Genomic DNA, 55149 nt, shown 5'->3' on the forward strand with positions numbered 1-55149 from the left:
TCCGCACCCGCGGGCCCGACGAGCGCGACCAGGTCGCGGTCCGCGAGCCGCCGGCCGACGGGCGGGTCGGCCGAGGGATCGGCGAGGTCGAGCCCACCGACGCGGTCGGCGCGATCGGCGGACGGCGCTCCCGTCGGAGGCAGGCCGCCGTAGAGGACGTCGACCTGCTCGCGGACGTCGTCCACCCCGCGCCACGTCGCGGCGAGGCGTTCGGCGACCCCGGCGTCGACCAGGTCCGAGGGCGCTCCTGCCAGCACCGCCGACAGCCTCCAGGCCAGCGCATGGGCGTCGAGAAGCCCGGCGTTGAGGCACTCGCCCCCGACGGGCAGGCACTGGCGCACTGCGTCGCCGGCCAGCAGCACCCGCCCCGAGCGCAGGGTCGTGACGACCACCTCCTCGTCGTCGAAGGCCTCGACCCACTCGAGCCAGTCCGGGTCCAGCCGCTGCCCGGTCGCCTGGTGCCAGAGCGCACAGACCAGCCTGGGGTCGGCCTCGAAGGCGGTACGACGTCCGCGGTCGTGGATCATGATCCTCGCCGTGCCGGGCTCGAGCGGCCCCGACGTGACGGTCAGGTCGCCGACGCGCTCGAAGCGGCGTGCTGCGACGGGACGTCCCTGCACGTCAGCCCGCAGGAACCGGTGCCGAGCGGGTCGCGTCCGCACCGCGATCCCGGCGGCGGCCCGCACCGTGCCGTCCGCGCCGTCGCAGCCGAGCAGGAACCGCGCACGCCGGGACTCGCCCGTCGAGGAACGCACGCTCACGCCGTCGTCGTCCTGGGCGACGTCGACGACGCGCCACGGGGCCGTGTGGACCACCCCCGCCTCCTCCGTCCACCGGCGCAGCGTCGCGCACAGCCGTGGCTGCGAGAGCCGCCACAGTCCGGCGTGCTCGGAGTCCAGGTGCTGGAGGTCGACCCGCGCCCCGGCCCAGTGACCGGCCTCGACGCGCTCGAAGTCCTCACGCGGGACGCCGTGCAGCGCCAGGATCTCCATCGAGCGGGTGGTCACCGTCGATGCGCGCGTCCGCAGCAGCGGACTCGCAGCGGCCTCGAGCAGCTCGACCGAGGCGCCGAACCGGGCGAGTAGCCCGGCGGCGAGCAGTCCCACCGGCCCGGCGCCGACGACCACGACGTCCCTCATGCGGGCCTCCCCGTCATCTCGCGGGCGGCGTGGGCGCCCGACGACGATCCCTCGCGCAGCAGCTCGCGCACCCGCCGGACGGAGGCCTTCGCGTCGATGCCCACCGCTCCGGTCAGGCGACCACGGTGCTCGTACAGGTGGAGGGTGCCACCGCCCTCCTGCAGCACCGTCGAGCGCGCCGAGGGCACCCCGACGCCCTGGATCCGCCGGTCGTACCAGGTGCTCCAGAAGTAGGGCGTCGCAGTGGTGCGCGACCACGATCCCGGCGGTGTGACGGCGTTGTGGCCAGCCACCAGTCCCTGTGCCGCCGCCATGCTCTGGGACATGCTGCGCGGTGCCGCCTGGGGGCCGTCCGTGGCGACGACCTGGGCGGCGTCGCCCGCGACGAAGACCGCTGGGTCGTTCGTGACCATCGCCGTCGTGCAGAGCACCCCCTCCGCGACCCTGATCCCGGAGCCGACCAGCCAGCCGAGGTCGCTGCGCACGCCGACGGCCCACACGACGTGCTCGGCGACGATCCTCTCGCCCGAACCCAGGTCGACGGCCACGCTGGCGCCGGCGCGGACCAACGAGTTCACTGCAGCGCCGGTGACGAGCCGGGTTCCTGCCGTGCGGTGGAGGCGGGCCAGGTGCTCGGCGAGACTCCTCCCGTGGCTCGCCTCCAGCGGGCCACACCCCCGCTCGACCAGGGTCACCTCGGCACCCAGGGCCTGCGCCGCGGATGCGATCTCCGAGCCGATCAGGCCCGCACCGACCACCACCACGCGCCGACGCCCGGTCAGCACCCGGTGCAGGAGGACGGCGTCCCGGGCGGTGCGCACGGTCGAGACCTGTCCGTCGAGGTTCCCCCAGGGGCACGGCGTCGGCTGCGCACCCGTGGCCACGACCAGCGCGTCGTACCCGATCTTGCCGTCGGACGTGCGTAGCAACCGGCGACGTCGGTCGAGTCCTGTGGCGCGCGTCCCGAGACGCAGCTGCACCCCGAGACGTCCGACGAGCTGATCGTGTTCGACGTAGTGCCGGGGGCTCGCCCCGGCCAGCAGCGCCTCCTTCGTGACCTGGGGACGCTCGTACGGCAGCGCCGTCTCGGCTCCGACGAGGACGATCGACCCGTCGTGTCCCGCGTTCCGCGCACTCTCGGCCGCCCGGACGCCGGCCAGCCCCGCGCCGACGATCACCAGGCTGGACCGCGCGGACGTGCTCACGACGACGCCTCGCCCGGACCCACGACACGCAGCGCGGCGACGGGACACACGAGGGCCGCGTCCGCCGCTGCGTCGGCGTCTGCGTCGCCGAACGTCTCGGCGAGCAGCACCAGCTCGCCCTCGTCGTCGAGCGCGAGCAGGTGCGGAGCGGCGTCGACGCACACGCCGTGCCCCTCGCAGCGCGAGGAGTCGAGCTCGAAGGCGCTCATGCTCGCCTCGATCCCTCGAAGGTCGCCGTCATCGACTCGATCCCGCGGATCGTGTTGTGCAACCGCCACGTGGCGGGCCCGACCTCGATGTGCTCGACGTGGCGGATCATCGCCTTGAGGAGCGAGTGCCCCTCGAGGCGCGAGAGAGCCTGGCCGACGCAACCGTGGATGCCGTGGCCGAAGCCGAGGTGCTTGCTCACGTCAGGTCGGGTGATGTCGAAGCGGTCCGGGTCCGAGGACCAGAACGAGGCGTCACGGTTCGCCGAGGCGAACAACAGGTAGACCCGGTCCCCCTCGGAGACCACGTGGTCTCCGAGCCGGTGGCCCGCCAGGGCGAGCCGGGTGAACCCTCGTAGCGGCGCCTCGAACCTGACGATCTCGTTGAAGGCGGCCGGGACGAGGTCGGGCTCGGCGCGCAGGAGCGCGTACTGCTCCGGGTGACGCCCCAGCAGGTCGACGAGGCTCGACAGGGCACTCACCGACGTGTCCATCGACGGGAACAGGAAGTCGCCGAGCAGCGCCGGGACCAGCTCGGCCCCGATCTCACCGCGCTGCGCCTCCTCGACGAGCTCGGCGCCCCAGCTCCCGGCTCGCAGGTTTCCGGGCTGGGACATCCGGTGCAGGAACTCGTGCATGTCGCCGAAGTGGTGCAGACCGGCGAGGGTCCGCTCGTTCGCGGGTCCGAAGGCGTTGAAACCGGCCGACGCCCAGTCGAGCAGGATCTCGCGGCCCTCGTCGATCGGCCAGCCCAGGAGGTCGGGGACGAGCGAGAGGGGGAAGGCCTGGGCGAAGTCGCGCACGACCTCGAACGAGTCCCTCTCGAGGAGCCCCAGGACCAGTCGGTCGGCCCACGCCTCCACCTCGGCGTTGATCTCGCGCAGCGCCCGCGGGGTGAGGTGCCGCGAGACGAGCGACCGGACCTGGTCGTGGTAGGGCGGGTCGCTCGTGAGCGTGCTGCCGGACTGCGCCCGGTTGAGCCGCTCGGTGATCCCGACCCCCGAGGCCGACGAGAACACGTCCGGGGCGTGCAGGGCGGCGAAGACGTTGCGGTAGTGCGGCAGCGCCCAGACCTCGTGCTCGGGGAGCCACACCGCGTCGCCGGCCTCGCGCAGCTGCGCGTAGGCGGGGTAGGGGTCTCGCAGCACCTCGTCGCTGAAGAGGTCGAGGGGCTCGGTCGCGGTCGTCATCACGCCACCGTGCTTCCGCGCGTGGCGAAGTCGGCCAGACGACCGAGGGTGAGCCGGCTGTTCGCCCCCAGGTTCGCTCGGGCCAGCCCCTGGGCGTCGGCGACGCTCGCGGACGCGCCGAGCACCTCGGCGAGCAGCTCCTCCTCGATCGCGACGGTGTGCTCCGAGGAGACCCTCAGCCGGCCGTCGACCTCTTGCACCCTCCACACGCCCGTGTGCAGGGCCAGCAGCGGCGGGAGCGTCGTCTGCTTGTAGTACAGGACGCGCCGCTCCGGGAACGAGACCCGGAAGGACTCGGTCACGTGCTCGGCGCCGTCGGGGGTGCGCGTCGTCATCGCGAGGCGCTGGAGACCACCGTCGTAGGTCTCGAGCTCGACGGCCGGCACGTGGTCGAGCCGCTCCCCCCACAGGTCGCCACGGTCGAGGAACTCGAAGGCGAGTCGCGCCGAGCCGTCCACCTCGATCACGTCGACGAACGTGAACAACCGGGCGGGCGTGGAGGCTGCGGTCTCGGCCGCGAGCCGCAGGGCCTCGAGCTCGGCCGTGCTGTTGCGCTCGACGGCCGACTCGATCACCGACCACTGCTCCGCGACGTCCTCCCGCGGGCGGAAGCCGTGGTACAGCAGCACGCGGGCCCGGTGCGGGGAGATCGCCTCGACGCTCCACCGACCCACCATCTCGCCGACCGGGTGCGCCGTGCGCTCCTGCCGGAACTCGATCGTGAGCCCCTCGGGGTCGATCGCACGCCGCGACGTCCAGGTCTTCGGCGTCCCGTTCGCCGTCGCCCAGAGCCGGATCGTCTCCTCCCGCTCGCCGGGCTCCAGCACCTCGGCGTGGATCGTGGGCGGGAAGACGGTCGGCCACCGGCCGACGTCGCGCAACCAGCCGAACACCTCTGCCGCGGGGGCGTCGATCTCGGTCGTGTGGGTGACTTCGCGCAGGTTCATCGTGATCTCCTAGAAGTTTCCGAGCCCGCCGCAGACGTTGAGCGCCTGCGCCGTGACCGAGCCCGCGGTGGGCGAGGCGAGGTAGGCGACCATCCCGGCCACCTCCTCGGGGGTGGAGTAGCGACCCAGCGGGATCTTGGCCTCGAACTGCGTCATGACCTCGTCGGTGCTGGTGTGCCATGCGGCGGCGTAGCCCTGCCGGACCCGTTCGGCCATCGGCGTCTCCACGTAGCCGGGACACACGGCGTTGACGGTGATGCCACGGGGGGCCAGCTCCTTGCCGAGCGCCTTGGTGAAGCCGACGACGCCATGCTTCGAGGCCGAGTAGGGCGCGGCGAGCAGGACTCCCTGCTTCCCGGCGGTCGAGGCGATGCTGATGATCCGACCGCTGCCGTCCGGCACGGCACCCAGACGCAGCGCGGCCCGAGTCACGTAGAAGACGCTGTGCAGGTTGCCGGCCATGACCGCGTGCCAGAGCTCGTCGCTCAACTCCGCGGTGACGCCACCGCCGTTCAACCCGGCGTTGTTGACGACGACCCCGACGTGCCCGAAGGCGCTCACGGCGGTCTGGACGAAGGACTCCACCTGGTCGGGGTCGGTGACGTCGGCGACGACGCCCTCGACTGCTCCGGGCAGACCCTTGAGGTCGACGACGGTCCTGGACACCGCATCGGGGTCGCGGCCGCACAGGAGCACGTCGTGCCCGAGCTCGGCGAGGGTCCGCGCCGTGGCCAGCCCGATGCCGCTCGTGCCCCCGGTGACGATCGCCGGCTCCTTGGCGGCGGACATCAGGCGACCGCCGCTTCGGCGAGCGCGTGGTTCACCGCGTCGGCGAGGTCCTGCGGCGTCTCGATGTCGGCGAGCTGCTCGTCGTCGATCTCGACACCGTTCTCGCGACCGAGCCGCAGCCCGGTCTCGAGCACTGCGAGGGAGTCGTAGCCGAGCTCCTCGAAGGTCAGGGTGGCGATCCCGCGCTCGAGGTCGACTCCGGCATCGACGCCGGCTCCTTCGACCAGGGCGCGCTTGACGTCGTCCAGGGTGATGACGGGCATGGTCAGGCTCCTTCGGGATGGTGATGAGGTGAGGTGAGGACGACCGCGGACACGAAGCCCCCGCGACCTCGGGCGACGACGAGGACCGAGTCGAGCGACCCGGCCCTCGGCTCGGCGACCAGGTCGATGCCGTGTGCCGGGTCGACCTGGCTGTGGACGGTGGGGGGCGTCAGGCCGTCGCGCAGCGCCAGGGCGGCCACCGCCACGTCGAGCGCGGCGCCGCCGGCCTGGAGGCGACCGACGGCTGCCTTGGGCACCGTGACCGGCACGCGTCGGGGTCCGAAGACCCTGCGCAGGACGGCGGCCTCGTCGGCGTCGGCTGCCACCGTCCCCGCTCCGTCGGCCAGCACGAGGTCGATCCGGTCGGGCCGCACGTCGGCGTCGGCCAGCGCTGCCTCGACGACGCGACGCAGCGCGGTCGTCGGGTCCTGGGAGCTGCGCACGAATCCCGACGCGTGGCCCACGAGCAGGGCGTAGGCGCGTCCGGTCGCGTCGGCGGCGCGTTCGAGCACCAGGTGCGCCCCGCCCTCTCCCACGACCGCACCCGACGCACGGGGGTCGAAGGGCAGGTAGGCGGTCTCCGGGTCCGATGCCGACGTCGTCCCGCCCCCGGCGACGTGCGCCACCCAGCCCCACGGGCACAGCGTCCCGTCGACGGCGCCGCTGACCATGGCGGCGTTGCCGTGGTGGAGGTGGGCCGCCGAGCTCGCCAGCGCGTCGAGAGCGCCCGCGGCGTCGGCGACGACGACACCCGAGTGCCCCTTGAAGCCGTGCCTGATCGAGATCTGGCCGGTGTTGACGGCGTAGAACCACGCGTACGACTGGTAGGCACTCACGTACTTCGGTCCCCGGCTCCAGAGGTTCTGCAGCTCACGCTGACCGAACTCGTACCCCCCGGCGGTGGATGCCGTGAAGACCCCGCAGCGCCCTGGATCGTGCCGCTCGGCGATGCCGGAGTCGGCCACGGCCTCCGCCGCGGCCACGAGCGACATCTGCGTCATCCAGTCGGTCGAGCTCATCAGCCGTCCACCGAGGGCCGGCGCGGGATCGAGGTCGCGGACCTCGCCCGCGAGGGTCGAGGCGTAGCTCGACGCGTCGAAGCGCTCCACCGCGGCGATGCCGTGCACACCCTTCTGCTGGGCGATCCAGTGCGCCTCGCGGTCGTTGCCGATCGGGGAGACGATGCCGATTCCGGTGATCGCGGCAGGTTCGCGGATCATCGGGCCACCTCCAGGGTCCGCAGCACCATGGCGCTCTGGAACCCGCCGAAGCCGCTGCCCGTGGTGAGCACGGTGCGCGCGGCCACGGCCCGGCTGGTGTTCGGGACGTAGTCGAGCGGGAGGTCCGGGTCCGGGGTCGTGAGGTTCGCGGTCGGCGGCACCACGCCGTCACGCAGCACGAGCAGACAGGCGGCGATCTCGATCGAGCCGATCGCTCCCAGGGAGTGCCCCACCATCGACTTGATCGAGCTGATGGGAACCTCGCGCGCCCGTTCGCCGAGACTGCGCAGCAGGGCGGCCGTCTCGTGCAGGTCGTTCTGCTTGGTCCCCGAGCCGTGGGCGTTGACGTAGTCGATCTCCGGTGCGGTCACCTGTGCCTGGTCCAGGGCCGCCGTCACCGCCTCCGCCAGCTCCGCGCCGTCGGCGCGCAGGCCCGTCATGTGGTGGGCGTTGCAGCGGCTGCCGTACCCGACCACCTCGGCGTAGACCGTGGCGCCGCGGTCCAGCGCGTGCGTCAGCTCCTCCAGCACGAAGACTGCGGCCCCCTCCCCCAGCACGAAGCCGCCCCGCGTCGCGTCGAACGGGCGCGAGGCCCGCTCCGGCGTCTCGTTGTCGGTCGACGTCGCGCGGATGCTGTCGAAGCAGGCCACCGTGATCTCCGAGATCGGGGCCTCGGTGGCGCCGCTCACCACGGCGTCGAGGACGCCTGAACGGATGAGGTCGGCGGCCTGGCCGACCGCGTCGATCCCTGAGGTGCAGCCGGTGGAGATCACGCTCACGGGGCCGTCGGCGCCGACGAGCTCGGCCACCTCCGCGGCGATCGAGCTCGGCACGAAGTAGTCGTAGAGCTCCGGTGGGGCGTCGGCCACCACGTTCCACAGCTCTCCCTCGTGACTCATGTCGCGGTACACCCGCTCGAGCGACGTCGTGGCCCCGACCGCGGAGCCCAGGCACACGCCCAGCCGCTCCGCGGCGTAGTGCGACGCCGGAGCCGCGTCGTCCCAGGCCTCGCGGGCCGCGACCATGGCGAACACGGTCGCCCGGTCGAGCACGGCGCCGTCAGGTCGGGTGGCGACGACGTCGGCCGGCAGGTCGACCTCGGCCGCCACCTGGCTGCGAAAGCCCTCGGGCGGGCAGTTGCTGAGCCGACGTGTCGCGGTCCGACCCTCCTGGAGCTGGGTCCAGAACGGCTCCCGACCGACACCGCCCGGGGCCACGACCCCGACCCCGGTGACGACCACGCGGCGCTGCTGGCGCGCGCTCATCGGCCCTGCTCCCACGTGTAGAAGCGACGGGCCATCGCGTCCTTCGGCGACGCCCAGTCCGGCTTGTAGGGCTCGATGAACGGGCGGAGGTCGGCGCTCACCTGCACGAAGCGCGGGTCGTTCTTCGCCGCCTCGATCGCGGCGTCCGTCTCCTCGGCCTCGAAGTCCTGCAGGTGGAAGTAGAGCCCCTCGAACTCGAAGAGCTGACGTCGTCGGGTGCCCATGCGCCCGGGCATGTCGGTGCGGTCGAACCGGGCGAACAGCTCGGCCACCTCCTGCTGGTGCCCCGGCTCCATGCGGGCCACGATGAGATTGCTGTGCATGTCAGACCTCCACGGCTTGGGGATGGGCGGTGCGGACGAGCCCGCACCAGGCGTTGGCGGCCCGGCGGAGCTCCGCGAGATCCTGGGGTTCCGCCCAGACGACGTGACCGTCGGGACGGACCAGGACTGCTCGAGGCAGATGGCGACTCGGTGCGGCGTGCACCGCCACCACGTCGAGGGGCTCCACGGCGGCCACGACGTCGTCGAGGTCGACGGGCGCGGTCCCGTCGCCGACGACGAGCAGCGCCGCGCGGGCCCGCGTCAGGGGCTCTGTCGCGCGGGCACGGTCCTCGTCGGCGATCGCACCGAGGTCCAGGCGGGTCCCGACCAGGTCGGGCGCGTCCGACGGACCGCACGCGTACCGGATGTCGAGTCCGCTGACCGACCGGCCGAGCCTCCTCGCGGCGTCGGGCAGCCGGATCAGGTCGCGCAGGACGCTGCGCAGCGGGTCGACCTCCGGGCCGCGCAGGAACAGCTGGCCCTGGGCCGCCGTGTTCTCCAGCAGGGCGACGCCGACCGGTCGCCGCTCGTCCTCGTAGCTCTGCAGCAGCTCGGGACCGGCTCGACCCTGGACGACGGCAGCGAGCTTGAAGCCGAGGTTCACGGCGTCCTGGATGCCGACGTTCATCCCCTGCCCGCCCGCTGGCAGGTGGGTGTGGGCGCTGTCGCCCAGCAGGACGACCCGGCCGTGCAGGTACCGGTCGGCGAGAGCTCCCGCGTCGGTGAACGAGCTCGCCCAGACCGAGCGTCCCCCGGCGAGACTGCGACCGGTGACCCGCTCGTAGGCGTCGCTGACGTGCTGCATCGTGACCGGTACTCCTTGCGGGAGGAGCCCAGCACCGTACTCGCACACGATGAGGCGCTCGGTCCCGTCGCCCAGGGGCGCGGACATGACCATGCCGCGAGGCTTCTTGACCCCGAACGGCTCGTTCGGCAGGCCGCACCCGCGCACGTCGGCGAGGAGCATCTGGACGCTCGGCTCGGTGATCGTCTGCGCCGCCCCGACGAGGCCCCGGATCCGGCTCGAGCCGCCGTCGCTGGCCACGACGTACCGGGCGGCCAGCTCGATCTCCTCGCCACTGTCCGACACCAGCCGCGTGGTCACGAGCTCGTCGGACTGCTCGAGCCCGACGAGCTCCCACCCGCGACGGACCGAGACCCCGAGCTCGGTGGCGCGGGCGGCGAGCACGGCCTCGGTCCTGGACTGCGGGTACTGGTTGGCGGGGCGGTGCAGGCTGCCCAGGTGCTCGGCGGAGATCGGGAGGCCGGCGAAGTGGACGGCGTCCTGCTGGACCAGGCCGTCGAAGCGGTCGAGGATCCCGCGCATCGCCAGGATCTCGATCGTGCCGACGGTGAACCCCAGGGCGCGGGACTGCCCGGTGGGTGCGGTCAACCGGTCCACGACGGTCGGTTCCACGCCCGCCAGGGCCAGCTCGCAGGCGAGCATGAGTCCACAGGGCCCGGCGCCGACGATCAGGACGTCGGTCGTGTGAGTCGAGGACATGAAGGGCACCTTCCGATGGCTGGGCGGTGGTGGGGGTACTCCCTCAGCCTGGTCGCGCCGGCGCCGCCGTGACGACGCCGTCGCGCGGTACGTCCGCAGTACGTCACGGGGCGGCCGCAAGGGTCGCGGTAGATGCGCGGTACAGGTCCCCCGGCGCGCTCGGCGGGCCCTAGGGTCTCGCTCGCAGACCCGCGACGACGGACGGAGAACGTGATGACGATCTGCCTGCTCGGTGGCAGTGGGAGGACGGGCCGCCTCGTCGTCCAGGAGGCGCAGGAGAGGGGTCTGTCCCTCCTCGTGGTCGTCCGTGGGGACGCCGCCCAGCGTGGGCGCACCCCGGGCGTGACGTCCGTCGTGGCGCCGCACCTGGACGCGCCCGAGGTGGTGGAGGCCGTGCGCGCCTCCACCGTGGTGCTGTCGGCCCTGGGGCCTCGCCGCACGACCCGCCCGCACGAGCTGGCCCGACCGGTCGGCGTGCTCGCCGACGCTGCGGCCGGGGTCGGCGCTCGTGTCGTCCTGACGAGCGCCGCGCCCGTCGGCGCTCCCCACCTCGGTGAGAACCAGGCCTACCGACGGGTGGGGCACCCCCTGGTGCAACGAGTGTTCGCCCGTGCGTACGCGGAGCTCCTGCGGATGGAGCAGGCCGTCTCGGACTCCGGTGTCGAGCACGTGGTGCTGCGCCCACCGCGGCTGCTCGACGGCGGTGGTCGCGCCTACCGTGCCGACCCGACGGGCGCGGTGCTCGGCGGCCGGTCGCTCGACCGGGTCGCCCTGGCCGTCGCCCTGCTCGACGCCGTCGAGCAGCCGGACTGGACGGGGCGCACCGTCGGCCTCGCCCGGGCGTGAGCGCGCAGCGCCCCTGCTGTGGCGTCTGGGTCAGCGCGGCTTGGTCGCGCTCACGAGGACGTCACCGGTCGGGTCGACCTCCTGCCAGGCGAGGTCGACGAATCCTGCCTCCTCGAGCCAGCCGAGGCACTGCTCGACCGAGTACTCCGCTCCGCCGGCGGTCCAGACCCGCATGCCGAGACTCGAGAGTGGTCTTCTGCGCGTACCGCTGCCGGTGGTCATCTGGTCGTACACGTACACGGTCCCGCCCGGGGTGAGTGCCACCCGGACCGCGTCGAGGATCTGCCGCGACGCCTCCGCGTCCCAGTTGTGCAGCACGTGCCCGACGACCATCGCGTCGGCGGGGGGCAGGGGGTCCACGAACACGTCCCCCGACACGAACCCCACGTCCGTCGCACCGTCGGCACGGCGTTGGAAGTGGGGCTCGACCGCGGGGAGGTCGAAGACGACGGCGTCGACGTGCGGGTGGCGCCTCGTGATGCCCCACAGCACGTCCCCGGTGGCACCGCCCACGTCGACCACGCGCTCGTAGCGGTTCCAGTCGACCTCCCGCACCAGGTGCTCGACGAGCTGCCCGGTCGCCGACTCCATGCCGCCGAGGAACGCGGCCGCGAGGTCCTCGCTCCGGTAGAGGCTGTCGTAGGGGCTCTCGACCTCCGCCGTGCGCGGCGTCCCGTGCCGCAGCACGGCTGCGAGGTCTCGCCAGCTCGGGTTGAAGCTTCGATGGCAGAAGGCGACGTAGTCGCCGAGGTACTCCGGCGAGGACGAGTCCACGAGGAGCCTCCGCGCCTGGTCACCACACGTCAACCCGGCCTCCGTGGCCACCAGGAGACCGAGGTCGACGAGCACGCTCACCACGTCCTCCAGCGTGGGCTGGTCCAGGTCCAGGGTCGCCGCGAGCTGCTCGACCGAGGCGACACCGCCCTCCCGCCGAGCCACGGCCTTGAAGAGGCCGACGTCGACCGCTGCCGCGAGCACCTCGAACTTCCAGGCGCCGGCGATGATCGAGCGCACGTCAGCGCTCCTCGCCCCCGCACTCACGCCGTCGGGCCCTGGGCCTCGACCGCGGCGTCGCGGCGCACGGTCAGCGCGACCACGACCGCCGCGAGCACGTAGATCGCCGCGACGGCGAGGAACGCCGTGGTGAATCCCTCCGAGAGGGCTGCGCGGGCGGAGGCGAGCAACGACGCGTCGCCCGTGGACTCGGCCCGCAGCAGCTCCTGGGCCGCGGACGGCAGCTGCCCGGTGCTGACCTGGGTGGCCAGGACCACGAGCGTCGCGAGACCGATGGCCCCACCCACCTGCTGCGCGGTGTTCATGACCGCGGCCGCAGCACCCGAGTCGGGGCCGTCGACGCGGGACATGGCCGAGATCGTGAGCGGGACGAAGGTCGATCCCAGGCCGAGTGCCGTCACGACCATGGGCGCCACGATCGCCGTCGCGTAGCCGGAGTCGACGTCGAGGAAGCTCAGCCAGAGCATGCCGAGCGCGGTGAGGACCAGGCCGCCGCCGGCGATGGCGGCTGGCGCTAGCCTTGGCAGGAGCCGCGGCGCCAGCACCCCGGAGCCGATGAAGATGGCCGTCGCCCAGGGCAGGTAGGCCAGCGCCGACTCGATCGCGGAGTACCCCAGCACCTGCTGCATGTAGAGCGTGAAGAAGTAGTAGGTCGCGAACATCCCGGTACCGAGCAGCAGCATCGCGACGTTGGCGCCTGCGCGGGTCCGGTCGCGCAGGATCGCGAGCGGGAGCAGCGGGTGGGCGACGCGGTCCTGCGCGACCACGAAGATGCCGATGAAGACCGCAGCCGCTGCGTAGAGCGCGATCGACGCCGGGTCGCCCCAGCCGTGCTCGCCGCTGCGGGTGATCGCGTAGACGAGCGAGGTGACACCGAGGGTGCCGAGGACCGCGCTCGGGACGTTGAGCTCGGAGCGATGGCGCTCCCCCGACCGCAGGTACCGGGCGCCGAGGAACAGGGCGACGGCGATCGGGATGTTCACGAGGAGCACCCAGCGCCAGCTCGCGTAGGACGTGAGCACGCCACCGAACAGCAGGCCCGCGGTGGAGCCGAGCCCGGCCATCGCCCCGTACAGCCCCATCGCCCGGCCCCGGGCCTGTCCCTCGAACGACGTGGCGATGAGCGCGAGGGCGGCGGGGGCCACGATGGCCGCACCCATCCCCTGCAGGACGCGGGCGCCGATGAGGACCTCCTGCGACCAGGCCAGACCGCCGAGCAGCGAGGCACCGGCGAAGAGCACCAGGCCGACCCGGAAGATGGCGACGCGCCCGAGCACGTCGCCGAGCCGGCCGCCCAGCAGCAGGAACCCGCCGAAGGCGAGCGCGTACGCGTTCACGACCCACGCGAGCAGCACGCCGCTCATGTCGAACGCCTGCTGGATGCTGGAGAGCGCGATGTTCATGATCGTGCCGTCCAGCACGACCATGAACTGCGCGCCGGCGATCACGGCCAGGGCCAGGCCCGGCCTCGTGACCCCCGGACTGTCGGTGGCGGTGGTGACGGTGTTCTCCGTGGTCATGGCTGTCCCCTGTCGTCGGCGTTGGCGCCGTGGTCCCGTGGAAGTGTACAAGCGGTGCTTTCTCAGCATAGCGAAAAGTGACCAGGTGTACACCCCGTGCCTCGACCCGCACGCCGGGCGCACGGGCCGCGGCCCGGCCGTCGGTCAGGACCAGGCGGCGCACACCAGGAGACCGCGCCCCTGGACCCAGCGGCCTGCGACCTCCACCTGGTCGCCGGACGCCCTCGACCGACCCGTCACGCTCGCGACGAAGCCGTCCCCGTCGTCCAGGCGCACCTCGGCGCCGCGGAAGCCGGGCGAGGTGCCGTGCACGGGGAACCAGGCCTTGAAGACCGCCTCCTTGACGCAGAACAGCAGGCGGTCCCAGGCGACCTCGGGCCGGGCGGTCGACCGTTCGCCCAGCCAGGTGCGCTCCGTGGCGCTGGCGATCCGCTCCAGCACGTTCGGCGGAAGCGGGGCGGCCGGCTCCGCGTCGATCCCCAGGGCGCGCCACCGCGACGCCTCCCCCAGCGCGGCGGCGACGTAGCCGTCGCAGTGCGTCACCGACCCCACGATGCCGACGGGCCACGTGGGCGCCCCACGCGGGCCCGGGAGGATCGGCACGGGCGCACGCCCGAGGTCGACGAGGGCCTCGCGGGCGAGCCGCCGACCCGCGGCGAACTGGTGTCGCCGACGCGGTACGGCGGCAGCGACGACCGCAGCCTCCTCGGCGCTGAGGCCTGAGTCGTCACCGTCGCGGCGCAGGTCCGCCACGAGCTCGCGTGCCACCACCCCGGCCGGCACGAGTCCCGCGAGCAGCCCGCCGTCCCCGTCCCGACCTCGCGTCCCCATCGCCCCAGGCTAGGGACCGTCGCCCCGATGCGGAACGCCGTCGCCCGATGCTCGGCGTCAGTCGGGCGACGACGCCCCGAAACGCGCCGGGTGCGGGTAGCGCGGGGAGAGCCTGTCGCCCGAGGAGGTGCCGGTGAGCCGGCGCTTGATCCAGGGCGCTGCGTGGGTGCGGGCCCAGGCCAGGTTCTCCGCGCGCAGCTCGCGCGGGGTGCGAGCGAGCGCCTCGCCGAGCGCGAGCGGCTCGAGGTCGTGCGCGACGCCGAGCACGTCGAGCACCGCGATCGCCATGCGCTGGTGGCCCGCCGACGACATGTGCAGCCGGTCGACGTCCCACATCCGCGGCTCGCGGTACTCGCGCATGCGCCAGAAGTCGACCACGCGCGTACCGTGCCGCTCGGCCACCTCGCGGACGAGCTCGTTGTAGATCGCGAACCGGCCACGACCGGCCGCGAAGATGGGGAACCCGGCCGGGTCGAACGCGGTGAACAACACGACCGTGGCACCGGTGCCGGCGAGCCTGCCGACGGCGTCGTCGTAGCGCGCCACGAGCGCGTCGACGTCGACCCTCGGCCGCATGATGTCGTTGCCGCCGGCGTAGAGCGTGACGAGGTCCGGTCGCGCCGCGAGCGCCGGCTCGAGCTGCTCGTCGAGCACCGCGCCGAGCTTGCGACCGCGGATCGCCAGGTTGGCGTACGCGAACGGCGCGTCGACCTCCTCGGCCCGCGCGGCGAGCACCTCGGCGACCCGGTCGGCCCAGCCCCGCACCCCGTTCGGCAGCGTCGGGTCGTGGTCGCCGACGCCCTCCGTGAACGAGTCCCCGAGTGCGACGTAGGTGCGGTAGGTCATCGCTCCAGGCTAGGAGCCCGCTCCCGGCGGACCGCGGCCTGGTCCCCGTAGGCTGGCGGCATGGACCTCGGACTGGCAGGCAGGACGTACGTCGTCACCGGAGGCTCCCGCGGCCTCGGCCGCGCGAGCGCGGAGGTGCTGGTCGCGGAGGGGGCGAACGTCGTCCTGTCGTCGCGCTCGCAGGAGTCCGTCGACGCCGCCGTCGCGGAGCTCGGCGACCTCGGGGCCGGTGGGGTCGCAGGCCTCGCGGCCGACAACGCCGACCCCGCCACCGCGGGCGCGCTCGTCGCGCTCGCGCAGGAGCGGTTCGGTGCGGTGCACGGAGCCCTCGTCAGCGTCGGCGGCCCGCCCCCGGGCACCGTCCTCGGGCGTAGCGACGAGGAGTGGCGCAGTGCGTTCGAGAGCGTCTTCCTCGGCGGTCTGCGAGTCGCCACGACAGTCGCCGAGGCGATCGAGCCGGGCCAGGGCGGGTCGATCGCGCTCGTGCTCTCGACGTCGGCGAAGGCACCCGTCACGGGCCTCGGGATCTCCAACGGCCTGCGACCCGGGCTCGCGATGGCGGCGAAGGACCTCGCCGACGAGCTCGGGCCCCGCGACGTGCGGGTCAACGCCCTGCTGCCGGGACGCGTCGACACCGAGCGCGTGCGCGAGCTCGACGCCCTGTCGGGCGACCCCGACGGGTCACGCGAGCGCGCCGCCGCCGGCATCCCCCTGCGGCGCTACGGCCGACCCGAGGAGTTCGGACGCGCGGCCGCGTTCCTGCTCTCCCCCGCCGCCGGCTACCTCACCGGGGTCATGCTCCCCGTCGACGGCGGGACCTCGCGCACGCTCTGACCCGCACCGGCGTCACCGGCGTGGCAGGACCGTGTCGGTCGGCGCGGTCCGGTCCGCAGGCGTCCACCCGGGCGGTCCGAACAGGTAGCCGAGCTTGTCGCGCAGCCGTGGCGTGGAGCGGACGTCGCGGACGATCTCGACGTAGTCGCCGTACTGCAGCCGCAGCAGGTTGTAGGTGTCGACCTGCTTGGTGAGTCCGTACCGCGGTCGGTGCCGCTCCGGCGCGAACGACCCGAACAGGCGGTCCCAGACGATGAGGATGCCGCCGTAGTTCTTGTCGAGGTACTCGGGGTCGCTGCCGTGGTGCACGCGGTGGTGCGACGGGGTGTTCATGACGTACTCGACGGGCCGCGGGAGCCTCCCGACCAGCTCGGTGTGGACGAAGAACTGGTAGACGAGGTTGAGGCCGAAGGCGACGTAGAGCGTCCAGGGCGCGAAGCCGAGCAGTGGCAGCGGGAGCCAGAAGAAGAACTCGAACCACGGGTTCCACTTCTGGCGCAGCGCGGTGCCGAAGTTCATGAGCTCGCTCGAGTGGTGGGCCTGGTGCCCCGCCCACGCGATGCGCACCCGGTGGCTGAACCGGTGGTGCCAGTAGTAGCCGAGGTCGACACCGAGGACGACGAGCACCCAGTACCACCAGGTGTCCGTCGGGAGGTGGAAGGGCGCCACGTAGGCGTACACGGCGACGAAGCCGAAGAACGTCACCACCTTGAACGCCGTCAGGAACACCAGCGACAGCACCCCCATCGAGATCGAGGTGCGGGCGTCCTTCAGGGCGTAGCCGCTGGTGCTGTCGTCGTGGTCGAGCCAGCGCAGGGCCGCCAGCTCCACGAGGATCGCGAGCACGAAGAACGGGGCGGCGTAGGTGACCGGGTTCTTGAGCGGGTCGAGCAGGTCGTGCACAGCGCCTCCAGGTATATGACTTGTGGGTAAGTTACCACCGGTTCATACCAGTGCGCCAGACCCGGCTAGAGTCCGGTCCATGGCCGCTCGACCCAACGCCGGCACCAAGGGGGTCCCCCGCGCCGAGCGCGAGCGCCAGATCCTCGCCGTCGCCTCGGTCGCCTTCGGCACCCACGGCTTCGTCGGCACCAACGTCGCCGACGTCGCGCGCGCCGCGGGCATCTCCAAGCCGCTCGTCTACGCCTACTTCGGGTCGAAGGAGGGGTTGTACGCCGCCTGCCTCGACCGCGCCGGGGAGCTGCTCGGCGACGAGATCGAGCGCGTGGCCCGGGGTGACGTCGTCGGCCTCGAGCGCGGCGTGCGAACGCTCGAGGGCATGTTCGGCGTGCTCGAGGAGCAGCGGCACGTCTGGCGCCTGCTGCACGACCGCAGCGCACCGTCCACGGCCGAGGTGGCCACCGTCGTCGCGGCGCACACCGACCGCATCCACGCCCTCGCCCACGAGGGGGTCAGCGAGCTGCTCGCCCTGGCCGGCGTGCGCGACGCCCTCGACGTCTCCGCCATGACCGCCACCTGGCTCGGCATCGTCGACTCGCTCATGGACTGGTGGGTCGCCCACCCCGAGCAGAGCGCGGCCGACATGGTCGAGCGGGTCACCCGCCTCGTCGCCGCCCTGTTCACCGACGCCGCGCGGGCGACGCGATGACGACCCGACCGGGCGTCGCGGTGCTCACCGGCTCCTCCAGCGGCATCGGCGCCGAGGCGGCCGTGCAGCTGGGACGTCGCGGCTGGACGGTCTGCCTGCTCGCCCGCCGCGCCGACGAGCTCGCCGTCGTCGCCCAGCGGGTCCGCGAGGCCGGCGGCACGGCGCACGTGCACCCGGTGGACCTCACCGACGACGCCGACGTCCGGTCGGTCGTCGACACGCTGCTCGCCGAGCACCCGCGCATCGACGTGCTCGTCAACAACGCCGCCCGCTCCATCCGGCGCCCGATCCGCGAGTCCGTCGACCGGCTGCACGACTACGAGCGGACGATGGCGGTCAACTACCTGGGCGCCGTGCGGCTGACGCTCGCGCTGCTGCCCCGCCTGCTCGAGCAGGAGCGGGTCGACGGCTCCCGCGGTCACGTCGTGTTCTCCTCGACGATGTCGACGCAGCTGCCGATCCCGCTCTTCTCGGCGTACCTCGGCAGCAAGGCCGCGCTCGAGTCGTTCGCCCGGTCGCTGCTCGCCGAGCACGGACACGACGGCGTCACGACGACGGTGGTGCACTTCCCGATGGTGCGCACGCCGATGTCCGGCGCGACCGCGATCTACGCGGCGATGCCGATGATGAGCCCGGAGAGGGCGGGCGGCTGGCTCGTCCGCGCGGCGCTCGACCGACCCACCCGGGTCACCAGCCTCGGCGGCGCCGTGTCGCAGGCCGGCATGTCCGTGCTCCCGGGCGTGCTCACCAAGGTGGTCACGCCCGGCATCCGCCGCATGGACGGTCGACTCGCGCGACGCTCGCGCGAGGCCTGAGCCGCGCGGTCAGCGATCGTCGGAGCGTCGGGCGCCCGGCCCGACCACACCGGCCTGCTCGAGGGCGCGCAGCACCAGCCCAGCGCCGACCACAGCGGCACCGAGCGCGACGAGCACGGTCGAGGCGACCGTCACGCACGAGAGCACGAGCGAGGCGCCGCGACCTCCCGAGAAGCCGTCGGGGACGAGGAGCTGCAGCACCAGGGGGATCGCCGCGCCCGTGACCAGCAGCACCACCCCTCCGACGAGGATCGAGCGGGCCTCGACGTACGGGGGCGTCATCGCGTCTCCTGACCGGTTCCGGACCGCCCAGGAACCTGCGCGCAGCCTAGCGGCGGGAGTAGCATCCTCGGCAGACCTCACCACCCCCGAGGTCGACCGTCCGCGCGCCGGCCACCCGTACCGACGCCCTCTGCAAGGAGCAACCCATGCCCGATCCCGTCTTCAGCAACCCGCACGAACAGGTCGTGTTCTGCCACGACGAGGCGTCCGGACTGCGCGCCATCATCGGCCTGTACTCCACCGCCCTCGGCCCCGGCCTCGGCGGCACGCGGTTCCACCCGTACGCGAGCGAGGCCGACGCCCTCGCCGACGTGCTGGCCCTCAGCCAGGGCATGGCGTACAAGAACGCCCTTGCCGGCCTGGACCTCGGCGGCGGCAAGGCCGTGATCATCGGCGACCCGCGCACCCAGAAGACCGAGGCCCTCCTGCGCGCCTACGGGCGCATGGTCGAGTCGCTGAACGGTCGCTACTTCACCGCGTGCGACGTCGGCACCTTCAGCCCCGACATGGACGTCATCGCGCGCGAGACGTCGTACGTGACCGGTCGCACCGTCGAGCACGGAGGCGCCGGCGACTCGTCGGTCCTGACCGCGTTCGGGGTCTACCAGGGCATGCGCGCCAGCGCCCAGCACGTGTGGGGCGACGCGTCGCTCGCCGGGCGCACGGTCGGCGTCTCGGGCGTGGGCAAGGTCGGCAGGCACCTCGTCGAGCACCTCGTGGAGGAGGACGCCCAGGTCGTCGTCACCGACGTCGACACCGAGGCGCTGGGGCGCCTGACCGCCCGATTCCCGCAGGTGCGGGTCGTCGGGTCCACCGACGAGCTCGTGCGCGAGCAGCTCGACGTCTACGCCCCCTGTGCGCTCGGCCGCGCGCTGGGCGACGACGTCGTCGACGTGCTGAGCGCCAAGGTCGTGTGCGGCGGCGCGAACAACCAGCTCGCCCACGAGGGCACCGCGAAGCTGCTCACCGAGCGCGGCATCACCTACGCCCCCGACTACTGCGTCAACGCCGGTGGCGTCATCCAGGTGGCCGACGAGCTCGACCCGCAGGGCTTCAGCTTCGAGCGGGCCCAGGCGCGCGCCACCGGCATCTTCGACACGACGCTCGCGGTGCTGGAGCGGGCGGCCAGCGAGCACCTCACGACGGCCGAGGCAGCGGACCGCCAGGCCGAGCAGCGCATGCGGGAGGTCGGCGGCCTCGGTCGCATCCACCTGCCGCGCTGACTCAGGACGACGCCGCGCCCGGGTCCTGGGCGTCCACCGCCTCGACCATGGCGCCCAGGAACCGGCGGACGACGTCCATCTCCGCGTCGCTGAACTCCGCCGCCGCCGACGTCATCGCGGCAGCGACCGGACCGAACATGTCTCGTGCCGTCGCACCCGCCGACGCGGTCATCGCCAGGCTGACCCGACGCCGGTCGGTGGCGTCGTGCGTGCGCTCGACGTGCCCGGACCGCTCCAGACGGTCGACGAGCGTGGTCGTGGCGGACGGGCTGAGCATGAGCTCGCGGGCGAGCACGCCCGGCGAGAGCGGGTCGCGCCCCTCCTCGCGCGCGCGGGCCAGCACGAGCAGGGCCGACAGGTCGGACCGGTGGAGGCCGCGCGCGGCCCCGGCGCGGTCGGCGTAGCGCGACGAGCGCTCCGAGAGGTCGCGGACCAGCCGGACGACCTCGGCGACGACCTCGCCCCGGACGTCGTCGAGGGGTCCGCGTGGCGTGCTCATGCTGACCACCATATCCTTCGATCATGGAACGTTTCGATCATCGAACCTTTGTCCTGGCTCGGCTCGTCGGGCGCAGGAGGTCCGTGGCCGTGCTGCTGCTCGGCCTGCTGCTCGCAGCAGCCGTGCTCATTCTCGCCCCCGGGCCGGAGCAGGGCTCCGACGCCTCCGTGAACCTGCCGGACTCGGCCGACTCGGCCCAGGCCCAGGCGCGTCTCTCCGCCGTGCCCGGAGGTGACGACGCACCCGCGATCGTCGTCGTCGCGCGTGGTGGTGACCGCCTGACGGGCGCCGACCTGGCGGCCCTCGACCGGCTGCGGACGACCCTCGCCCGGGCCCTCGGGACCACCGTCGCCGGCCCGGTCCCGTCGTCCGACGGATCCGTCGCCCTGCTCACGGTCCCGCTGCGGGGCGACGTCAGCACCGAGCAGAACGCGGACCGGATCGAGACGCTGCGGTCCGCCGTCGATCGCGGCCTGCCCGACGGGGTCGACGCCGAGGTGACCGGCGCGCCAGCGGTCCAGGCCGACCTCGGTGCCGTCTTCGAGGGCGCCGACGTCCGGCTCCTGCTCGTCACCGCCGCCGTCGTGGCCCTGCTGCTCGTCGTCACCTACCGCAGCCCGCTGCTCTGGCTCGTCCCCCTCGCCGTCGTCGGGCTCGGTGACCGCGTGGCCGCGAAGGTCGTGGAGGCGATCTCCCACTGGGCCCAGCTGCCGATCGACGGCTCCACCACCGGCATCACGTCCGTCCTCGTGTTCGGAGCAGGCACCAACTACGCGCTGCTGCTCATCGCCCGCTACCGCGAGGAGCTGCGCCGCCACGAGGACCGTCGCGAGGCGATGCGCCAGGCCGTCGGTGCCGCAGGCCCGGCCATCCTCTCCAGCTCCGGCACCGTCGTGCTCGGGCTCCTCGCCCTGCTGCTCGCCGACGCCCCCTTCGTCAACCGGATCGGGCTCGCCGGGGCAGCCGGGATCGTCGTCGCCGTCCTGTTCGCCCTCGTGGTGCTCCCGGCGGCCATGTCGATCCCCGGACGGTGGCTCTTCTGGCCGTTCGTGCCTCGCGTCGGCGACCCCGACCCCACCGAGCGCGGCCTGTGGCGCCGCGTCGGTCGGCGCGTCACCCGCCGCCCCGCACTCGTGACCGTGGGCGGCCTGGTGGTGCTCGCGCTCATGGCCCTCGGGACGCTCGGCCTGCGCACCGGGCTGGGTCAGGACGAGCAGTTCCTCGACACGCCGGAGTCGATCACCGCCCAGCAGACGCTCGCGTCGGCGTTCCCTGCGGGCGCCTCCTCCCCGACCACCGTCGTCACGAGCCCGCGGCTCGCCGAGCAGGTCGCGCGTGCAGCCGCGGACGTCCCGGACGTGCAGTCCGCCGACGTCGGTCGCCCGAGTGCGACCGTGGCGCCGGTGAGCGTCGTGCTGTCCGACCCGCCGGGCAGCGACGCCGCCCTCGGCACGGTCGAGCGGCTCCGCACCGCCGTGCAGGAGGTCGACCCCGACGCCCTGGTCGGGGGTCAGGACGCGCAGGCCCTCGACGAGGCGACGACGGCGCAACGCGACCGGACGGTGGTCGTGCCCGTGGTCCTCGTCGTCGTGCTCGGCATGCTGCTGCTCCTGCTGCGCTCCGTCGTGGCTGCCGTGCTGCTGGTCGCGACGACGGTGCTGTCGTACGTGTCGGCGCTCGGCGTGGGCTGGCTCGTGTTCGACCACGTCCTCGGCTGGTCGGCGATGGACGTGAGCACCCCGCTGCTGGCGTTCATCTTCCTGGTGGCGCTCGGGGTGGACTACAACATCTTCCTCACCGCGCGGGCACGGGAGGAGATGCGAGCGAGCGGCGACGCCACCTCGTCGGTCGTGACGGCCCTCGGGGTGACGGGCGGCGTGATCACGAGTGCCGGCATCCTGCTCGCCGCCGTCTTCGCGGTGCTCGGCGTGCTCCCGCTGGTGCTGCTCGCGCAGCTGGGAGTCGTCGTCGGCTTCGGCGTGCTCCTCGACACCGTCCTCGTGCGCGGAGTCGTCACGCCCGCTCTCGTGGCCTGGTGCGGACGACGCTTCTGGTGGCCGAGCGCGGTCGCCCGAGCCCCTCGGCGGGCACGCTGACAGCGTGGCGGTCCCACGCACGTGCGAGCCGGTCCGGACCGACGTCCGGACCGGCTCGTCACGTCATCGACCGCCCGCGAACGGACGTCAGGACGTCCGACGGCGCACGGTCACGTCGACCACGCCCGCACAGGTGCGGACGCACGCGAACAGCCGCCCTGACGGACGACCGGGGCAACAGGCCTCAGCTGGCCGCTTCGTCCCCGTACTTCCTCGCGAGATCGGCGTACTGGTCCGGGATCGGGTCACCCGAGTCCTGGTGGAGTTCCTGTTGCAGATCGTCGAAGTCCGGATCGAAGGTCCGGTACTTCAGGTCGCGTGCGACCTTGGTCTGCTTTGCCTTTGCACGGCCGCGCCCCATGGGTCCGACCCCCTCGCAGAGAAATCGTCAGTATGTCGTGGTGCCTACCCTACCGAACAATCTCGAACGCGCTGGCAGCGGGGCCACGAGTCACGCGTGTCGGTTCTCCAGCGTGACCGTCCCGCCGGGGCCGTGCACGCCGGCCTCGGCCACCTCTCCCGCGACCCACGCCTCGACGCCGTGCTCGCCCAGCAGCCGCACGGCCGCGTCGGCGTCGTCGGGATCGACGAGGGCGACCATGCCGACGCCGATGTTCAGCGCCTCCTCCAGGTCGCGCTGGGAGACGTCGCCGAGGTCGGACACGAGGTCGAAGATCGCGGGGCGCGTCCAGGTGCCGCGGTCGACCCGCACGGACACGGTGTCGGGGACGACGCGCTCGAGGTTGGCCGCGAGTCCGCCGCCGGTGACGTGCGACATCGCGTGCGTCCGGGTGCGACGGACGAGGTCGAGGCAGGGCAGCGTGTACAGGCGGGTGGGCGTCAGGAGTGCCTCGCCGAGGGTCGCGCCGAGCTCGGGCACGTGACGGTCGAGCGACCACTGCGCCTGCCCGAAGAACACGTGCCGTGCGAGGGAGTAGCCGTTGGAGTGCAGACCCGAGGAGGCCATGGCCACGACGACGTCGCCGGGGCGGACCAGCTCGGCGCCGATCAGCGCGTCGGCCTCGACGACGCCGGTCGTGGAGCCGGCCACGTCGTACTCGTCGGGGTGCAGCAGCCCGGGGTGCTCGGCGGTCTCGCCGCCCAGCAGCGCGGTCCCGGCCTCCGCGCACGCCTGCGCGATGCCCTTGACGACCGCCGCGATGCGCTCGGGGACGACCTTCCCGCACGCGATGTAGTCGGTCATGAACAGCGGCTCGGCACCGCAGACGACGAGGTCGTCGACGAGCATGCCGACGAGGTCGTACCCGATGGTGTCGTGCACGTCCATGCGCTGCGCGATCTGCACCTTCGTGCCGACACCGTCGGCCGACGTCGCGAGCAGGGGGCGGCGGTAGTCCTTCAGCGCCGTGGCGTCGAACAGGCCCGCGAACCCGCCGATGCCGCCGACGACCTCGGGACGGCGGGCCTTGTCGACCCACTCCTTCATGAGCTCGACGGCGCGGTCGCCGGCCTCGATGGACACGCCGGAGGCGGCGTAGGCGCTCGGCTGCTGCGTGCTGGTCACTGGATCACCTTCAGAGGCTTCGCGTCGGTCTCGAGCAGGTGCTTGCCGATCAGGTCGTCCTCGGGCAGCGGGACCGGGTAGATGCCGTCGAAGCAGGCGCGACAGAGCTTCTCCTTGGGCACGTTCGTGGCCTCGACGAGCTGGTCGAGCTCGACGTAGGCGAGGGAGTCGGCGTCGATCGAGCGGCAGATCTCCTCCACGCTGATGCCGTTGGCGATGAGCTCGGCGCGCGAGGCGAAGTCGATGCCGTAGAAGCACGGCCACTTGACCGGCGGGCTCGAGATGCGCACGTGCACCTCCGCCGCACCCGACTCGCGCAGCATCCGCACGAGCGCGCGCTGCGTGTTGCCGCGCACGATCGAGTCGTCGACGACCACGAGGCGCTTGCCGGCGATGACGTCGCGCAGCGGGTTGAGCTTGAGCCGGATGCCGAGCTGCCGGATGGTCTGGGAGGGCTGGATGAACGTGCGCCCCACGTAGGAGTTCTTGACCAGGCCGTGCCCGAACGGGATCCCGCTCTCCTCGGCGTAGCCGATGGCGGCCGGCGTGCCCGACTCCGGCACGGGGATGACGAGGTCGGCGTCGACCGGGTGCTCGCGCGCCAGACGTCGGCCGATCTCCGCCCGCACCGTGAAGACGCGCTGGTCGGAGATGGTGGTGTCGGGGCGGGCGAGGTAGACGTACTCGAAGATGCAGCCCTTCGGCTCGGCCGGCGAGAACCGCTCGGTGCGCAGCCCGTTCTCGTCGATGGCGATGAACTCGCCCGGCTCGATCTCGCGGATGAAGGAGGCGCCGACGATGTCGAGCGCAGCGGTCTCGCTGGCGACGACCCACCCACGCTCCAGGCGGCCGAGCACGAGCGGGCGGATGCCCTGCGGGTCGCGCGCGGCGTAGAGGGTGTGCTCGTCCATGAACACGAGCGAGAAGGCGCCCCGCAGCTTCGGCAGCACCTCGATCGCGGCCTCCTCCACCGACCGGTCGGGGTAGGCGGCCAGCAGGCTCGCCATGACCGACGTGTCGGTGGTGGCGGTCTCGCCCTTGCCGCGCCGGCCGGGACCGTTCTCGGCCGTCCGCTCCTGCAGCATCGTGACGAGGTCGGCGGTGTTGGTCAGGTTGCCGTTGTGCGCGAGGGCGACGGATCCCTGCGCCGTGGGCCGGAACGTCGGCTGGGCGTTCTGCCACACGCTCGCGCCCGTGGTGCTGTAGCGGGAGTGCCCGATCGCGACCGAGCCCACCAGCGACTCCAGCGTCGACTCGTCGAAGACCTGGGAGACCAGGCCCATGTCCTTGTAGACGAGGATCTGCTTGCCGTTGCTCACCGCGATGCCCGCCGACTCCTGGCCCCGGTGCTGCAGGGCGTAGAGACCGAAGTAACTGAGCTTCGCGACCTCCTCACCGGGAGCCCACACCCCGAACACGCCACAGGCGTCCTGGGGTCCGACGTCCTGAGGATCGATGTCGTGCGTCAGCCGACCGTCTCCGCGTGCCACTGCACCAGTGTAGGGGCCCGCCAGCGCCCCCGGGACCGCCCTGGGCGTGACGTGGGCGGCGGGGGCTGGTGGTGCGCTGGGGGCGGTGGCCGTGATCGTGCCGGTGCGCGGCCGCAGGGGGTCTCGTCCTGCTGGTGCGCTGCCGTAGGGGGTCTCGTCCTGGTGCTGCGCTGCCTCAGCTTGCGCTGGGGGCGGCTTCCGAGAGGGCCTCGACCGGGCGGCTGGCGGCGGCGCCGGGCTGGGGTCTCGGACTGTAGCCCGCGTCGGACGCAAGGATCTGCGTTCGTGCGTGGGACTCCAAGGTTTCTGCGTTTCCTACCGGATCCCGTCACCAACGCAGAAGCGTTCGACCTCCCGCGCGTGGATGAAGAATCGTGGGTGCCCTTTGCGGTGGGGGGACGCGAGATTCTCCCTTCTCGTGGACCGTTCCACGCGAAGGAAGAATCCCTACCGCGCCCCGCCCGCCATCGGTGGCGCGAAAACGCAGAAACGAAGAATCGTGCCTCACCCACAGGCCCAAGCCAGGCCCCGAGACCCGGAACCAGCCCCAGGCCCGCTGCCGGTCGAGGCCCTCTCGGAGGCCAGACCCAGCGAAGGCCGAGGCAGCGCACCAGCAAGGTCACGACGACCGCAGGCAACGCAGCAGCAGGGCGAGACCCCCGGCGGCAGCGCACCAGCAACACCACGACCCCCGCACCACCCAGCCCAAGCCCACCCACGCACCCGCCAGGAGGCGCCCCAGCCCCCACCGGCCTAGCGTGGACGGATGCTCACCGCTGCTCTCTACGGTGCCGCGACGGCCGTGCCGCTCGTGGGGGGCGCGGCCGTGGGTCTGCGGTGGCGGATCCCGAAGCCGGTGCTCGCGGCGCTGATGGCGTTCGGGGCGGGCACGATGATCGCGGCGGCGTCGGAGGAGCTGTTCGGGCCGGCGTTCACGGAGGTGGGGGCCGGGCTCGCGGGTCTCGGTCTCATCGGGGGCGCGGCGGCGTACGTCGTGCTCAGCCACCTGCTCGACACCCGGCTCGGGACGTCGGCGGTCGGGCTCGGCCTGCTCCTGGGCGCATTCCTCGACGGGGTGCCGGAGAACACCGCGCTCGGGGTGTCGCTGCAGGAGGGCGGACTCGCACTGCTGGTCGCGATCGCCGTCGGCAACACCCCCGAGGCGATCGCCAGCGCCGCCTCCCTGCGCGAGGACCCCGCTCTCGGTCCGCGTCGCGGGCTGCTGCTCTGGGCCGGCGTCGGCGTCCTGCTGACCCTCGTCACGGTCGCCGCGCACGCCGGCAGCGACGTCGTCTCCCCCACGGCGATCGCCGTCGCCCAGGCGGTCGCCGGCGGTGCGACCCTGGCCGTCCTCGCCGACACGCTGCTGCCCGAGGCCTACCGCGACGGCGGCTGGTGGATCGGCCTGTCCACCGCGCTCGGGTTCTGGCTGGCGTTCGTGCTCGGCTGACCCGCCGCGCCTCGTCGTGCGCCCCCCGGACACCTCGGCGACGATGGACGCATGACATCCGACCAGGTCACCGCCGAGCGGCTGATCGCCGCGCCCTCCGACCGGATCTTCGCGATCCTCGCCGACGCGGGACGGCACCAGCTGATCGACGGGTCGGGCACCGTGCAGGGCACGAAGTCCCGGAGCGAGCCGCTCTCGATGGGCTCGACGTTCGGCATGTCGATGAAGATGGGCCTGCCCTACACGACCAAGAACGAGGTCGTGGAGTTCGAGCCGAACCGCCGCATCGCCTGGCGCACCACCGGCCTGTTCGGGATCATCGGCGGACGCACCTGGCGCTACGAGCTCGTCGACCAGGGCACCAGCACCATCGTCCGCGAGACGTGGGACATCAGCCGCGACCGGCAGCGGATCTTCCTGCGTCGCGGGAACCTGCCGCGCACCACCAAGCGCAACATGGAGCGGACGCTCGAACGCCTCGCCGAGGCCGTCGAGCAGGCCTGAGCCGCGCTCGACCCTCTTCCCCGGTGACCGGGGGCCCTCTAGGCTGGCGTGACCCACGCCACAGAGGAGCGCCCGTGCCCGACCTGCCCGACGCCACGTACCTGTCCGACTTCCACCAGCACCGGGCCGAGCACGAGCCCGACGGTCGGTGCTGGACCTACCTCGACCGCACGTGGACGTGGTCGCAGGCCTGGGACGACGTGCGACGCCTCGCCGGCGCCCTGCAGGCCGAGGGCATCACCCGGGGCGACCGGATCGCGTTCCTCGACAAGAACAACCCGGCGATCCTCATGGCGACGCAGGCGTCGTGCCTGCTCGGGTCGGCCAACGCGATCGTCAACTGGCGGCTCGCCGGCGACGAGCTCGACTACGTCATCAACGACGCCGGTGCGCGCATCCTCTTCGTCGGACACGAGCTCGCCCCCACGATCGACCTGATCCGCGACCGGCTCGTGGGGGTCGAGCGGGTCGTGGTGGTGGGCGGCGAGCACGACGAGCTCGACGCGTTCCTCGCGTCGGCCGAGCCGGTCGACCGGCAGCCGGGCGTGGAGCCGTCGGACGTCTGCCTGGTCATGTACAGCTCGGGCACCACGGGACGCCCGAAGGGCGTGATGCTCACGCAGCACAACATGGTGGAGCACACGCGCCACGCGAAGGGCGACGTGGAGTACGGGCCCGACGACACGATGCTCGTCGCGATGCCGATGTTCCACGTCGGCGGCTCGTCCTACGCCCTGTTCGGTCCGGCCACCGGCACGCACGGGTACATCATCCGCGAGGTCGACCCGACGCTCCTCGCCGGCGCGATGGCAGCCGGCGTGACCCACGCGTTCCTCGTGCCGGCCGTCGTGGCGGGTCTGCTGCAGGCCGGCCCGCAGGCGATGCAGCTGTTCAGCCGGCTCAAGGTCTTCTCCTACGGTGCGGCGCCGATGCCCCTGCCGGTCCTGCGCGGCGCGCTCGAGCACTGGCCCACGACCCAGTTCATGCAGGTGTACGGCATGACCGAGATGGGTGGCGTCGTGACGATCCTCGACGACGCCGCGCACCGCGACGAGGCCCACCCCGAGCGGCTCGTCTCGGCCGGCCGGCCCATCCCCGGGGTGGAGCTGCGCGTCGTCGACGTCGCCACCCTGCGCGACGTCGAGCCCGGCCAGGCCGGCGAGCTCTGGTGGCGGACCGAGCAGAGCACCGTCGGGTACCTCGGGCGCCCCGACGCCACCGCCGAGCTCCTCCAGGACGGCGGCTGGCTGCGCTCCGGCGACGTCGGCCGCGTCGACGACGGCGGCTTCGTCTTCATCGAGGACCGGGTGAAGGACATGATCATCACCGGCGGCGAGAACGTGTACTCCCCCGAGGTCGAGCGCGTGCTGGCGGAGCACCCGGCAGTGCTGGAGACCGCCGTGATCGGCGTCCCGGACGACACGTGGGGCGAGTCGGTCAAGGCTGTCGTCGCGTTCCGGCCCGAGCACCAGATCGACCCGCAGGAGCTCATCGACTACGCCCGCGAGCGGCTCGCCCACTACAAGGCGCCGAAGTCGGTCGACGTCGTCGAGGCCCTGCCGCGCAACCCCTCCGGCAAGATCCTCAAGCGCGACCTGCGCAAGGGCTACTGGCCGCAGGGCGGGCGCCAGGTCTGACGGCGCGTCGCGGGCCCCTGGACGCAGCAACGGCCCCGACCCTCCAGGGGTGTGGGCCGGGACCGTTGTGGTCCACAGCATACACCGGGTGAACAGGTTCTCGCGCGGTCGGGAAAGTTCTCAGCGGTGTGGACGACGCACCGATCAGGCGTCCGGGTCGGCAGCCTCGGGCACGTCGAGCGGCAGGTGCGGCGAGAGGTCGGACCGCTGGCCCGAGGCCCGGACCCGCGCCCGGTCGGCGGCGGCCTCGGCCCAGGCCACCTGGCCCCGCGCGAGCGCGATCCAGGTCGCTGCGTCCATCTCGACGACGGCCGGCGGTGTCCCTCGCGTGTGGGTGGACCCCTCGATGCACTGCACGGCTGCGTACGGCGGCACGCGCACCTCGACGCTGCGGCCGGGCGCACGGCGCGCCAGCTCGCCCAGGTAGTGCTTGGCGAGCGGCTTGAGCACCTCGCGCGACGCGTCGCCGTCGTCGAGCCGGGCCAGCAGGCCGTCGACGACCTCGGGCGTGAGCCCCACGGTCGGCCGCGCCACCGGCCTCAGGCCTCCAGGATCGGACCGAGCGCCGCCGGCAGCGTCCGCCGCCAGGCGTCGCGCAGGTCGTCGACGTCGATGGTGAACTGGCCCGCCACCTCGAAGGAGCAGCCACCGGTACGGCCCACCGAGGTGAGCGTGACGCCGTGCTCCTGCGCGATCTGGACGACCTCGTCGTGGTGGTGCTCCGGCACGGCCAGGAGCGCGCGGGCGGCGGACTCGCTGAACAGCTGCAGGAACGGGTCGTCGTCGAGCTGCAGCTGCACGCCCACGCCGTGCGCGAACGATCCCTCGGCGAGGGCCATGGCCAGGCCGCCGTCGGAGAGGTCGTGCGCCGACGTCAGCAGGCCCAGACGCCCCGCCTCGCGCACCACGGCGGCCAGGGCCTGCTCGGCGGCGAGGTCGACCGTGGGCGGCAGACCACCGAGGTGGCCGTGCACCGTGTGCGCCCACGCCCCGCCCGAGAGCTCCTCGCGGGTGTCACCGAGGACCAGCAGGTGGTCGCCGTCGCGGGTGAAGCCCTGGCGCACGCGCTGCCGGACGTCCTCGATGACGCCGAGCACGCCGACCACGGGCGTCGGGAGGATCGCGGTCTCGCCGGTCTGGTTGTAGAAGCTGACGTTGCCGCCGGTGACGGGGATGCCGAGCTCGGCGCACGCGTCCTTGAGGCCGTGCGTGGCCTGCTCGAACTGCCACATGACCGCCGGGTCCTCGGGCGAGCCGAAGTTGAGGCAGTCGGTGACCGCGAGCGGCAGCGCACCCGAGACCGCGACGTTGCGGAACGACTCGGCGAGCGCGAGCTGCGCACCGGCGTAGGGGTCGAGCTTGGCGAACCGGCCGTTGCAGTCGGTCGAGACGGCCACGCCCAGGTGGGTGGTCTCGTCGACCCGGACCATGCCCGCGTCCTCGGGCTGCGCGAGCACGGTGTTGCCCTGGACGTAGCGGTCGTACTGGTCGGTGACCCACGACTTGTCGGCGAGGTTCGGGCTCGTGACCACCTGCACGACCTGGCGGCCGAGGTCCTCGCCGGTGCTGGGCCGGGGCAGCTGCTCGGCCGTGTCGGCCTGCAGCGCGTCCTGCCAGTCCGGGCGCGCGTAGGGGCGCTCGTAGGTGGGTCCGTCGTGCGCGACGGACCGCGGCGGCACGTCGACGATCGTCTCGCCGTGCCAGTCGATGACCAGGTGGTCGCCGTCGGTGACCTCGCCGACCACGACGGCCTCGACGTCCCACTTCTGGCAGATCGCCATGAACGCGTCGAGGTGCTCCGGCTCGACGACCGCCATCATGCGCTCCTGGCTCTCGCTCATGAGGATCTCCTCGGGCGAGAGCGACGGGTCGCGCAGCGGGACCGTGTCGAGCTCGACGTGCATGCCGCCGTCGCCGGCGCTGGCCAGCTCGCTCGTGGCGCACGACAGACCCGCCCCGCCGAGGTCCTGGATGCCGTTGACGACCTTGGCCGCGAACAGCTCGAGGGTGCACTCGATGAGCAGCTTCTCCATGAACGGGTCGCCGACCTGGACGCTGGGTCGCTTGGCCGGGCCGTCGGCGTCGAACGTCTCGGACGCCAGCACCGACACGCCGCCGATGCCGTCGCCGCCGGTGCGCGCGCCGTAGAGCACCACCTTGTTGCCGACGCCGGACGCGAACGCGAGGTGGAGGTCCTCGTGGCGCAGGACGCCGACGCAGAGCGCGTTGACGAGCGGGTTGCCGAGGTAGGTGTCGTCGAAGACGACCTCGCCGCCGATGTTGGGCAGGCCGAGGCAGTTGCCGTACCCGCCGACGCCGGCCACGATGCCGGGCAGCACGCGGGAGGTGTCGGGGGCGTCGAGGGGGCCGAAGCGCAGGGGGTCCATGACGGCGACCGGGCGGGCACCCATCGCGAGGATGTCGCGGACGATCCCGCCGACACCGGTGGCGGCGCCCTGGTAGGGCTCCACGTAGGACGGGTGGTTGTGCGACTCGACCTTGAAGGTCACCGCGTAGCCCTGGCCGATGTCGATGACGCCGGCATTCTCGCCGATGCCGGCGAGCGTCTTGCCGAGCGGCGTCTCCTGCGGCAGCTCGCCGAACTTCTTGAGGTGCACCTTGGAGGACTTGTAGGAGCAGTGCTCGCTCCACATGACCGAGTACATGGCGAGCTCGGCGCCGGTGGGGCGACGGCCGAGGATCTCGACGATCCGCTCGTACTCGTCGGGCTTGAGCCCCAGCTCGGCCCACGGGAGCTCGCGCTCGGGCGTCTCCTTCGCGTGGGCGACGGTGTCGAGCTGGCGCGGGCTGTCGGGCAGCGGGGCGTCGGTCACCTGAGAATCCTATCGGCGGGCGTGTCCGTGCCGGTGGACTGTCGGCGCGTCAGGCGGTGACGTCGCCGATGGCGAGCGCCGCGGCCGTGTTCACGACCCACGGCAGGGCGGCGAAACCGACCAGCACGCCGACCACCACGAGCGCGATCACGGAGCCGCGCAGGCTCCGTGGTCGCAGCACCCACAGGGCCACGAGGCAGCCCACCAGCACCACGCTGCTGCCGATCGCGGTCACCAGGACGTAGCGGCCGAGGTCGTCCCCGGTGATGGTCGCGTCGGAGGTCTCCCCGGGCAGGGCCAGGCCCTGCGTGCCGAGGAGGTAGCGGGCAGCCACGGAGAACAGCAGCGTCAGGGTCGTGCCCAGGGCGCCCCCGAGGGCCACGCCCCAGCCGAGGCTGCGCCCCGCGTCGGTCCGTTCCACGCACCCGAGCCTAGACCGTCGCGCCGGCCCCGCCGACCCGTCCCCGGACCTCACCCCCTGGGCGGTAGGTGGGCCGCGGAATGCGGGCCAAAGGTAGGTCGGCCGCGCTACCGGGCCCCGTTGAGGCGCCTCACCTACCGCTGACGGGGCCCGCCGCCCCGAGCCGGAGCCGACGCGTCAGACCAGTCCGAGCACCAGCCACGGCACGACGACGCAGCCCAGCACGCCGACGACGACCGCGGCGAGGCCCCACCAGGCGCGGACGGGCCCGTCCGGCTGGAGGCGCCGCGCGGCGAGTCCCCCGCCCACGACCAGCACGAGACTCACCAGCGCCAGCAGCAGACCGTCGCGACGGACCGACGCCGAGATGGCGTCCGCGGCCGACGCGGGGAGGTCGGGGCCGGTCTCGACGGGCGTCGTGCTCATGAGCAGCATCTGGCCTGCCAGCACGAGCACCAGCGTGCCGGACCCGGCGATGCCGGCGCAGGCAGCCCACGCAGCCGGGCGTCGGACGTCGTGGAGCGGCACGCCGTCACCCTAGTGCGCGAGCACGCGCAGCGTGAACGACGCCGTGCCGCCCTCGTCGAGGCCCTCGGCTGTCCGCACGGCCTTCTTGACCGGAAGCACGTACGCGCGCTGCTGCGCGGACGGGAACACCGACGTGCGCCAGGTGGTCACGCCGACGGTCACCTCGACCCGGACCGAGCCGAAGCCCGCGGCCGTCGGACCGAAGCGCTCCTCCACCTCGTCGGAGACGTCGTCGGGCACGGTCACGAAGTGCCAGGCACCGTCGCGCCACAGCTCGGCGTCGAAGGTCCAGGTCGCGTCGTCCACCCGCTCATGGTGGCGGGAGCGACGGGGTCAGCGCCAGACGCCCCGCTCGTACTGCGGCGGGTACAGGCCCGCGGGCGGGTCGCCGAGCTCGTGGGCGGCGCGCTGGGGCCAGCCCGGCTCGCGCAGGGCGGCACGCGCCAGCAGCACGACGTCGGCGTCACCCCGCTCGAGCACCTCCTCCGCCTGCTGCGGGTCGGTGATCAGGCCCACCGCGCCCACGGGCAGGCCGGAGCCGTCGCGCACCTCGCGCGCGAGCGGCACCTGGTAGCCGGGCCCGACCTGGATGTCGGCGGGCAGCAGGCCGCCGCTGGACACGTCGACGAGGTCCACGCCGTGGTCGGCGAGCTCGCCCGACAGTCGCGCGGTCTCGGCCGACGACCAGCCGCCCTCGAGCCAGTCGGTGCCCGAGAACCGGACCACGAGCGCCTTGTCGTCGGGCCAGACCGCGCGGACCGCGTCGACGACCTCGACGACCAGCCGCGTGCGGTTCTCGAAGGAGCCGCCGTACTCGTCGTCGCGCTGGTTCGACAACGGCGACAGGAACTGGTGCAGCAGGTAGCCGTGCGCGGCGTGCACCTCGACGGCGTCGAACCCGGCGGCGTCGGCCCGGCGGGCGGCGTCGGCGAAGCGCGACGGCAGCTCCCGGACCTCCTCCAGCGACAGCGCGCGGGGCGTGGCGTACCCGGGGAAGGCGACGGCCGACGGCGCGACGGTCTCCCAGCCGCCGTCCTCGACGGGCACGCTGCCCTCGCCGGTGGCGGCGGCACGCGGGTCGGCGAACGGGGCGAAGGTCGACGCCTTGCGTCCTGCGTGCGCGAGCTGGACGCCGATCGGCGTCCCCTGCTCGTGCACGGCCGCGACCACGCGGGCCCACGCCTCCTGCTGGACGTCGTCCCAGAGTCCGGTGTCCTCGGGGCTGATGCGGCCCTCGGGCACCACCGCGGTGGCCTCCGTGAGGAGCAGCCCGAAGCCGCCCGACGCACGGGCGACGAGGTGCGCCAGGTGCCAGTCGGTGGGCACGCCGTCGCGCGCGAAGCACGAGTACTGGCACATCGGCGCCAGCCAGACACGGTTGCGGGCGGTGACGCCGCGGAGGGTGACGGATTCGAGAAGAGCACTCACGTCAGCGGTGCAACGTCCTCGACCGTCCGGATCTTCCCCGCCCGGTCGCCACGCCCGCCCGGCCCGGCAGGACGGCTCAGGGTTCGCTGACCTGGCGGTCGAGCAGGTGTCCCTCGACGTCGTACGTCGCGACGGTGGTGCCGGTCGGCGTCCCGTCGAGCGTGGACGTCTCGTCGGTGATCGTGACCTCCGCCTGCGCCGGGTCGATCGAGGAGGGGTCAGGTCCGTCGACCCCGACCGCCGCGACCGCGCCGCCGACCACCAGGGCCGCGACTCCCGCAGCCACCGCCAGACCTCGTCCGGGGTTGGTGATCTTCTTCATCTCTGATCCTTTCTCCTCGGGTCCTGGCCCCGAGTTCCTTGGGTGTCGCGGGGGGCTCGGCCCCACGTCAGGAAGGCGACGACGAGCGCCGCCACGACGAGCAGCCACACGACCAGCTCGACCGCGCCGTAGCCCACGCTCCCGCCCAGACCCACGAGCCCGAACGGGAGCAGGACCACCACGACGAGCGCGACCGTGAGGACCTGCCTGCGCGTGCTCACGTGCCCGAGAACGCGTAGCGGTACCTGCCGTTGGAGTACGACCGCAGGGAGTTGGCGGGGTACGACGTCTGGATGCAGCCGTACTTGACGACACAGTTCTCGAACCGACCCTGCCGGTAGTGCCGGAAACCGCTGCGAGGCCGGTTGTTGTTCGCGCCTGCGTCGTAGAAGTTCGTCACCTTGCGCACCTGGCCCCGCCAGTACTGGAACCCGTCTACCGACGAGATGCTCCACCCGGTCTTCACGCCGCGGTGGATCCGCTCCGAGGACCGCGTCCAGCACCAGCGCGTCCAGGTGTTGTATCGGTAGGCCGTCTTGCCGACCACCGTCTTCGCCCGGTTCGAGATCGTGACCTTGCGGCAGCCCGACGCCGTGCTCGTGCCACCCGTCCCGCCCCGCTTCGCGAGGGTCGACGGCTCGGTGCCGGCGGAACCGTCGAGCGGCGTCCGCTGCGTCGACAGCGGCCGACCGTCGAGCGTGAACGACTCGTCGAGGAGGTAGTCGCCCTCGGGAGTGTCGACCACCCTCAAGGCGTCGACGGACCGCGTGTCGGCCGGCGGGGCCTGGGCTCCGCCCGGACCCTCGGTCGCTGCAGCCGGTCCCACTGCCAGGGCCAGGGCGCTCGCCGCCGACGACACCATCACCGTCATCGCGCGTCTCTGCATCACGTCTCCTCCGGTCTCGGCACCTGGGAGGCGCCGGTCCCCACACGATGGAGGGACTCGGAGGAGTGCAACAGGCTTTTTCAGCCTTGATGGGGACGGCCTTGACAGGAGGCGCGAGCCGACCTACCGGGAGCTCTCACCCCTCGTGGATCGGGTCCTTCGGCAGCCGCTTGACCTTGCGGATCCGCTTGCGACGGCTCGGGATCATCGAGCGCATCTCCTCGAGCTTGCCGAAGCACAGCAGCCGGTCGCCGGCCTCCAGCACGTGCGAGCGGCGCGGGTTCGGGATCACCTGGGTGCCGCGCTGCAGCGTGAGGACGGAGATGTCGCGGTCGCGCAGGCCGCTCTCGCCGAGCGGCGTGCCGACCAGGTCCGACGCCGCCTGCACGAGCAGCTCGGCCACGCCGTAGCCGGTGGAGACCGTCAGCCGCTGCCGCACGTCGATCTCGGGGAAGGCGACCTGGTTGTCGATGTGGTCGATGATCGCGCCCGCGACGTCGAGGTTGGTGGCTGCCTCGATGCCCTCCAGACCGGGCGAGGAGTTGACCTCCATGACGAGGGGTCCCTCGTCGCCCTCCAGCATGTCGACGCCGGCGACGCGCAGACCCATGATCTGCGCCGCCCGCACGGCCACCCGCTCGTACTCCGCGTCGAGCGTGACCGGCTCGACGGATCCGCCGCGGTGCACGTTGGAGCGGAACTCGTCGCCCTTCGCGACTCGCCGCATCGCCGCGACCACGCGGTCGCCGACCACGAGCGCGCGGATGTCACGACCCTTGCTCTCCGCGACGAAGTGCTGGATGAGCACGTTCTGGCGGGTGCTCTGCAGAGTCTCGATGATCGCCTCGGCGACCTTGATCTCCGGGGCCAGGATCACGCCGATGCCCTGGGTTCCCTCGAGCAGCTTGATGACGACGGGCGCCCCGCCGACCCGCTCGATCGCGGGGATCACGTCGGCCCGGTCCCGCACGAACGTCGTGGCCGGCATGCCGATGTCGTGGCGCGACAGGATCTGGCTCGCGCGCAGCTTGTCTCGCGAGTTCTGGATGCCCCACGACGTGTTCGGCGTGTATACGTCCATCTGCTCCAGCTGCCGCACCACGGCGGTGCCGTAGTAGGTGATGGAGTTGCCGATGCGGGGCAGCGCGGCATCGTAGTGCGACAGCGGCTTGCCGCGGTACTGCAGGTCGGGCTCGTCGCCCGAGAGGTCGATCGCGAAGCGCAGGGTGTTCAGCACCTTGACGGTGTGACCACGGTCGAGCGCCGCGGTGCGCAGGCGCTGCGTACTGTACGACCGAGGCGCACGTGACAGGATCGCGAGCTTCATGGACTCCCCGAGCTGGAAGGACGGACGGTTGACGCAACCCCCTTCCTACACCTCCGCCCCGCAGTCCGCTCCCCCTGGCGGGCCCGACGCCGACCGTCCGGCGCCGACGCTGGTGGGCTGGCGCGAGTGGGTCCGTCTGCCCGACCTGGGCGTGCCGTGGGTCAAGGCCAAGATCGACACCGGCGCGCGCACGTCGTCGCTGCACGCCTTCGACCTCGACGACGACGGAGGACGTCGGGTCCGGTTCAGCATCCACCCGTGGCAGGGCAGCGACGAGGACCCGACGCAGGTCGAGCTCGACGTGCTCGACCTGCGCGAGGTGCGGTCGAGCTCCGGCCACGTCGAGGAGCGGTACGTCGTGATGATCGACCTGCACCTCGCAGGTCGCGTGGTGCCCGCCGAGGTGACGCTGACGCGACGCGACGAGATGGGGTTCCGGATGCTCGTGGGCCGTGAGGCGCTCGCGCAGGGCTTCCTCGTCGACTCCAGCGCGTCCTACCTCGGTGGCCGTCCGCCCGTGCGCGTGCGCCGCCGGAACCGGGGGCGGTGATGGTGCGCCCGTCCTTCGAGATCGGCCCCATCCGGGTGCGTCCGGGGCAGGTGAAGTCGGTGTCGCTGCCGATCACCCGGCTCGTGACCGGCGCCGACGTCGACCTGCCCGTGCGGGTCGTGCACGGGCGCGAGGACGGCCCGACGGTGTGGGTCGACGCCGCCATCCACGGCGACGAGGCGGTCGGCGTCGAGGTCGTCCGGCAGGTGCTCGCCGATCTCGACCCGAAGACGATGCGCGGCACCCTGATCGCCGTGCCGATCGTCAACGTGCTCGGCTTCATGACGGGTGACCGCTACCTGCCCGACCGCCGCGACCTGAACCGCTCGTTCCCCGGATCGGCCCGCGGGTCGCTCGCGTCGCGCATCGCGCACCTGATGATGACCGAGGTGGTGGCCAAGTGCGAGGTCGGGATCGACCTGCACACCGGGTCGGACCGGCGCACGAACCTGCCGCAGATCCGCGCCGACCTGGAGGACGCCCGCACGCGCGAGCTGGCGGAGGCGTTCGCCGCCCCCGTCATGCTGCACGCCCGCATCCGCGACGGGTCGCTGCGCGCCGCCGCCCGCGAGGCCGGCGCCACGGTGCTCCTCTACGAGGCCGGCGAGGCGTGGCGCATGGACGGGTGGGCGATCGAGGCCGGCGTCCGCGGCGTCCGTCGGGTGCTCGCCGCGCTCGGCATGACCGACCCGCTCGACGAGGAGCCCCCGACGCCGAGCCAGGCGTCGTTCAAGAGCAGCTGGGTCCGGGCCCGCGGCACCGGCATGCTGCACCTGGAGGTCGGGCTCGGGGAGCACGTCAGCGAGGGCCAGCGCCTCGGCGGCCTGTTCGACTCCTTCGGCAAGCGCGTCCGCCTCGTCCACGCCGAGCGGTCCGGTGTCGTCATCGGCCGCACCGAAGCCCCCGTCGTGAACAGCGGCGACGCCGTCGTGCACGTCGCGGAGGTCTGACCGGAGGCGAGATTCCCAGGTCGACCTGGGAATCTCACGACGAAGCACGGAATTCTCAGTGAAGCACGGAGAGCAAGCCGTGCCTGGCTGAGATTCTCGTGCCTGGGCGAGATTCCCAGGTCGACCTGGGAATCTCCGGACGGGGGTCAGGCGAGGTCGGAGAGCTCGACGGAGGGGTCGGCGAGGCGCTCGGGGTCGACCTCACGGCCCACGAGGGCGCGCAGATCGTCCTGGACGTCCCAGATGTTGACGTTCATCGCGGCGGACACGACGCCGTCGTGCAGCCAGAAGACGATGAACTCGCCCTCGCCGCTGCCGTCGTCTAGCTCGCCGCGCACGACCACGTCGTCGTCGCCGGAGCCGTGGCCGACGTACTCCATGCCGAGGTCGTACTGGTCGGTGAAGAAGTACGGCTCCCAGTCGTAGGCGACGTCCTGGCCGAGCAGCACCTGCGCGACGGCCTCGCCCTGGCGCACGGCGTCGTCCCAGTGCTCGACCCGCACGGCGTGGCCGCGACCCAGGTGCAGGGTGGCCGCGACGTCGCCGATGGCGTACACGTCGGGGTGGCTGGTGGCGAAGTGCTCGTCGGTGACGATGCCGTCGTCGACGAGCAGCCCAGCCTCCTGCGCGAGCTCGACGTTGGGCGTCGCACCCACGGCCAGCACGACGACGTCGGCCTCGAGCACCTCCCCGCCGCCGAGCTTCACCGTGCGCGCGGTCACCGCGTCGACCCGCTCACCCGACCGCAGGTTCACGCCGTGCGACGTGTGCAGCGACGCGAAGTAGCCGCCGATCCGCTCGCCCATGACCTTCTCCAGCGGCACGTCGTCGCGCAGCACGACCGTCGTCTCGAGGTCGTGGTGACGTGCCGCAGCCGCCACCTCGAGCCCGATCCAGCCGCCACCCACGACGACGACGGACGACGCATCGGCGAACGCCGCCGACAGCCGCTCCACGTCGGCCGCGTTCCGCAGGAAGAAGGCGTCGGCACCGCCCGCGATGGCGTCGGGGACGGCGGGCCGGGCGCCGGTCGCGATGACGGCCTTGTCGAACGGCACGACCTGGCCGTCCGCCAGGTGCACCCGGTGACCCTCGACGTCGAGCCGCTCGACCTCGGTGCCCGTCACGAGCCGCACGTCGTGCTCGGCGTACCACTCCTGCGGCTGGACGACGGCGTCGTCGAGCGTGCCCTCGCCGAGCAGCACGTCCTTCGAGAGGGGCGGACGCTCGTACGGCAGGCGGTCCTCGTCGCCGATGATCGTCAGCCCGCCGTCGTGACCGTTCTCGCGCAGCGCCGCTGCAGCCTTCGCGGCCGCGAGACCGCCTCCGATGATGACGATGTCCATGCATCGAGCCTCGCACGGACCTCGACGTCGGCAAGCCGAACGGACGCCCCTCAGGAGCCCGTGCGGCTCAGCGACCCGAGCGTCTCACCACCACGGTCGAGGGCCACCAGGCGACCGTCCTCCACCCGGAACGAGGCGGCCCGGGCCAGCCACTCCCCCGGGACCGTCGAGCAGCCGACGAGCGACGTCACCTGGCTGCCCCTCAGCAGCACGCGGTCGCCGTCGAGCGACCAGCGCCGACCGCTGAAGGAGTTGCACCCGTCGGAGCCTGACACGCCGCCGTCGGGCCCGAGCTCAACCTCCACCGGCAGGCGCGAGCCCGAACGGCCCGCCGACCACAGCCCCACGAGATCGGCCCGGGTGACGTCGCGTCCCGTCGTCGGGAGCGACGGCGACGCCGAGGGAGCCGGGTCCGACGCCCCTCCCTGGCACCCGCCCACGGCGAGCGCGGCGCCCATGACGACCAGGACCACCACGACCGGCGGACGTCTGGGCCCTCGTCGAGGCACGACGGTCAGCCCCGCGCGGACGTGTCCGGGTCGGTGAGCAGCAGACCCAGCTCCGCGCCGTCGGGTCCCGTCGCGCGCAGCGTGCCGTCGTCCCAGCGGAACGAGACGGCCCGCCCCACCCAGGTGTCGACACCGTCGCAGGCCATGAGGGTCGAGACACGGGTGCCCGACGTGGTGACGACGTCGCCCTCGAGCGACCAGTGCTCGCCGCCGAACCGGTTGCACCCGTCGTGCCCGGCGAGGTCGCCGTTGTCGCGCAGCTCGACGAACGCCCGGTCCGGGCCGTTCTCGGGGAGCCAGCGGCCGACGACGTCGGACCGTGCGGGGGCGCTCACTCGCCGTACAGCTCGTTCGTGGGGGTCGACCCCGACGGACCGGACGACAGCACCCGCCGGCGGCCGCCGGGCAGACGCTGGGCGAGCGTGCCGAGCGGCTCGACGGCGCCGCTGAGCACCGACACCGCCTGGTTGAGGCTGGGGATCGCGCTGCCGAGGGCCTCGAGGCGCGGGACGACCGCGTCGATCGTCGACCCGAGCGCGACCAGCTGCTCCAGCGTCCCGCCCGGACGCAGCAGGTTCTCGAGGACGCCCTCCTCCTCCAGCAGCTGCTCCAGCAGACCACCGGGGCGCAGCACGTTCTCGAGCGTGCCGTCCTGCTCCAGGAGCCGGTCGAGCGGGCCACCGGGTGCCAGCATCCGCTCGATCGGGCCGTCGGGTGCGGTGAGGCGCTCCAAGGGGCCGTCGGGCGCGAGCAGCCGGTCGAGCGAGCCGCCCGGAGCCAGGAAGCGGTAGAGCGGGCCGTCCTCGGCCAGGGCGCGGTCGAGCGGACCCCCGGCCTCCAGCAGTCGCACGAACGGGCCGTCCTCCGACGCCATCCGGTCGACGAGACCGTCGCGCTGCAACGCCTTGCCGACGGGCCGGTCCTCGGCCGTGATGTCGGCGACCAGGTTGCCGAGCGCGACGATGCCGCGGTCGTCGGCCAGCAGCCGACCCAGCTGCTCGAGCAGCCCGTCCTCGCCGATCAGCACCGCGATCCTGGTCCCGTACCCGCCCTCGCGCAGGATCGGGCCGTCCGGCGACGCCAGCTGGCCGAGGGCCAGGGTCGTGCGGGTGGCCGAGATCGTCACGCGCAGCGGCAGGGTGGCGAGGCCGACGAGGTTCATGCCCGCAGCGTAGGACCGTGACAGCGACGATGTCACGCGCTGCGCACCAGACGCACCGCGCCGTCGCGCCTGGGGTCGGCGGCGGCCTCGAGGTGCAGCGCGCCCGTCGCGTCGCGCCGCAGCAGGGTCGCGGCCACGCCGCCGTAGTACATCGTCAGGTCGGCCGCCTCCTCGACCTTGACCACCTCGTCGGGCCGGCCGGCCCGGTGCACGTGCACCCGCGGGTGGTCGACAGCCTCCTGCAGGGGCAGTCCGCCGTTGACGAAGCCCGCCACGACCTGCGCGACGGCCGTCGAGATGCGGTCGGCCCCCGGCGACCCGATCGCCAGGGCCGCGCCGTCGCGGTGGTGGGCCACGGTCGGCGCCATGTTGGACAGCAGCCGGGTGCCCGCCGGCAGGCCGTGCAGCCCCCGCGGGTTCAGCTCCTGCTCGCCGAGACAGTTGTTCAGCCAGATACCGGTGCCGCGGGCCACCATCCCCGAGCCGTAGCCCGAGGACACGGTCACCGAGCACGCGCCGCCGTCGCCGTCGGTGGCCGACACGTGGGCCGTGGAGCCGGACGAGCGCACCGTGTCGTCGACCGACGCCAGGTAGGCGAGGGCGTCGGCGACGAGGTCGTCGCTGTGGTCGAGCACGTCGAGCCGGTGCCCGAGGACCGCCCGCTGCACCTCGACCAGGCGGTCGACGTCGGCGGTCGACCACCGTCCGTCCACCACGCCGCGTGGCACGCCGTCGAGCAGGCGCAGCATGGCCGCCACGCACACCCCGCCGATCGCCGGCGTCGGGTTGGTGCCGAGCGTCCAGTCGCCGAGCTCCACGCGCAACGCGGGCCGCACCACCGGCCGGTACGCCTCGAGGTCCTCGCGGGTCAGCAGACCGCCGCGCGCGACGACGTCGTCGCTGATGAGTCGTCCGAGCTCGCCGGCGTGCAGCGCCCTGGCGCCCTCCTCGGCGATCAGCTCGAGCGAGGCCGCGAGGTCGGCGACCACCACGAGCCCGCGCGTCACCGTGCCGTCGACGTCGTGCACGGCCGCCCGGCTCTGCTGGTCCCAGCCGTAGATGTCGTCGTGCACGTAGTCGAGGTAGTAGCGCGAGGCCGAGCCCAGCCGGAAGCCTCCCCGGGCCACGTCGACGGCCGGTGCCACGACCTCGCGCCACGGGACGCTCCCCCACCGGCGGTGCGTCTCCTCGAACGCCGCCACCGCGCCGTGGGTCGCGACCGAGCCGGCGCCGATCGTGACCGTGACCCCGCCGCCGTACTCGGTGGTCACGTCCCACGTGCCCGAGCCGCGCGCGGCCTCCGCTCCCCGACCGGGCATGTCCATCCAGCCGTCGACGGTGACCGGGCTCGACCCGTCCTGGGGCTGCACCGTCACGAAGCCGCCCGAGCTGAGCGAGACCAGGCCCACCTCGTTGACCATGGTCACCAGCGCGGCGGCGAGCGCCGCGTCGACGGCGTTGCCGCCCGCGCGAGCCACCAGCGCGCCGGCGTCGGCGGCGGCCTCGTTGGGTGCGGCGAGCGCGACGTCAGGCATCCCCGCAGGCTAGCCTCGCCCACCGACCCCGCGCGATTCGACGGTAGGATGGGAGCTGGTGTGCCGGGAAGTCTGGTCGGCGTCCTGTCGTCGACCCCTGGAGGACGATCCTCTGTGAACACCACCCGCCCCCGTCTGTTCGGTCGGGGCTCCTGGCCCGAGGCACAGCGCATCGGCGAGCTGGTCCGCGCCGAGACGTTCGGCGGCGCGCTCCTCGTCGCCGCGGCCCTCGTCGCGCTCGTCGCCGCCAACACGACCGACGCGTACGCACGGCTGCGCGACACCGTCGTGGGGCCGTCGGCGCTGCACCTCGACCTCTCGCTCGGCACCTGGGCCGCCGACGGCCTGCTCGCGATCTTCTTCTTCGTCGTCGGCCTGGAGCTCAAGCGCGAGTTCGTGGCCGGCGACCTGCGCGACCCCTCGCGCGCCGCGGTGCCGATCGTCGCGGCGGTCGGCGGCATGGCCGTCCCGGCAGCTCTCTACCTGGCGATCAACGGACTGCACCCCGAGGGACGCCTGGTCGGCTGGGCGATCCCGTCGGCCACCGACATCGCGTTCGCCGTCGCCGTGCTGGCGGTGGTGGGGTCGTTCCTGCCGACGGCGCTGCGGCTGTTCCTGCTGACGCTGGCCATCGTCGACGACCTGCTGGCCATCACGATCATCGCGCTCTTCTACACCGCCGAGCTCGACGTGCTCTGGCTGGCGGCCGCCCTCGTGCCGATCGGCCTGTTCGGGCTGCTCGTCCAGCGCCGCGTCCGCTCACCCTGGCTGCTCGTGCCGCTGGCCGTCGTCGCGTGGGCGTTGGTGCACGAGTCGGGCGTCCACGCGACGGTCGCGGGCGTGCTACTCGGCTTCACCGTGCCGGTGCTGCGCCGCGACGGCGAGTCCGGCCCCGGCCTGGCCGAGCACCTCGAGCACGTCGTGCGCCCGGTGTCCTCGCTGTTCGCGGTGCCGGTGTTCGCGTTCTTCTCCGCTGGCGTGGCGGTCGAGGGGGCGTCGGGGTTCGTGGAGGCCCTGCGCGACCCGGTCACCCTGGGCATCGTCGCCGGGCTGGTCCTCGGCAAGCCGCTCGGCGTCCTGGCCGCGACCTGGCTCATGGCTCGGTTCACCCGCGCCGAGCTCGACGACGACCTGACGTGGACCGACCTGATCGGCGTCGGCCTGCTCGCCGGCATCGGCTTCACCGTCGCGCTGCTGGTCGGCGAGCTCGCGTTCGGGCCGGGCAGCGAGGCCGACGAGCACGTGAAGGTGGGTGTTCTCCTCGGGTCGCTCACGTCGGCGCTGCTGGCGGTCGTGGTGCTGAGGTCGCGCAACCGCACCTACCGTCGCCTGCACGAGCGCGAGACCCGGGACGACGACGGCGACGGCGTGCCCGACGTCTACCAGGCCTGAGCCCCCGTCCCTACCCGTCTCGCGACGGGGTGACTACTCCCACTCGATGGTGCCCGGGGGCTTGCTGGTGATGTCGAGGACCACGCGGTTGACGTCCTCCACCTCGTTGGTGATGCGGGTGGAGATCCGCTCGAGCAGCTCGTAGGGCAGGCGGCTCCAGTCGGCGGTCATGGCGTCCTCGCTCGAGACCGGACGCAGCACGATCGGGTGGCCGTAGGTGCGACCGTCGCCCTGCACGCCCACGGAGCGGACGTCGGCGAGCAGCACCACCGGGAACTGCCAGATGTCGCCGTCGAGGCCGGCGGCCGTCGTCTCCTCGCGCACGATCGCGTCGGCGCGACGCAGGATCGCGAGACGCTCGGCGTCGACCGCTCCGACGATGCGGATGGCGAGGCCCGGGCCGGGGAACGGGTGGCGCCCGACGATCGCCTCGGGAATGCCGAGCTGGCGGCCCACCTCGCGCACCTCGTCCTTGAACAGCGTGCGCAGCGGCTCGACGAGCGAGAACTCGAGGTCCTCGGGCAGGCCACCGACGTTGTGGTGGCTCTTGATGTTGGCCGCGCCCTCGCCGCCGCCGGACTCGACGACGTCGGGGTAGAGCGTGCCCTGCACGAGGAACTTGACCGGCGGCCCTGGGGTGGCGAGCACCTCCCGCTCGGCCTCCTCGAACACGCGGATGAACTCGCGACCGATGATCTTGCGCTTGGTCTCGGGGTCGCTCACACCGTCGAGGTGCCCGAGAAACCGCTCGCGCGCGTCGACGACCTTCAGGTCGACCCCGGTGGCCTCCACGTAGTCGCGCTCGACCTGCTCGGCCTCGCCCTCGCGCAGCAGCCCGTGGTCGACGAACACGGCGGTGAGGCGGTCACCGACCGCGCGCTGCACGAGCGCCGTCGACACGGCGGAGTCGACACCGCCGGACAGCGCGGAGATGACGCGCGCGTCGCCGACCTCGGCGCGGATCTTCTCGACCTGCTCCTCGACGATGTTGACGCTGGTCCACGTCTGGCGGCAGCCCGCGATCTCGACGAGGAAGCGCTCCAGCACCTGCTGGCCGTGCTCGGAGTGCAGCACCTCCGGGTGCCACTGGACGCCCGCGAGCCGGCGTCCGATGTCCTCGAACGCGGCGACGGTGGCACGCGGGGAGCGCGCGTTCACCGTGAAGCCCTGGGGCGCGCCGACGACCTCGTCGCCGTGCGACATCCACGACGTGAGGCTGTTCGGCAGGCCCTGGAGCAGGGTGCCCGGGTCGAGCACCTCGACGGCCGTGCGCCCGTACTCGCGCTGCCCCGTCCGGGCGACGTCGCCGCCGAGCGCGGCGGCCATGGCCATGAAGCCGTAGCAGATGCCGAACACCGGCACGTCGGACTCGACCATCGACGGGTCGAGCTGCGGCGCACCCGGCTCGTAGACCGAGGAGGGCCCCCCCGACAGGATGATCGCGGCAGGCTCGCGCGCCAGGATCTGCTCCACCGGCATCGTGTGCGGGACGATCTCGGAGTACACCCGGGCCTCGCGGACGCGGCGTGCGATCAGCTGGGCGTACTGGGCGCCGTAGTCGACGACGATGACGAGGTCGTGGTCTGGGGTCACCGCGTCATCGTATCGGTCGAGAAATTTCTTCAGACGGCTCGTAACCCCCTCCGCGGAGCGTCGTTGAACAGGACGGATCTCGCTACACTCCCTCCCGCGAGATCCACATCGTGCCCGCTCCTCGTGGCACATGACAGGACCCGGCCCGTGAGCTCCCTCCAGGCCGGGTCCTGTGCGTTCCGGCACCCCGAGCCGGCGGCCGCGGCGCCCGTCCCTCCCCCGTCCGCGCCGTAGATTGGTCCCGATGTCCGGTCTCGAGATCGCCCTCTCCCTCAGCACGGCCACGCTGGCCGTGCTGCTGGTCGTGACGTGGGGGCTGCTCCTGGGTGCGCGTCGCCGAATCACCCAGCTGAAGCGGTCGCTGCAGGCCGAGCGACCCCGACCCCGACTCACCGTGCCGCGACCCGCCGACGCCGTCCGCACGGTCGTGGGCACGGCGATCAGCCTGAAGGACAAGGGACTCGGCGGCACCCTGCGCAGCTCGATCGACGACCTCGCGCGCTGGGCCGACGTCGAACGGCCCGACCTCGCGCGCATGGCCACGCCCGACGGCACGGTCGCGATCCTGTTCTCCGACATCGAGGGCTCCACCGCCCTCAACCACGAGCTGGGCGACGGGGGCTGGGTGCGGCTGCTCGCCAAGCACGACGCGGTCGTCACCCGTGCGGTCGGCCGCCACGGCGGCCACGTCGTGAAGTCCCAGGGCGACGGGTTCATGGTCGCGTTCCCGACGGCGGCCGCGGCCGTCGCCGCCGCGGCCGAGGTGCAGCGTCGGATCACCCGCGCCCGGCCGGGGTCGCGCCTGGCCGGCGTGGCCGTGCGGATCGGGGTGCACCGCGGCTCGGCCGTGCACCGCGACGGCGACCTCTTCGGACGCAACGTCGCCTACGCCGCGCGCGTGGCCGCCCAGGCCGAGGGCGGCGAGGTGCTGGTCAGCGACACCGTCCTCGAGGCGCTGGAGGCCGACGGTGCGGACGTGCCCGTGCTGGAGAGCCGCGAGGTCGACCTCAAGGGGATCCCGGGCACGCAGGTCGTGCACGCCCTGGACTGGCAGGTCTGAGCCCGGACGCGCGCCGGCCCGGCACCTCCGGGGAGGGACCGGGCCGGGCGACCGGGAGCGGGACGGTCAGTCGAGCCGCTCGGTGGCCTTCTTCTGCAGCTTCTCGGCGAAGTTCGGGTCGTGCTCCAGCAGCTCGGCGACGTCGGAGTCGGTGAGGTGCAGGGCCTTGACCGGCGTCTTCGCCACGACGGTCGCGTTGCGGAGCTTGCCGTTGACGAGCGCCATCTCGCCGATGACGTCGCCGGCACCCAGCTCGGCGATGGACTCCTGGTGACGTCGGATCTCCACCGTGCCCTCGAGGATGATGTACGCCTTGTCCGCGGGGGTGTTCTCGATCATCACGGCCCAGCGCTCGGGGATGTTCACGGGACGACCGACACCGGCGAGCTTCTCGATGGTCTTGGCGTCGAAGTCGGTGACGCGGGTCAGCGCGTCGATGGTCTCGCGGTCTGCCTTGCGTGCCATGGCTTCCTCTCGGTCGAACGGCGCGGGGGTGGGAGGGCGCCGCAGCCGGTCCAACGACCTGGAGCGAAGGAGGACACGCCCGCAGCATGCTGACGGTACGCTGCCCGACGTCCCCTCCGCCAGCCCTGGAAGGCAATGACGTGGCCTCTCGTGACGCGCGTACGGCCCGGTCCCGCCGCGCGTTCGGCTCGGTGCTGCTCGGATCGGCCGAGCAGGACACCAGCCGGCTGCGGGTCCGCATCCAGCTGCTGCTCACCCTCTTCCTCGTCAGCACGAACGTCATCGGCGCGGGGATCGTCGTCGCGCTGTCGGTGTTCGTGGTCCCGAGCCCCCGCCCGACGGGCGACATGGGCGTGGCCCTCGCGGTCGCGGTGCCGATCTACGTCGGGCTCGCCGTGCTCGTCGGCGCGACGTGGGGCACGCGGCGGACGGTGCGGGCCCAGCGGTGGGCCCTCGAGGACCGCGAGCCGACGTCGCGCGAGCGGCGACGCGCGCTGCGGGCCGCGCGGTCGCTGACCGTCATGCAGGCGACGCTGTGGGTGCTGGCCACGGTCCTCTTCACGCTCCTGTCGGTCGCCGTGCAGCCCGAACGCGCGCTCTCGACCGGCCTCACCGTCGGCATCGCGTCGATCGTGGTGACGACCATCGCCTACCTGCTCGCGGAGTTCGCGATGCGACCGATCGCCGCGCGCGCCCTCCGCGGTGCGGTCATGAAGCGGCCGCGCGGTCTCGGCGCCGCGACCCGCGTGCTGATGTTCTGGTGGCTGGGCACCGGTGCTCCGGTCGTCGGACTCGTCGTGGTGGGCATCCTCGCGCTGTCGACCGACCAGCTGACCCTGAGCGAGCTGGCCGTCGTCACCCTCATCATCGGCACGGTCGTGCTGTTCTTCGGGTTCTTCGTCATGTGGCTCACCTCCCGCGCCGTCGTCCAGCCGATGACCGGCGTCACCGAGGCGATGCGTCGGGTCGAGCGCGGCGAGTTCGGCACCACGATCGAGGTGTTCGACGGCTCGGAGCTGGGCATGCTGCAGTCGGGGTTCAACCAGATGTCGACGGGCCTGCTCGAGCGGGAGCGGCTGCGCGACGCGTTCGGCCGCCACGTCGGGCGCGACGTGGCCGAGGCGGCGCTGGAGGACGTCCGGCTCGGCGGAGAGACGCGCGAGGTGTCGGTGCTGTTCACCGACCTCGTGGGCTCCACGTCGTACGCCGAGGAGCGTGAGCCCGACGAGGTCGTGGCCATGCTGAACGACTACTTCGGCGTGATCATCGCCGAGGTCGACGCGCACGGCGGCCTGGTCAACAAGTTCATGGGCGACGCCGTGCTCGCGGTGTTCGGCGCACCGCGCCACCTCGACGACCACGCGGGACAGGCGCTCGCCGCCGCCCGGCGGATCGGCGAGCGGCTGGAGACGGAGCTGGTGGGCGTGCGGGCGGGGATCGGCGTCGCCACCGGCCGCGCCGTCGCGGGCTACGTCGGTGACGAGACCCGCTACGAGTTCACCGTGATCGGCGACGCCGTCAACGCCGCCTCACGCCTGACCGAGCTGGCCAAGGACGTGGAGGGCGGCGTGCTGGCCGACCTGCAGGCGGTCACCTCCGCCGACCCCGAGGAGGCCGCCCACTGGCGCCGCGAGGGCAGCACCGTGCTCCGCGGCCGCTCCGAGGAGACCGAGACGGCCGTGCCGCGCCGCGCCGACGGTCCCGAGGCCTGAGCCCTCGCCCATCGACTGGTTCCCATCAGGTCATGGGAATCCCCCGCTCACCTGCGGGTGCATCCGCAGGTGAGCGAGGGAGGACCGTGGTGAGCTGCTGGTTCCCATCACCTGATGGGAACCAGCAGCAGCGAGGCGGAGGTCAGCTGACGCCGACGATCGGCAGGCGCAGGGCGGCCGGCGCGTCCTCGGGGACCACGGGGTTCTTCGGGGCGATCGGCTCGAGCGAGCGGAAGCCCTCCCCCACTGCCGGGCGCGGGTCGGCCTCGCCGCGGTTCGGCCAGTAGGCCATCGCACGCTCGGCCTGGGCCGTGATCGTCAGCGACGGGTTGACGCCGAGGTTGGCGCTGATCGACGAGCCGTCGATCACGTGCAGCCCCTCGTGCCCGTAGAGGCGGTGGTAGGGGTCGATCACGCCGGTCTCCGGGGAGTCGCCGATGCACGCGCCGCCCATGAAGTGGGCCGTGAGGGGCACGTTGAAGGGCTCGCCGATGGTGCCTCCCGGGGTGCCGCCCATGTGCTCGGCCATCCGCTGCACCGCCACGTGCCCGGGCTCGATGAACGCCGGGTTCGGTGCGCCGTGGCCCTGTCGCGACGTCAGCACCTTCCGGCCGAGCAGGTTGCGCTTCGTGTACGTGGTGATCGAGTTGTCGTGGGTCTGCATGACCAGCGCGATGACCGTGCGCTCCGACCAGTGCCGCAGGTCGTAGAGCTTGAACATGTTGCCCTTCTGCTTCCACAGCTCCTTGAGCCACGTCTTCCAGCGCGCCGTCGGCAGGCTCCCGTCGGTGAGCACGGTCTGCATCAGCGACATCGCGTTGGAGCCCCGCCCGTAGCGGCACGGCTCGATGTGCGTGAACTCGTCGGGGTGGAACGACGACGTGATGGCGACGCCCTCGGAGTAGTCGACGTCCTTGCCGTCGGCGATGGAGCCGAGCAGCGCCTCGGAGTTCGTGCGCGTCAGCAGCCCGAGCCGGTCCGAGACGTTCGGCAGGACGCCCTGGTCCTTCATCCGGTGCAGCAGCTTCTGCGTGCCCATCGTGCTGGCCGAGAAGATCACCTGCTCGGCGGTCATCACGCGGTGCTTGCGGAAGCGCTTGTTGGTGCGGCGCGTCTCGACCGCGTAGCCGCCGCCCGGCAGCGGCGTCACCGACACCGCCGTCGTCATCGGGTGGATCTCGGCGCCGTTCTGCTCGGCGAGGTAGAGGTAGTTCTTGACGAGCGTGTTCTTCGCGTTGTGCCGGCAGCCGGTCATGCACTCGCCGCAGTTGGTGCAGGCGTTGCGGTCGGGGCCCGCTCCGCCGAAGTAGGGGTCGGCGACCTTCTGGCCCGGCTCGTCACCGAAGAGGACGCCGACCGGCGTGTGGTGGAACGTGCCCTCGACGCCCATGTCCTGCGCGACCTTCTTGATCACCCGGTCGGCCGGGGTCTCGAAGGGGTAGGTCGCGACGCCCAGCATCCGCTTGGCCTGGTCGTAGTACGGCGCCAGCTCGCTCTTCCAGTCGGCGATGTGGCCCCAGGCGGGATCCTTGTAGAACGGGTCGAGCGGCTCGTACAGGGTGTTGGCGTACACCAGCGACCCGCCCCCGACGCCCGCGCCGGAGAGGATGAGCACGTCCTTGAGCTTGTCGATGCGCTGGATGCCGTAGCAGCCCAGCTGCGGCAGCCAGAGGAACTTGCGCAGCCGCCACGACGTCTTGGCGAAGTCCTCGTCGCGGAAGCGCTTGCCCGCCTCGAGCACGGCGACCTTGTAGCCCTTCTCGGTCAGCCGCAGGGCGGACACGCTGCCGCCGAATCCGGAGCCGATGACGATGACGTCGTGGTCGAAACCCATGGGAACCTCTCGTGGTGCTGCTGCGGGGTAGGTGGTGCTGTGTCCTGCGGAGTGTGGGGACGCGGGGTGTGCAGGTGCGGTGGCGTCAGGCGCGGGGGGTGCGACGCAGCATTTTCAGCCCGAGGGTGAGGGCCTGCGCGTAGCGCCGCGCGGGGACGAACGCCGGCCCTCCCATCGGCACGGCCCGCTGGACCGCCACGGCCTGCGGCTCGGTGTAGCGCAGGATGCCCTCGGCGCCCTGGCGCCGGCCGACGCCCGACGTGCGCATGCCGCCCATCGGGGCGTCGATGCTGCCGAACGTGGCGGCGAAGCCCTCGTTGATGTTCACGGTGCCGGCCTTGATGGCCGGGGCGATGCGACGGGCCTCGCGGACCGGTCCGAAGATGCTGGCGTTGAGGCCGTACTCGCCGGCGTTGGCGAGCGCGACGGCCTCGTCGACCGTGCGGTACGGGTAGAGCGAGACGAGCGGGCCGAACGTCTCCTCGGCGAAGCACGCGGCCGCCTCGGTGACCCCCTCGAGCACCGTCGGCTCGAAGAAGTACGGACCGAGGTCGGGTCGGGCCCGACCGCCGGTGAGCACGGTGGCGCCGTTCGCGACCGCGTCGTCGACGTGCTTGGCGACGGTCTCGACCTGGCTCTGGGAGATCAGCGAGCCCATGTCGGCGTCCCAGTCGAGGGACGCGCCGAGGCTCAGGGCCTGCACCCGACGCACGAAGGCGTCGCGGAAGCCGTCGTACAGCGCCTCGGGCACGTAGACGCGCTCGATCGACACGCAGAGCTGACCGGCCGAGGAGAAGCAGGCGGTGACCGCACCGGCTGCGGCCCGCTCGACGTCGGCGCCGGGCAGCACGATCATCGGGTTCTTGCCGCCGAGCTCGAGCGAGCAGCTGACGAGCCGCTCGGCCGCCTGCTTCGCGACCAGGGTGCCGGTCGCCGTCGAGCCGGTGAAGCAGATGTAGTCGGCGCGCTCGATGATCGCCGAGCCGACGACCGAGCCCGCACCGCTGACGACCTGCCAGACGTCGGTGGGGATGCCGGCCCGACGCAGCAGCTCGACGCCGGCGAGCGCGATGAGCGGGCTCTGGCTGTCGGGCTTGTGCACCACCGCGTTGCCGGCCGCGACGGCGGGCAGCCCGTCGGAGATCGCCATGGTCAGCGGGTAGTTCCAGGGGCTGATGATGCCGACGACGCCCTTGGGCACCTGGTTCACCTCGACCCGCGTGAGCCCCGGCAGGGCGCCGTTGCGTCGCGTGGGGGTCAGCTGGCTCTTCAGACGACGTGCGTAGAAGCGGGCGGTCAGCGCCAGGTGGGCGACCTCGTCGAAGGCGTGGGCCCGCGCCTTGCCCGACTCGAGCTGGATGAGGTCGAGCAGCTCGTCCTGGTGCGCGAGCACGAGGTCGTGCAGACGCAGCAGGGCCGCGGACCGCGCCTCCAGCGGAGTCTGCGCCCAGCGCTGCTGGGCGGCGCGGGCGGCGTCGAAGGCGGCCTCGACGTCGTCGATCGACGATACGGGGATCTGGGCGACGGGCTCGCCCGTGAGCGGGGTGGTGGTCGTGCGGGTCTCGCCGCTGGTGCTGCGGATCAGCGCCGTCAGGCTCTGGACACGGGAGGCGGGGACCACGTCGACGAGTGACATGCCCTCCAGGATACCGCCGGTATGTCGAATGCGACAGGGCTTGTGTCACATCCGGACGGTCCGTCGGACGGACGTCACCGCAGCGGGTCAGCCGAGCAGCGTCTCGCCCCAGAAGCCGCGCGGCCCGACGCCGGGCGGGCAGGCGAACAAGCCGGAGCTGCGGTGCACGAGGTACTCGTTGAGGGCGTCGTTGGTCGGCCCGGCCAGGTTGCGCTGGATCCGCACGAACTGCTCCGGCGAACGCTGGTAGCTGATGAAGAACAGACCGGCCGCCAGCTGGCCGAGACCGTCCGTGCCGTTGACGAAGTTGTAGCCGCGTCGCAGGATCCGGGCGCCGCCGTTGTTGTCGGGGTGCGCCTTGGCGACGTGCGACGTGACGGGGATGAGCGGCTGGCCGTCCGAGCCACGCTTGCCGAGGTCGATCGCCGCGTGCTCGTCGCCGCCGGACAGCGGACCGCCCGAGCCCTTGGCCCGGCCGATGATCGCCTCCTGCCCGGCGAGCGGCTCGCGGTCCCACGTCTCGATGCGCATGTCGATGCGGCGCGCGACCAGGTAGGAGCCGCCGACCATCCAGTCGGGACCGTCGCCCTCCTGGACCCACACCACGTCGTCCACGTCGCGGTCCTCGGACTTCACGTTCGCGGTGCCGTCCTTGAAGCCGAACAGGTTGCGCGCCGTGGCCTGGGCCGCCGACGTCGACGACGTGCGACCGAAGCCGAGCTGGGAGTAGCGCACCGACGCACGCCCGAAGGCGATGCGGACGAGGTTGCGGATCGCGTGCACGGCCACCTGGGGGTCGTTCGCGCACGCCTGGATCGCGACGTCGCCGCCCGTCAGCGACGGCTCGAGACGGTCGCCGGAGAACAGCGGCAGGTCGGCGAGGTCGGTGGGCCGCGCGTCGCCGAGGCCGAACCGGGGGCGACCGTCGCGCTCGAACAGGCTCGGCCCGAAGCCGATGGTCAGCGTCAGGCCCGACGCGGGCAGGCCGAGGGTCTCGCCGGTGTCCTCCGGTGGCGCCTCCGGGGCGCCCGCGACGGCACCGTAGACGCCCACCTCGTTGCCCTGGGTGAGCTTGCGCGCCGCCTGCGTCCACTCCTTCAGGAGGCCGACGAGCTCGTCGCGGCTCTCGGTCGTCACGTCGAGCACGACGAAGTGCAGCCGGTCCTGCGCCGGGGTGAGGATGCCCGCCTGGTGCCGACCCTCGAACGCGACCGGGACCGCCTCGGGGTCGGGGCGCACCGGCTCGTCGCGCGTCGCGCCGACCGCGTAGCCGCCGGCGACGCTCGCAGCCACGGCACCGGCGCCGGCCGCGCCGAGCAGGGCGCGACGCGAGAGGGGCGAGCGCTCGCTCACGCCGAGGCCGCGACCACGGCCGCCACCTTGCTGATCGGCTCGCTGAGCGCTGCCACGGAGTCCGAGAGCCGCTTGACCTGCTCCTTGCTGAGCGTGTCGTAGCCGGCCCACTCGCCGGTGTCGGCGTCCTGGTACTGGTCGAGCTCGGCGTCGAGGGCCTTGAACCGCTGGTCGATGAGGGTCACGAGGTCGGGGTCGGCCTTCTCGAGCACCGGACGCAGGGCGGCGATCGCCGCCTGGGAGCCCTCGATGTTGGCCTTGAAGTCCCAGAGGTCGGTGTGGCTGAACTCGTCCTCCTCGCCCGTGATCTTGCCCGTGGCGACCTCGTCGAGCAGACCCTTCGAGCCTTGGGCGAGCTGGAGCGCCGTGAGCGGCTTGTCCTTGCTCTCCTGGACCACCTTCGTCACGTTGGCGAGCAGCTGGTCGGCGTAGGGGTCCATGCCGTCGGTGTTGCCCGCGACCCACAGCTGCTTCTCGATGCGGTGCCAGCCCGTGAAGTCGCGTCCCTCGGCCTTGGCGTCGGGCTCGCGGCCGTCGGTGATCGGGTCGAGGTCGCCGAAGATCTCCGCGACCGGCTCGATGCGCTCCCAGTAGGTGCGCGCCCGCGGGAAGAGCGCCTTCGCCTCGTCGACCTTGCCGGCCTTCACCGCGTCGACGAACTCGGTGGTCTTGTCGATGAGCGCACCGGTCTGGCTCTCGACGTAGCGCTGGTAGCTGGCGGCAGCGGCCTTGAGCTCGGCGGAGTCCGACAGCTCCTTGGCGGCCTTGCCGGAGACCGTGAGGTCCTGGCGGATGCCGTCGCCGACCATCCCGGGCTTGCACGCGCCCTGGTAGTCACCCTTCGGCAGGTCGACGACGAGGTCGCGCGACAGGCCCGGGCCGATGTTCTCGACCTCGCCCATGATCCGGTCGCCCTCGGCGTACACGTAGAACTCGGTGACCTTGGAGCCCGCGTTGGTCACGGCGAACGTGGTGGGGCCGGCCTTGAGCTGCGTCGCCGAGACCTTGCAGGAGGAGTCGGCGGCCTTCACGGAGACCGTGCCGTCGGCCTCCGACGGCTTCTCGGCGCAGGCGGCCAGGAGGACGAGCGACGTGGCGGCGAGGCCGGTGGCGATGACGGTGCGGCGCATGGGGGTTCCTTCGGTGCGGGCGTCCAGGTGAGGACAGCCTCACCATGCTAGACCCCGGACCGTTCCTCGCGGCAACGGATTCCGATGTGATCTGGCCCGGACCC

At 72.7% G+C, this 55149-nt stretch carries 56 protein-coding genes and 1 pseudogene; 14 read left to right on the forward strand and 43 right to left on the reverse strand.

The window, feature by feature from the left end:
* The 11 genes from NH339_RS03180 to NH339_RS03230 all read right to left on the reverse strand — a co-directional run.
* Positions 1–1139: NAD(P)/FAD-dependent oxidoreductase (locus tag NH339_RS03180; protein WP_253022439.1), on the reverse strand; the 1139-nt coding region annotated here is incomplete at its 3' end.
* A complete protein-coding gene (locus NH339_RS03185) occupies positions 1136–2344 on the reverse strand; it encodes an FAD-dependent oxidoreductase (RefSeq protein WP_253022441.1) in 1209 nt (402 codons plus the stop codon). The genes NH339_RS03180 and NH339_RS03185, both read right to left, overlap by 4 nt.
* Positions 2341–2553 (reverse strand): ferredoxin, encoded by a 213-nt coding sequence (locus tag NH339_RS03190; RefSeq protein ID WP_253022442.1) that lies wholly within the window; start codon positions 2551–2553, stop codon positions 2341–2343. The genes NH339_RS03185 and NH339_RS03190 overlap by 4 nt, the downstream gene beginning before the upstream one ends.
* Positions 2550–3740 carry a cytochrome P450 gene (locus tag NH339_RS03195; RefSeq protein ID WP_253022443.1) on the reverse strand — a complete coding sequence of 397 codons (1191 nt, stop codon included), beginning with the start codon at positions 3738–3740 and terminating at the stop codon, positions 2550–2552. The genes NH339_RS03190 and NH339_RS03195 overlap by 4 nt, the downstream gene beginning before the upstream one ends.
* Complete coding sequence (locus NH339_RS03200) at positions 3740–4687, reverse strand: SRPBCC family protein (RefSeq protein ID WP_253022444.1); 948 nt, start codon at positions 4685–4687, stop codon at positions 3740–3742. The genes NH339_RS03195 and NH339_RS03200 overlap by 1 nt, the downstream gene beginning before the upstream one ends.
* 9 nt (positions 4688–4696) lie before the next feature.
* Positions 4697–5476: an SDR family NAD(P)-dependent oxidoreductase gene (locus NH339_RS03205; protein WP_253022445.1), complete on the reverse strand. Its 780-nt coding sequence runs from the start codon at positions 5474–5476 to the stop codon at positions 4697–4699.
* Positions 5476–5739, reverse strand: a complete 264-nt coding sequence (locus tag NH339_RS03210) for an acyl carrier protein (protein WP_253022446.1) — start codon at positions 5737–5739, stop codon at positions 5476–5478. The genes NH339_RS03205 and NH339_RS03210 overlap by 1 nt, the downstream gene beginning before the upstream one ends.
* 2 nt (positions 5740–5741) lie before the next feature.
* Positions 5742–6959, reverse strand: coding sequence for a beta-ketoacyl synthase N-terminal-like domain-containing protein (locus NH339_RS03215; protein WP_253022447.1), 1218 nt, complete (start codon positions 6957–6959; stop codon positions 5742–5744).
* Positions 6956–8224: a beta-ketoacyl synthase gene (locus NH339_RS03220; RefSeq protein ID WP_253022448.1), complete on the reverse strand. Its 1269-nt coding sequence runs from the start codon at positions 8222–8224 to the stop codon at positions 6956–6958. The genes NH339_RS03215 and NH339_RS03220 overlap by 4 nt, the downstream gene beginning before the upstream one ends.
* A complete protein-coding gene (locus NH339_RS03225; protein WP_253022449.1) occupies positions 8221–8547 on the reverse strand; it encodes a TcmI family type II polyketide cyclase in 327 nt (108 codons plus the stop codon). Before NH339_RS03225 ends, NH339_RS03220 begins: the two co-directional genes overlap by 4 nt.
* Position 8548: 1 nt before the next feature.
* The gene (locus tag NH339_RS03230) at positions 8549–10051 is read right to left on the reverse strand and encodes an FAD-dependent monooxygenase (protein WP_253022450.1); all 1503 of its coding nucleotides are present in this window, start codon (positions 10049–10051) and stop codon (positions 8549–8551) included.
* Positions 10052–10264: 213 nt separating this feature from the next.
* Between NH339_RS03230 and NH339_RS03235 the strand changes: the two genes are divergently transcribed.
* Positions 10265–10897: an NAD(P)-dependent oxidoreductase gene (locus NH339_RS03235; protein WP_253022451.1), complete on the forward strand. Its 633-nt coding sequence runs from the start codon at positions 10265–10267 to the stop codon at positions 10895–10897.
* A 30-nt stretch (positions 10898–10927) separates the two neighbouring features.
* On the opposite strand, the gene NH339_RS03240 is transcribed toward NH339_RS03235, so the two are convergent.
* From NH339_RS03240 to NH339_RS03255, 4 genes are all read right to left on the reverse strand, one after another.
* Positions 10928–11911 (reverse strand): methyltransferase, encoded by a 984-nt coding sequence (locus tag NH339_RS03240; RefSeq protein ID WP_253022452.1) that lies wholly within the window; start codon positions 11909–11911, stop codon positions 10928–10930.
* A gap of 23 nt (positions 11912–11934) precedes the next feature.
* Positions 11935–13431 carry an MFS transporter gene (locus NH339_RS03245; RefSeq protein ID WP_253022453.1) on the reverse strand — a complete coding sequence of 499 codons (1497 nt, stop codon included), beginning with the start codon at positions 13429–13431 and terminating at the stop codon, positions 11935–11937.
* A 144-nt stretch (positions 13432–13575) separates the two neighbouring features.
* Positions 13576–14262 carry a 4'-phosphopantetheinyl transferase gene (locus NH339_RS03250; protein ID WP_253022455.1) on the reverse strand — a complete coding sequence of 229 codons (687 nt, stop codon included), beginning with the start codon at positions 14260–14262 and terminating at the stop codon, positions 13576–13578.
* A 57-nt stretch (positions 14263–14319) separates the two neighbouring features.
* Positions 14320–15108 carry an SGNH/GDSL hydrolase family protein gene (locus tag NH339_RS03255; RefSeq protein WP_253022457.1) on the reverse strand — a complete coding sequence of 263 codons (789 nt, stop codon included), beginning with the start codon at positions 15106–15108 and terminating at the stop codon, positions 14320–14322.
* A gap of 60 nt (positions 15109–15168) precedes the next feature.
* Between NH339_RS03255 and NH339_RS03260 the strand changes: the two genes are divergently transcribed.
* Entirely contained in the window at positions 15169–15942 is a 774-nt protein-coding gene (locus NH339_RS03260; RefSeq protein ID WP_253022459.1) for an SDR family oxidoreductase, read from the forward strand.
* Positions 15943–15954: 12 nt separating this feature from the next.
* Here NH339_RS03260 and NH339_RS03265 read toward each other — a convergent pair whose 3' ends face one another.
* Positions 15955–16845, reverse strand: a complete 891-nt coding sequence (locus tag NH339_RS03265; RefSeq protein WP_253022462.1) for a sterol desaturase family protein — start codon at positions 16843–16845, stop codon at positions 15955–15957.
* Positions 16846–16924: 79 nt separating this feature from the next.
* Between NH339_RS03265 and NH339_RS03270 the strand changes: the two genes are divergently transcribed.
* Together NH339_RS03270 and NH339_RS03275 are read left to right on the forward strand one after the other, a co-directional pair.
* A complete protein-coding gene (locus NH339_RS03270; protein ID WP_253022464.1) occupies positions 16925–17551 on the forward strand; it encodes a TetR/AcrR family transcriptional regulator in 627 nt (208 codons plus the stop codon).
* Positions 17548–18366, forward strand: coding sequence for an SDR family NAD(P)-dependent oxidoreductase (locus tag NH339_RS03275; protein ID WP_253022466.1), 819 nt, complete (start codon positions 17548–17550; stop codon positions 18364–18366). Before NH339_RS03270 ends, NH339_RS03275 begins: the two co-directional genes overlap by 4 nt.
* A 9-nt stretch (positions 18367–18375) precedes the next feature.
* Here the strand turns inward: NH339_RS03275 and NH339_RS03280 are convergent, their stop codons facing one another.
* Positions 18376–18648: a hypothetical protein gene (locus NH339_RS03280; protein ID WP_253022468.1), complete on the reverse strand. Its 273-nt coding sequence runs from the start codon at positions 18646–18648 to the stop codon at positions 18376–18378.
* A 146-nt stretch (positions 18649–18794) separates the two neighbouring features.
* Between NH339_RS03280 and NH339_RS03285 the strand changes: the two genes are divergently transcribed.
* A complete protein-coding gene (locus NH339_RS03285; protein ID WP_253022470.1) occupies positions 18795–19871 on the forward strand; it encodes a Glu/Leu/Phe/Val dehydrogenase dimerization domain-containing protein in 1077 nt (358 codons plus the stop codon).
* Between the two features lies 1 nt (position 19872).
* Here NH339_RS03285 and NH339_RS03290 read toward each other — a convergent pair whose 3' ends face one another.
* On the reverse strand, positions 19873–20370 hold the full coding sequence (locus tag NH339_RS03290; protein WP_253022472.1) for a MarR family winged helix-turn-helix transcriptional regulator: 498 nt from the start codon (positions 20368–20370) through the stop codon (positions 19873–19875).
* 23 nt (positions 20371–20393) lie between these two features.
* On the opposite strand from NH339_RS03290, the gene NH339_RS03295 reads away from it, so the two are divergent.
* A complete protein-coding gene (locus NH339_RS03295) occupies positions 20394–22466 on the forward strand; it encodes an MMPL family transporter (protein WP_253022474.1) in 2073 nt (690 codons plus the stop codon).
* Positions 22467–22650: 184 nt separating this feature from the next.
* On the opposite strand, the gene NH339_RS03300 is transcribed toward NH339_RS03295, so the two are convergent.
* The 3 genes from NH339_RS03300 to purF all read right to left on the reverse strand — a co-directional run bounded on the left by NH339_RS03300 (position 22651) and on the right by purF (position 25481).
* The gene (locus NH339_RS03300; protein WP_083516201.1) at positions 22651–22827 is read right to left on the reverse strand and encodes a DUF3073 family protein; all 177 of its coding nucleotides are present in this window, start codon (positions 22825–22827) and stop codon (positions 22651–22653) included.
* 90 nt (positions 22828–22917) lie between these two features.
* A complete protein-coding gene (gene purM / locus NH339_RS03305) occupies positions 22918–23991 on the reverse strand; it encodes a phosphoribosylformylglycinamidine cyclo-ligase (RefSeq protein WP_253022481.1) in 1074 nt (357 codons plus the stop codon).
* Entirely contained in the window at positions 23988–25481 is a 1494-nt protein-coding gene (gene purF / locus NH339_RS03310) for an amidophosphoribosyltransferase (protein WP_067854285.1), read from the reverse strand. Before purF ends, purM begins: the two co-directional genes overlap by 4 nt.
* Positions 25482–26247: 766 nt before the next feature.
* On the opposite strand from purF, the gene NH339_RS03315 reads away from it, so the two are divergent.
* The 3 genes from NH339_RS03315 (at position 26248) to NH339_RS03325 (ending at position 29072) form a co-directional block, all read left to right on the forward strand.
* Positions 26248–26931, forward strand: coding sequence for a hypothetical protein (locus tag NH339_RS03315; RefSeq protein WP_253022483.1), 684 nt, complete (start codon positions 26248–26250; stop codon positions 26929–26931).
* A gap of 51 nt (positions 26932–26982) precedes the next feature.
* Positions 26983–27435, forward strand: a complete 453-nt coding sequence (locus NH339_RS03320) for an SRPBCC family protein (RefSeq protein WP_253022485.1) — start codon at positions 26983–26985, stop codon at positions 27433–27435.
* Between the two features lie 74 nt (positions 27436–27509).
* Entirely contained in the window at positions 27510–29072 is a 1563-nt protein-coding gene (locus NH339_RS03325; protein ID WP_253022487.1) for a long-chain-fatty-acid--CoA ligase, read from the forward strand.
* 144 nt (positions 29073–29216) lie between these two features.
* Here the strand turns inward: NH339_RS03325 and NH339_RS03330 are convergent, their stop codons facing one another.
* The 11 genes and pseudogenes from NH339_RS03330 to NH339_RS03375 form a co-directional block, all read right to left on the reverse strand.
* Entirely contained in the window at positions 29217–29606 is a 390-nt protein-coding gene (locus NH339_RS03330; RefSeq protein WP_253022489.1) for a sterol carrier family protein, read from the reverse strand.
* A gap of 5 nt (positions 29607–29611) precedes the next feature.
* Positions 29612–31906 carry a phosphoribosylformylglycinamidine synthase subunit PurL gene (gene purL, locus NH339_RS03335; protein ID WP_253022491.1) on the reverse strand — a complete coding sequence of 765 codons (2295 nt, stop codon included), beginning with the start codon at positions 31904–31906 and terminating at the stop codon, positions 29612–29614.
* A 49-nt stretch (positions 31907–31955) separates the two neighbouring features.
* Entirely contained in the window at positions 31956–32327 is a 372-nt protein-coding gene (locus NH339_RS03340; RefSeq protein ID WP_253022494.1) for a hypothetical protein, read from the reverse strand.
* 177 nt (positions 32328–32504) lie between these two features.
* Positions 32505–32855, reverse strand: coding sequence for a hypothetical protein (locus tag NH339_RS03345; protein WP_253022496.1), 351 nt, complete (start codon positions 32853–32855; stop codon positions 32505–32507).
* A 9-nt stretch (positions 32856–32864) separates the two neighbouring features.
* Positions 32865–33161 carry a DUF1905 domain-containing protein gene (locus NH339_RS03350; protein WP_253022498.1) on the reverse strand — a complete coding sequence of 99 codons (297 nt, stop codon included), beginning with the start codon at positions 33159–33161 and terminating at the stop codon, positions 32865–32867.
* 27 nt (positions 33162–33188) lie between these two features.
* Positions 33189–34283, reverse strand: a complete 1095-nt coding sequence (locus tag NH339_RS03355) for an NADH:flavin oxidoreductase/NADH oxidase (protein ID WP_308207024.1) — start codon at positions 34281–34283, stop codon at positions 33189–33191.
* Between the two features lie 76 nt (positions 34284–34359).
* Entirely contained in the window at positions 34360–34605 is a 246-nt protein-coding gene (locus tag NH339_RS03360; RefSeq protein WP_253022500.1) for a hypothetical protein, read from the reverse strand.
* Entirely contained in the window at positions 34602–34826 is a 225-nt protein-coding gene (locus tag NH339_RS03365) for a hypothetical protein (protein WP_253022502.1), read from the reverse strand. The genes NH339_RS03360 and NH339_RS03365 overlap by 4 nt, the downstream gene beginning before the upstream one ends.
* On the reverse strand, positions 34823–35491 hold the full coding sequence (locus NH339_RS03370; protein ID WP_253022504.1) for a hypothetical protein: 669 nt from the start codon (positions 35489–35491) through the stop codon (positions 34823–34825). The genes NH339_RS03365 and NH339_RS03370 overlap by 4 nt, the downstream gene beginning before the upstream one ends.
* A 136-nt stretch (positions 35492–35627) precedes the next feature.
* On the reverse strand, positions 35628–35930 hold the full coding sequence (locus NH339_RS18980; protein ID WP_370187956.1) for a cation:proton antiporter regulatory subunit: 303 nt from the start codon (positions 35928–35930) through the stop codon (positions 35628–35630).
* A 27-nt stretch (positions 35931–35957) separates the two neighbouring features.
* Positions 35958–36818: pseudogene (locus NH339_RS03375) on the reverse strand (RimK family alpha-L-glutamate ligase); the annotation flags it as partial.
* A 28-nt stretch (positions 36819–36846) separates the two neighbouring features.
* Between NH339_RS03375 and NH339_RS03380 the strand changes: the two are divergent.
* Together NH339_RS03380 and NH339_RS03385 are read left to right on the forward strand one after the other, a co-directional pair.
* Positions 36847–37368, forward strand: a complete 522-nt coding sequence (locus tag NH339_RS03380) for a RimK/LysX family protein (RefSeq protein WP_253022506.1) — start codon at positions 36847–36849, stop codon at positions 37366–37368.
* The gene (locus NH339_RS03385) at positions 37368–38318 is read left to right on the forward strand and encodes a succinylglutamate desuccinylase/aspartoacylase family protein (RefSeq protein WP_253022508.1); all 951 of its coding nucleotides are present in this window, start codon (positions 37368–37370) and stop codon (positions 38316–38318) included. Before NH339_RS03380 ends, NH339_RS03385 begins: the two co-directional genes overlap by 1 nt.
* A 146-nt stretch (positions 38319–38464) precedes the next feature.
* Here the strand turns inward: NH339_RS03385 and NH339_RS03390 are convergent, their stop codons facing one another.
* Genes NH339_RS03390 through NH339_RS03410 form a run of 5 tightly spaced genes read right to left on the reverse strand, consistent with a single transcriptional unit; the run spans position 38465 to position 42870 of the window.
* Positions 38465–39664, reverse strand: coding sequence for an NAD(P)/FAD-dependent oxidoreductase (locus tag NH339_RS03390; protein ID WP_253022510.1), 1200 nt, complete (start codon positions 39662–39664; stop codon positions 38465–38467).
* A gap of 50 nt (positions 39665–39714) precedes the next feature.
* Positions 39715–40173: an META domain-containing protein gene (locus NH339_RS03395; RefSeq protein ID WP_253022512.1), complete on the reverse strand. Its 459-nt coding sequence runs from the start codon at positions 40171–40173 to the stop codon at positions 39715–39717.
* Positions 40174–40178: 5 nt separating this feature from the next.
* Positions 40179–40508 (reverse strand): META domain-containing protein, encoded by a 330-nt coding sequence (locus NH339_RS03400; protein WP_253022514.1) that lies wholly within the window; start codon positions 40506–40508, stop codon positions 40179–40181.
* A complete protein-coding gene (locus tag NH339_RS03405) occupies positions 40505–41335 on the reverse strand; it encodes a hypothetical protein (RefSeq protein ID WP_253022516.1) in 831 nt (276 codons plus the stop codon). The genes NH339_RS03400 and NH339_RS03405 overlap by 4 nt, the downstream gene beginning before the upstream one ends.
* A 32-nt stretch (positions 41336–41367) precedes the next feature.
* Complete coding sequence (locus NH339_RS03410; RefSeq protein WP_253022518.1) at positions 41368–42870, reverse strand: gamma-glutamyltransferase; 1503 nt, start codon at positions 42868–42870, stop codon at positions 41368–41370.
* 114 nt (positions 42871–42984) lie between these two features.
* On the opposite strand from NH339_RS03410, the gene nhaA reads away from it, so the two are divergent.
* On the forward strand, positions 42985–44262 hold the full coding sequence (nhaA, locus tag NH339_RS03415; protein WP_253022520.1) for a Na+/H+ antiporter NhaA: 1278 nt from the start codon (positions 42985–42987) through the stop codon (positions 44260–44262).
* 33 nt (positions 44263–44295) lie between these two features.
* On the opposite strand, the gene guaA is transcribed toward nhaA, so the two are convergent.
* Complete coding sequence (gene guaA, locus NH339_RS03420) at positions 44296–45855, reverse strand: glutamine-hydrolyzing GMP synthase (RefSeq protein WP_253022523.1); 1560 nt, start codon at positions 45853–45855, stop codon at positions 44296–44298.
* Between the two features lie 244 nt (positions 45856–46099).
* Here guaA and NH339_RS03425 point away from each other — a divergent pair, with 244 nt between their 5' ends.
* Positions 46100–46915, forward strand: coding sequence for an adenylate/guanylate cyclase domain-containing protein (locus NH339_RS03425; RefSeq protein ID WP_253022535.1), 816 nt, complete (start codon positions 46100–46102; stop codon positions 46913–46915).
* Between the two features lie 66 nt (positions 46916–46981).
* On the opposite strand, the gene NH339_RS03430 is transcribed toward NH339_RS03425, so the two are convergent.
* Positions 46982–47380, reverse strand: coding sequence for a cyclic nucleotide-binding domain-containing protein (locus NH339_RS03430; protein WP_067854232.1), 399 nt, complete (start codon positions 47378–47380; stop codon positions 46982–46984).
* Positions 47381–47520: 140 nt separating this feature from the next.
* Between NH339_RS03430 and NH339_RS03435 the strand changes: the two genes are divergently transcribed.
* Positions 47521–49092: an adenylate/guanylate cyclase domain-containing protein gene (locus NH339_RS03435; protein ID WP_253022537.1), complete on the forward strand. Its 1572-nt coding sequence runs from the start codon at positions 47521–47523 to the stop codon at positions 49090–49092.
* Between the two features lie 142 nt (positions 49093–49234).
* On the opposite strand, the gene NH339_RS03440 is transcribed toward NH339_RS03435, so the two are convergent.
* From NH339_RS03440 to efeO, 4 genes are all read right to left on the reverse strand, one after another.
* A complete protein-coding gene (locus NH339_RS03440) occupies positions 49235–50926 on the reverse strand; it encodes a GMC oxidoreductase (protein ID WP_253022539.1) in 1692 nt (563 codons plus the stop codon).
* Between the two features lie 85 nt (positions 50927–51011).
* The gene (locus NH339_RS03445; RefSeq protein ID WP_253022541.1) at positions 51012–52562 is read right to left on the reverse strand and encodes a succinic semialdehyde dehydrogenase; all 1551 of its coding nucleotides are present in this window, start codon (positions 52560–52562) and stop codon (positions 51012–51014) included.
* Between the two features lie 87 nt (positions 52563–52649).
* Positions 52650–53915, reverse strand: coding sequence for an iron uptake transporter deferrochelatase/peroxidase subunit (gene efeB / locus NH339_RS03450; protein ID WP_253022543.1), 1266 nt, complete (start codon positions 53913–53915; stop codon positions 52650–52652).
* Positions 53912–55045: an iron uptake system protein EfeO gene (efeO, locus tag NH339_RS03455; protein WP_253022545.1), complete on the reverse strand. Its 1134-nt coding sequence runs from the start codon at positions 55043–55045 to the stop codon at positions 53912–53914. Before efeO ends, efeB begins: the two co-directional genes overlap by 4 nt.
* Positions 55046–55149 lie beyond the last annotated feature (104 nt).

Source organism: Aeromicrobium sp. CnD17-E (genome assembly GCF_024124745.1).
Taxonomy (GTDB): domain Bacteria; phylum Actinomycetota; class Actinomycetes; order Propionibacteriales; family Nocardioidaceae; genus Aeromicrobium.

Coding starts and splice junctions, on each gene's coding strand:
- NH339_RS03190 (WP_253022442.1), bottom strand. CDS start 2,553: ATGAGCGCCTTCGAGCTCGACTCCTCGCGCTGCGAGGGGCACGGCGTG.
- NH339_RS03195 (WP_253022443.1), bottom strand. CDS start 3,740: ATGACGACCGCGACCGAGCCCCTCGACCTCTTCAGCGACGAGGTGCTG.
- NH339_RS03200 (WP_253022444.1), bottom strand. CDS start 4,687: ATGAACCTGCGCGAAGTCACCCACACGACCGAGATCGACGCCCCCGCG.
- NH339_RS03205 (WP_253022445.1), bottom strand. CDS start 5,476: ATGTCCGCCGCCAAGGAGCCGGCGATCGTCACCGGGGGCACGAGCGGC.
- NH339_RS03210 (WP_253022446.1), bottom strand. CDS start 5,739: ATGCCCGTCATCACCCTGGACGACGTCAAGCGCGCCCTGGTCGAAGGA.
- NH339_RS03215 (WP_253022447.1), bottom strand. CDS start 6,959: ATGATCCGCGAACCTGCCGCGATCACCGGAATCGGCATCGTCTCCCCG.
- NH339_RS03220 (WP_253022448.1), bottom strand. CDS start 8,224: ATGAGCGCGCGCCAGCAGCGCCGCGTGGTCGTCACCGGGGTCGGGGTC.
- NH339_RS03225 (WP_253022449.1), bottom strand. CDS start 8,547: ATGCACAGCAATCTCATCGTGGCCCGCATGGAGCCGGGGCACCAGCAG.
- NH339_RS03230 (WP_253022450.1), bottom strand. CDS start 10,051: ATGTCCTCGACTCACACGACCGACGTCCTGATCGTCGGCGCCGGGCCC.
- NH339_RS03235 (WP_253022451.1), top strand. CDS start 10,265: ATGACGATCTGCCTGCTCGGTGGCAGTGGGAGGACGGGCCGCCTCGTC.
- NH339_RS03245 (WP_253022453.1), bottom strand. CDS start 13,431: ATGACCACGGAGAACACCGTCACCACCGCCACCGACAGTCCGGGGGTC.
- NH339_RS03250 (WP_253022455.1), bottom strand. CDS start 14,262: ATGGGGACGCGAGGTCGGGACGGGGACGGCGGGCTGCTCGCGGGACTC.
- NH339_RS03255 (WP_253022457.1), bottom strand. CDS start 15,108: ATGACCTACCGCACCTACGTCGCACTCGGGGACTCGTTCACGGAGGGC.
- NH339_RS03260 (WP_253022459.1), top strand. CDS start 15,169: ATGGACCTCGGACTGGCAGGCAGGACGTACGTCGTCACCGGAGGCTCC.
- NH339_RS03270 (WP_253022464.1), top strand. CDS start 16,925: ATGGCCGCTCGACCCAACGCCGGCACCAAGGGGGTCCCCCGCGCCGAG.
- NH339_RS03275 (WP_253022466.1), top strand. CDS start 17,548: ATGACGACCCGACCGGGCGTCGCGGTGCTCACCGGCTCCTCCAGCGGC.
- NH339_RS03280 (WP_253022468.1), bottom strand. CDS start 18,648: ATGACGCCCCCGTACGTCGAGGCCCGCTCGATCCTCGTCGGAGGGGTG.
- NH339_RS03285 (WP_253022470.1), top strand. CDS start 18,795: ATGCCCGATCCCGTCTTCAGCAACCCGCACGAACAGGTCGTGTTCTGC.
- NH339_RS03290 (WP_253022472.1), bottom strand. CDS start 20,370: ATGAGCACGCCACGCGGACCCCTCGACGACGTCCGGGGCGAGGTCGTC.
- NH339_RS03295 (WP_253022474.1), top strand. CDS start 20,394: ATGGAACGTTTCGATCATCGAACCTTTGTCCTGGCTCGGCTCGTCGGG.
- NH339_RS03300 (WP_083516201.1), bottom strand. CDS start 22,827: ATGGGGCGCGGCCGTGCAAAGGCAAAGCAGACCAAGGTCGCACGCGAC.
- NH339_RS03315 (WP_253022483.1), top strand. CDS start 26,248: ATGCTCACCGCTGCTCTCTACGGTGCCGCGACGGCCGTGCCGCTCGTG.
- NH339_RS03320 (WP_253022485.1), top strand. CDS start 26,983: ATGACATCCGACCAGGTCACCGCCGAGCGGCTGATCGCCGCGCCCTCC.
- NH339_RS03360 (WP_253022500.1), bottom strand. CDS start 34,605: ATGAAGAAGATCACCAACCCCGGACGAGGTCTGGCGGTGGCTGCGGGA.
- NH339_RS03370 (WP_253022504.1), bottom strand. CDS start 35,491: ATGCAGAGACGCGCGATGACGGTGATGGTGTCGTCGGCGGCGAGCGCC.
- NH339_RS03385 (WP_253022508.1), top strand. CDS start 37,368: ATGGTGCGCCCGTCCTTCGAGATCGGCCCCATCCGGGTGCGTCCGGGG.
- NH339_RS03390 (WP_253022510.1), bottom strand. CDS start 39,664: ATGGACATCGTCATCATCGGAGGCGGTCTCGCGGCCGCGAAGGCTGCA.
- NH339_RS03405 (WP_253022516.1), bottom strand. CDS start 41,335: ATGAACCTCGTCGGCCTCGCCACCCTGCCGCTGCGCGTGACGATCTCG.
- NH339_RS03410 (WP_253022518.1), bottom strand. CDS start 42,870: ATGCCTGACGTCGCGCTCGCCGCACCCAACGAGGCCGCCGCCGACGCC.
- NH339_RS03425 (WP_253022535.1), top strand. CDS start 46,100: ATGTCCGGTCTCGAGATCGCCCTCTCCCTCAGCACGGCCACGCTGGCC.
- NH339_RS03430 (WP_067854232.1), bottom strand. CDS start 47,380: ATGGCACGCAAGGCAGACCGCGAGACCATCGACGCGCTGACCCGCGTC.
- NH339_RS03440 (WP_253022539.1), bottom strand. CDS start 50,926: ATGGGTTTCGACCACGACGTCATCGTCATCGGCTCCGGATTCGGCGGC.
- NH339_RS03445 (WP_253022541.1), bottom strand. CDS start 52,562: ATGTCACTCGTCGACGTGGTCCCCGCCTCCCGTGTCCAGAGCCTGACG.
- efeO (WP_253022545.1), bottom strand. CDS start 55,045: ATGCGCCGCACCGTCATCGCCACCGGCCTCGCCGCCACGTCGCTCGTC.